General features: G+C 38.8%; 66 protein-coding genes (2 of these 66 running past the window's edge). 60 read left to right on the forward strand and 6 right to left on the reverse strand.

Features of this window, described 5'->3' with window-relative positions; translation table 11 throughout:
* The 32 genes from rplC to truA all read left to right on the forward strand — a co-directional run.
* Nucleotides 1–481 carry the 3' portion of a 50S ribosomal protein L3 gene (gene rplC / locus I2F89_RS05885; protein ID WP_010734470.1) on the forward strand. Its footprint begins 149 nt before the window's first position, so the window shows 481 of its 630 coding nt (coding positions 150–630); its start codon lies off the left edge, out of view; its stop codon occupies nt 479–481.
* 27 nt (nt 482–508) lie between these two features.
* A complete protein-coding gene (gene rplD / locus I2F89_RS05890; RefSeq protein WP_010734469.1) occupies nt 509–1,132 on the forward strand; it encodes a 50S ribosomal protein L4 in 624 nt (207 codons plus the stop codon).
* Nucleotides 1,132–1,422, forward strand: a complete 291-nt coding sequence (rplW, locus tag I2F89_RS05895; RefSeq protein ID WP_002290449.1) for a 50S ribosomal protein L23 — start codon at nt 1,132–1,134, stop codon at nt 1,420–1,422. The genes rplD and rplW overlap by 1 nt, the downstream gene beginning before the upstream one ends.
* A 38-nt stretch (nt 1,423–1,460) precedes the next feature.
* Entirely contained in the window at nt 1,461–2,291 is an 831-nt protein-coding gene (gene rplB / locus I2F89_RS05900; protein ID WP_010734468.1) for a 50S ribosomal protein L2, read from the forward strand.
* A 42-nt stretch (nt 2,292–2,333) separates the two neighbouring features.
* Entirely contained in the window at nt 2,334–2,612 is a 279-nt protein-coding gene (gene rpsS / locus I2F89_RS05905) for a 30S ribosomal protein S19 (RefSeq protein WP_010734467.1), read from the forward strand.
* Nucleotides 2,613–2,634: 22 nt separating this feature from the next.
* Nucleotides 2,635–2,982 carry a 50S ribosomal protein L22 gene (rplV, locus tag I2F89_RS05910; protein WP_010734466.1) on the forward strand — a complete coding sequence of 116 codons (348 nt, stop codon included), beginning with the start codon at nt 2,635–2,637 and terminating at the stop codon, nt 2,980–2,982.
* Between the two features lie 13 nt (nt 2,983–2,995).
* A complete protein-coding gene (gene rpsC / locus I2F89_RS05915; RefSeq protein ID WP_010734465.1) occupies nt 2,996–3,652 on the forward strand; it encodes a 30S ribosomal protein S3 in 657 nt (218 codons plus the stop codon).
* Nucleotides 3,653–3,654: 2 nt separating this feature from the next.
* Nucleotides 3,655–4,089, forward strand: a complete 435-nt coding sequence (gene rplP, locus I2F89_RS05920) for a 50S ribosomal protein L16 (protein ID WP_010734464.1) — start codon at nt 3,655–3,657, stop codon at nt 4,087–4,089.
* Nucleotides 4,079–4,267: a 50S ribosomal protein L29 gene (gene rpmC / locus I2F89_RS05925; protein ID WP_002288664.1), complete on the forward strand. Its 189-nt coding sequence runs from the start codon at nt 4,079–4,081 to the stop codon at nt 4,265–4,267. Before rplP ends, rpmC begins: the two co-directional genes overlap by 11 nt.
* Nucleotides 4,268–4,291: 24 nt before the next feature.
* Entirely contained in the window at nt 4,292–4,558 is a 267-nt protein-coding gene (rpsQ, locus tag I2F89_RS05930) for a 30S ribosomal protein S17 (protein ID WP_010734463.1), read from the forward strand.
* A 57-nt stretch (nt 4,559–4,615) separates the two neighbouring features.
* Nucleotides 4,616–4,984 carry a 50S ribosomal protein L14 gene (gene rplN / locus I2F89_RS05935; RefSeq protein WP_010734462.1) on the forward strand — a complete coding sequence of 123 codons (369 nt, stop codon included), beginning with the start codon at nt 4,616–4,618 and terminating at the stop codon, nt 4,982–4,984.
* Nucleotides 4,985–5,020: 36 nt separating this feature from the next.
* Nucleotides 5,021–5,329: a 50S ribosomal protein L24 gene (gene rplX / locus I2F89_RS05940; protein ID WP_010734461.1), complete on the forward strand. Its 309-nt coding sequence runs from the start codon at nt 5,021–5,023 to the stop codon at nt 5,327–5,329.
* 28 nt (nt 5,330–5,357) lie between these two features.
* Nucleotides 5,358–5,897 carry a 50S ribosomal protein L5 gene (gene rplE, locus I2F89_RS05945; RefSeq protein ID WP_010734460.1) on the forward strand — a complete coding sequence of 180 codons (540 nt, stop codon included), beginning with the start codon at nt 5,358–5,360 and terminating at the stop codon, nt 5,895–5,897.
* An 18-nt stretch (nt 5,898–5,915) separates the two neighbouring features.
* Nucleotides 5,916–6,101 (forward strand): type Z 30S ribosomal protein S14, encoded by a 186-nt coding sequence (locus I2F89_RS05950; protein WP_002356214.1) that lies wholly within the window; start codon nt 5,916–5,918, stop codon nt 6,099–6,101.
* Nucleotides 6,102–6,137: 36 nt separating this feature from the next.
* Nucleotides 6,138–6,536, forward strand: coding sequence for a 30S ribosomal protein S8 (rpsH, locus tag I2F89_RS05955; RefSeq protein WP_010734459.1), 399 nt, complete (start codon nt 6,138–6,140; stop codon nt 6,534–6,536).
* Nucleotides 6,537–6,567: 31 nt separating this feature from the next.
* The gene (gene rplF, locus I2F89_RS05960; RefSeq protein ID WP_010734458.1) at nt 6,568–7,104 is read left to right on the forward strand and encodes a 50S ribosomal protein L6; all 537 of its coding nucleotides are present in this window, start codon (nt 6,568–6,570) and stop codon (nt 7,102–7,104) included.
* Nucleotides 7,105–7,268: 164 nt separating this feature from the next.
* Nucleotides 7,269–7,625, forward strand: a complete 357-nt coding sequence (gene rplR / locus I2F89_RS05965; protein WP_010734457.1) for a 50S ribosomal protein L18 — start codon at nt 7,269–7,271, stop codon at nt 7,623–7,625.
* A 20-nt stretch (nt 7,626–7,645) separates the two neighbouring features.
* Entirely contained in the window at nt 7,646–8,146 is a 501-nt protein-coding gene (gene rpsE / locus I2F89_RS05970; RefSeq protein WP_010734456.1) for a 30S ribosomal protein S5, read from the forward strand.
* A 14-nt stretch (nt 8,147–8,160) separates the two neighbouring features.
* Entirely contained in the window at nt 8,161–8,340 is a 180-nt protein-coding gene (gene rpmD / locus I2F89_RS05975; RefSeq protein WP_010734455.1) for a 50S ribosomal protein L30, read from the forward strand.
* Nucleotides 8,341–8,388: 48 nt separating this feature from the next.
* Nucleotides 8,389–8,829, forward strand: coding sequence for a 50S ribosomal protein L15 (gene rplO / locus I2F89_RS05980; protein WP_010734454.1), 441 nt, complete (start codon nt 8,389–8,391; stop codon nt 8,827–8,829).
* Complete coding sequence (gene secY / locus I2F89_RS05985; RefSeq protein WP_023518901.1) at nt 8,829–10,124, forward strand: preprotein translocase subunit SecY; 1,296 nt, start codon at nt 8,829–8,831, stop codon at nt 10,122–10,124. Before rplO ends, secY begins: the two co-directional genes overlap by 1 nt.
* 59 nt (nt 10,125–10,183) lie before the next feature.
* Nucleotides 10,184–10,831, forward strand: a complete 648-nt coding sequence (locus I2F89_RS05990) for an adenylate kinase (protein WP_010734452.1) — start codon at nt 10,184–10,186, stop codon at nt 10,829–10,831.
* Between the two features lie 190 nt (nt 10,832–11,021).
* The gene (gene infA, locus I2F89_RS05995; protein ID WP_002288695.1) at nt 11,022–11,240 is read left to right on the forward strand and encodes a translation initiation factor IF-1; all 219 of its coding nucleotides are present in this window, start codon (nt 11,022–11,024) and stop codon (nt 11,238–11,240) included.
* Nucleotides 11,241–11,272: 32 nt separating this feature from the next.
* The gene (rpmJ, locus tag I2F89_RS06000) at nt 11,273–11,389 is read left to right on the forward strand and encodes a 50S ribosomal protein L36 (protein WP_002288710.1); all 117 of its coding nucleotides are present in this window, start codon (nt 11,273–11,275) and stop codon (nt 11,387–11,389) included.
* 17 nt (nt 11,390–11,406) lie between these two features.
* Nucleotides 11,407–11,772, forward strand: a complete 366-nt coding sequence (rpsM, locus tag I2F89_RS06005; RefSeq protein WP_010734451.1) for a 30S ribosomal protein S13 — start codon at nt 11,407–11,409, stop codon at nt 11,770–11,772.
* Between the two features lie 27 nt (nt 11,773–11,799).
* A complete protein-coding gene (rpsK, locus tag I2F89_RS06010; protein WP_010734450.1) occupies nt 11,800–12,189 on the forward strand; it encodes a 30S ribosomal protein S11 in 390 nt (129 codons plus the stop codon).
* Between the two features lie 79 nt (nt 12,190–12,268).
* Entirely contained in the window at nt 12,269–13,207 is a 939-nt protein-coding gene (locus I2F89_RS06015) for a DNA-directed RNA polymerase subunit alpha (RefSeq protein ID WP_005880735.1), read from the forward strand.
* A gap of 26 nt (nt 13,208–13,233) precedes the next feature.
* Nucleotides 13,234–13,614: a 50S ribosomal protein L17 gene (rplQ, locus tag I2F89_RS06020; RefSeq protein ID WP_010734449.1), complete on the forward strand. Its 381-nt coding sequence runs from the start codon at nt 13,234–13,236 to the stop codon at nt 13,612–13,614.
* Nucleotides 13,615–13,882: 268 nt separating this feature from the next.
* On the forward strand, nt 13,883–14,722 hold the full coding sequence (locus I2F89_RS06025) for an energy-coupling factor ABC transporter ATP-binding protein (RefSeq protein ID WP_010734448.1): 840 nt from the start codon (nt 13,883–13,885) through the stop codon (nt 14,720–14,722).
* Nucleotides 14,698–15,567, forward strand: a complete 870-nt coding sequence (locus I2F89_RS06030) for an energy-coupling factor ABC transporter ATP-binding protein (protein ID WP_195513773.1) — start codon at nt 14,698–14,700, stop codon at nt 15,565–15,567. The genes I2F89_RS06025 and I2F89_RS06030 overlap by 25 nt, the downstream gene beginning before the upstream one ends.
* Complete coding sequence (locus tag I2F89_RS06035) at nt 15,557–16,354, forward strand: energy-coupling factor transporter transmembrane component T family protein (RefSeq protein WP_071867778.1); 798 nt, start codon at nt 15,557–15,559, stop codon at nt 16,352–16,354. Before I2F89_RS06030 ends, I2F89_RS06035 begins: the two co-directional genes overlap by 11 nt.
* 35 nt (nt 16,355–16,389) lie before the next feature.
* Nucleotides 16,390–17,136 carry a tRNA pseudouridine(38-40) synthase TruA gene (gene truA / locus I2F89_RS06040; protein WP_074800003.1) on the forward strand — a complete coding sequence of 249 codons (747 nt, stop codon included), beginning with the start codon at nt 16,390–16,392 and terminating at the stop codon, nt 17,134–17,136.
* A gap of 43 nt (nt 17,137–17,179) precedes the next feature.
* Here truA and I2F89_RS06045 read toward each other — a convergent pair whose 3' ends face one another.
* Nucleotides 17,180–19,852, reverse strand: coding sequence for a YfhO family protein (locus I2F89_RS06045; RefSeq protein WP_195513775.1), 2,673 nt, complete (start codon nt 19,850–19,852; stop codon nt 17,180–17,182).
* Nucleotides 19,853–20,298: 446 nt separating this feature from the next.
* Nucleotides 20,299–20,487, reverse strand: a complete 189-nt coding sequence (rpmB, locus tag I2F89_RS06050) for a 50S ribosomal protein L28 (RefSeq protein WP_010734442.1) — start codon at nt 20,485–20,487, stop codon at nt 20,299–20,301.
* A 270-nt stretch (nt 20,488–20,757) separates the two neighbouring features.
* Here rpmB and I2F89_RS06055 point away from each other — a divergent pair, with 270 nt between their 5' ends.
* The 13 genes from I2F89_RS06055 (at nt 20,758) to I2F89_RS06115 (ending at nt 36,103) form a co-directional block, all read left to right on the forward strand.
* Entirely contained in the window at nt 20,758–21,120 is a 363-nt protein-coding gene (locus I2F89_RS06055; RefSeq protein ID WP_010720424.1) for an Asp23/Gls24 family envelope stress response protein, read from the forward strand.
* A gap of 51 nt (nt 21,121–21,171) precedes the next feature.
* A complete protein-coding gene (locus I2F89_RS06060) occupies nt 21,172–22,854 on the forward strand; it encodes a DAK2 domain-containing protein (RefSeq protein WP_086335298.1) in 1,683 nt (560 codons plus the stop codon).
* 109 nt (nt 22,855–22,963) lie between these two features.
* On the forward strand, nt 22,964–25,000 hold the full coding sequence (recG, locus tag I2F89_RS06065; protein ID WP_115357093.1) for an ATP-dependent DNA helicase RecG: 2,037 nt from the start codon (nt 22,964–22,966) through the stop codon (nt 24,998–25,000).
* 46 nt (nt 25,001–25,046) lie between these two features.
* A complete protein-coding gene (gene plsX / locus I2F89_RS06070; RefSeq protein WP_071867773.1) occupies nt 25,047–26,048 on the forward strand; it encodes a phosphate acyltransferase PlsX in 1,002 nt (333 codons plus the stop codon).
* A gap of 119 nt (nt 26,049–26,167) precedes the next feature.
* On the forward strand, nt 26,168–26,410 hold the full coding sequence (acpP, locus tag I2F89_RS06075) for an acyl carrier protein (RefSeq protein WP_071867781.1): 243 nt from the start codon (nt 26,168–26,170) through the stop codon (nt 26,408–26,410).
* A 586-nt stretch (nt 26,411–26,996) separates the two neighbouring features.
* Nucleotides 26,997–28,001 carry an ABC transporter ATP-binding protein gene (locus tag I2F89_RS06080; RefSeq protein ID WP_010734437.1) on the forward strand — a complete coding sequence of 335 codons (1,005 nt, stop codon included), beginning with the start codon at nt 26,997–26,999 and terminating at the stop codon, nt 27,999–28,001.
* Nucleotides 28,002–28,946, forward strand: a complete 945-nt coding sequence (locus I2F89_RS06085; protein ID WP_010734436.1) for an ABC transporter ATP-binding protein — start codon at nt 28,002–28,004, stop codon at nt 28,944–28,946.
* Nucleotides 28,946–29,908, forward strand: coding sequence for an oligopeptide ABC transporter permease (opp4B, locus tag I2F89_RS06090; RefSeq protein ID WP_074800010.1), 963 nt, complete (start codon nt 28,946–28,948; stop codon nt 29,906–29,908). Before I2F89_RS06085 ends, opp4B begins: the two co-directional genes overlap by 1 nt.
* Nucleotides 29,909–29,936: 28 nt before the next feature.
* A complete protein-coding gene (locus I2F89_RS06095) occupies nt 29,937–30,851 on the forward strand; it encodes an ABC transporter permease (RefSeq protein WP_010734434.1) in 915 nt (304 codons plus the stop codon).
* A gap of 25 nt (nt 30,852–30,876) precedes the next feature.
* A complete protein-coding gene (locus I2F89_RS06100) occupies nt 30,877–32,658 on the forward strand; it encodes an oligopeptide ABC transporter substrate-binding protein (protein ID WP_071867771.1) in 1,782 nt (593 codons plus the stop codon).
* A 306-nt stretch (nt 32,659–32,964) separates the two neighbouring features.
* Nucleotides 32,965–33,348 carry a hypothetical protein gene (locus I2F89_RS06105; RefSeq protein WP_195513777.1) on the forward strand — a complete coding sequence of 128 codons (384 nt, stop codon included), beginning with the start codon at nt 32,965–32,967 and terminating at the stop codon, nt 33,346–33,348.
* 171 nt (nt 33,349–33,519) lie between these two features.
* A complete protein-coding gene (locus I2F89_RS06110) occupies nt 33,520–35,490 on the forward strand; it encodes a DUF1430 domain-containing protein (RefSeq protein WP_195513779.1) in 1,971 nt (656 codons plus the stop codon).
* The gene (locus tag I2F89_RS06115; RefSeq protein WP_074800016.1) at nt 35,483–36,103 is read left to right on the forward strand and encodes an ATP-binding cassette domain-containing protein; all 621 of its coding nucleotides are present in this window, start codon (nt 35,483–35,485) and stop codon (nt 36,101–36,103) included. Before I2F89_RS06110 ends, I2F89_RS06115 begins: the two co-directional genes overlap by 8 nt.
* Nucleotides 36,104–36,380: 277 nt before the next feature.
* Here I2F89_RS06115 and I2F89_RS06125 read toward each other — a convergent pair whose 3' ends face one another.
* Nucleotides 36,381–37,061: a hypothetical protein gene (locus tag I2F89_RS06125; RefSeq protein ID WP_195513783.1), complete on the reverse strand. Its 681-nt coding sequence runs from the start codon at nt 37,059–37,061 to the stop codon at nt 36,381–36,383.
* Between the two features lie 432 nt (nt 37,062–37,493).
* Between I2F89_RS06125 and I2F89_RS06130 the strand changes: the two genes are divergently transcribed.
* The 8 genes from I2F89_RS06130 (at nt 37,494) to I2F89_RS06165 (ending at nt 49,839) form a co-directional block, all read left to right on the forward strand.
* On the forward strand, nt 37,494–38,348 hold the full coding sequence (locus tag I2F89_RS06130; protein ID WP_195513794.1) for a helix-turn-helix domain-containing protein: 855 nt from the start codon (nt 37,494–37,496) through the stop codon (nt 38,346–38,348).
* Between the two features lie 461 nt (nt 38,349–38,809).
* Nucleotides 38,810–39,502, forward strand: coding sequence for a ribonuclease III (gene rnc / locus I2F89_RS06135; protein WP_010734427.1), 693 nt, complete (start codon nt 38,810–38,812; stop codon nt 39,500–39,502).
* Nucleotides 39,503–39,514: 12 nt separating this feature from the next.
* On the forward strand, nt 39,515–43,096 hold the full coding sequence (gene smc / locus I2F89_RS06140) for a chromosome segregation protein SMC (RefSeq protein WP_195513803.1): 3,582 nt from the start codon (nt 39,515–39,517) through the stop codon (nt 43,094–43,096).
* Nucleotides 43,097–43,104: 8 nt separating this feature from the next.
* The gene (locus tag I2F89_RS06145; RefSeq protein ID WP_195513805.1) at nt 43,105–43,914 is read left to right on the forward strand and encodes a Cof-type HAD-IIB family hydrolase; all 810 of its coding nucleotides are present in this window, start codon (nt 43,105–43,107) and stop codon (nt 43,912–43,914) included.
* Between the two features lie 12 nt (nt 43,915–43,926).
* Nucleotides 43,927–44,925, forward strand: a complete 999-nt coding sequence (ftsY, locus tag I2F89_RS06150; protein ID WP_010734424.1) for a signal recognition particle-docking protein FtsY — start codon at nt 43,927–43,929, stop codon at nt 44,923–44,925.
* Between the two features lie 397 nt (nt 44,926–45,322).
* Nucleotides 45,323–47,605: a bifunctional glutamate--cysteine ligase GshA/glutathione synthetase GshB gene (gshAB, locus tag I2F89_RS06155; protein WP_115357098.1), complete on the forward strand. Its 2,283-nt coding sequence runs from the start codon at nt 45,323–45,325 to the stop codon at nt 47,603–47,605.
* A 352-nt stretch (nt 47,606–47,957) separates the two neighbouring features.
* Nucleotides 47,958–49,508, forward strand: a complete 1,551-nt coding sequence (locus I2F89_RS06160) for an EndoU domain-containing protein (protein ID WP_195513807.1) — start codon at nt 47,958–47,960, stop codon at nt 49,506–49,508.
* Between the two features lie 19 nt (nt 49,509–49,527).
* Nucleotides 49,528–49,839 (forward strand): hypothetical protein, encoded by a 312-nt coding sequence (locus I2F89_RS06165; protein WP_086335306.1) that lies wholly within the window; start codon nt 49,528–49,530, stop codon nt 49,837–49,839.
* A 714-nt stretch (nt 49,840–50,553) separates the two neighbouring features.
* Here I2F89_RS06165 and I2F89_RS06170 read toward each other — a convergent pair.
* A complete protein-coding gene (locus I2F89_RS06170) occupies nt 50,554–50,994 on the reverse strand; it encodes a YueI family protein (RefSeq protein WP_086335307.1) in 441 nt (146 codons plus the stop codon).
* Between the two features lie 383 nt (nt 50,995–51,377).
* Here I2F89_RS06170 and I2F89_RS06175 point away from each other — a divergent pair, with 383 nt between their 5' ends.
* The 4 genes from I2F89_RS06175 to I2F89_RS06190 are packed head-to-tail and all read left to right on the forward strand — an operon-like array spanning nt 51,378 to nt 55,007.
* A complete protein-coding gene (locus I2F89_RS06175; protein WP_071868049.1) occupies nt 51,378–52,328 on the forward strand; it encodes an ABC transporter permease in 951 nt (316 codons plus the stop codon).
* Nucleotides 52,321–53,280, forward strand: a complete 960-nt coding sequence (locus tag I2F89_RS06180; RefSeq protein WP_010734420.1) for an iron chelate uptake ABC transporter family permease subunit — start codon at nt 52,321–52,323, stop codon at nt 53,278–53,280. Before I2F89_RS06175 ends, I2F89_RS06180 begins: the two co-directional genes overlap by 8 nt.
* The gene (locus I2F89_RS06185; RefSeq protein ID WP_074800032.1) at nt 53,277–54,032 is read left to right on the forward strand and encodes an ABC transporter ATP-binding protein; all 756 of its coding nucleotides are present in this window, start codon (nt 53,277–53,279) and stop codon (nt 54,030–54,032) included. The genes I2F89_RS06180 and I2F89_RS06185 overlap by 4 nt, the downstream gene beginning before the upstream one ends.
* Nucleotides 54,033–54,053: 21 nt before the next feature.
* Nucleotides 54,054–55,007: a siderophore ABC transporter substrate-binding protein gene (locus I2F89_RS06190; RefSeq protein WP_195513809.1), complete on the forward strand. Its 954-nt coding sequence runs from the start codon at nt 54,054–54,056 to the stop codon at nt 55,005–55,007.
* A gap of 68 nt (nt 55,008–55,075) precedes the next feature.
* On the opposite strand, the gene I2F89_RS15615 is transcribed toward I2F89_RS06190, so the two are convergent.
* Both I2F89_RS15615 and I2F89_RS06195 read right to left on the reverse strand, forming a co-directional pair.
* A complete protein-coding gene (locus I2F89_RS15615; protein ID WP_254905451.1) occupies nt 55,076–55,198 on the reverse strand; it encodes a hypothetical protein in 123 nt (40 codons plus the stop codon).
* A 67-nt stretch (nt 55,199–55,265) separates the two neighbouring features.
* Nucleotides 55,266–55,562 (reverse strand): hypothetical protein, encoded by a 297-nt coding sequence (locus tag I2F89_RS06195; RefSeq protein ID WP_010734416.1) that lies wholly within the window; start codon nt 55,560–55,562, stop codon nt 55,266–55,268.
* Nucleotides 55,563–55,781: 219 nt separating this feature from the next.
* Here I2F89_RS06195 and I2F89_RS06200 point away from each other — a divergent pair, with 219 nt between their 5' ends.
* The 3 genes in view from I2F89_RS06200 to I2F89_RS06210 are tightly spaced (at most 47 nt apart) and all read left to right on the forward strand, a layout consistent with a single transcriptional unit that may run on beyond the window.
* A complete protein-coding gene (locus I2F89_RS06200) occupies nt 55,782–56,360 on the forward strand; it encodes a GNAT family N-acetyltransferase (protein ID WP_010734415.1) in 579 nt (192 codons plus the stop codon).
* Between the two features lie 47 nt (nt 56,361–56,407).
* Nucleotides 56,408–56,767: an iron-sulfur cluster biosynthesis family protein gene (locus tag I2F89_RS06205; protein WP_010734414.1), complete on the forward strand. Its 360-nt coding sequence runs from the start codon at nt 56,408–56,410 to the stop codon at nt 56,765–56,767.
* Between the two features lie 18 nt (nt 56,768–56,785).
* Nucleotides 56,786–57,671, forward strand: partial view of a metallophosphoesterase gene (locus tag I2F89_RS06210; protein WP_195513811.1) — the 5' portion only. The gene runs 11 nt beyond the window's last position; the window shows 886 of its 897 coding nt (coding positions 1–886); the start codon lies at nt 56,786–56,788; the stop codon falls past the right edge of the window.

The raw sequence follows: 57,671 nt of genomic DNA on the forward strand, positions 1-57,671 counted from the left end.
AGTTGGTTACCAAGACAAACGTGAAGTTTTATCAAACAAACCTGCGAAAGGTCATGTTGCAAAAGCAAACACGGCTCCTAAGCGCTTCATTCGTGAATTCAAAAATGTTGAGCTAGGAGAATATGAAGTAGGAAAAGAAATTACAGTTGATGTTTTCCAAGCAGGAGACATTATTGATGTAACAGGTACTACGAAAGGTAAAGGATTCCAAGGGGTTATCAAACGTCACGGCCAAAGCCGCGGACCAATGGCTCACGGTTCTCGCTACCATCGTCGTCCTGGGTCAATGGGTCCAGTTGCACCTAACCGTGTATTCAAAAACAAACGTCTTGCTGGCCGTATGGGTGGCAACCGCGTAACTATCCAAAACTTGGAAGTTGTACGTGTAGATGCTGAAAGAAACGTAATCTTGATCAAAGGTAACGTTCCTGGAGCGAAAAAATCATTAATCACTATCAAATCAGCTGTGAAAGCTAAATAATAGTAGGAAGAAAGGAGGAACTAAGGAATGCCGAATGTAGCATTATTCAAACAAGATGGAAGCCAAAACGGTGAAATCACTCTTAACGAAGAAATCTTCGGAATTGAACCAAATGAAAGTGTTGTTTACGACGCAATCGTTATGCAACGCGCATCATTAAGACAAGGAACACATGCGGTTAAAAACCGTAGCGCTGTTCGAGGCGGTGGCCGTAAACCATGGCGTCAAAAAGGAACTGGTCGTGCTCGTCAAGGATCAATCCGTTCACCGCAATGGCGTGGAGGTGGCGTAGTCTTCGGACCAACACCACGTTCTTACAGCTACAAACTTCCTAAAAAAGTTCGTCGTTTAGCAATGAAATCTGTATTGTCAGAAAAAGTTGCTGAAAACAACTTGGTAGCAATCGAAGGATTAAGCTTTGATGCACCAAAAACAAAAGAATTCAAAGAAGTTCTTGCTAAATTATCTATTGACTCTAAAGTATTGGTTGTACTAGAACCTGGTAACGACTTTGCAGCTTTATCTGCACGTAACTTATCAAACGTTTCTGTAGTAACTTCTGACAACGTTAGCGTTCTAGATGTTGTATCAAATACAAAAGTTTTAGCAACACAAACTGCTCTTACTCAAATTGAGGAGGTGCTTGCATAATGAACTTACTAGACGTAATCAAACGCCCAGTGATCACTGAGAAATCAATGCTTGCCATGGATGACAAGAAATATACTTTCGAAGTAGACACTCGCGCAAACAAAACTTTAGTAAAACAAGCGGTTGAAGCTGCTTTTGACGTGAAAGTCAAAAACGTGAACATCGTGAACGTACGTGCGAAATTCAAACGTATGGGCAAATATGCAGGATATACAAAAAAACGTCGCAAAGCGATCGTTACATTGACTGAAGATTCAAAAGAAATCCAATTATTCGAAGCTGCTGAATAAGCAACACTCGATAACTGATTAAATTAGGAGGGGAAAACGTGGCGATTAAAAAGTACAAACCTACCACAAATGGCCGTCGTAACATGACAGGTTCTGATTTTGCTGAAATCACAACATCAACACCTGAAAAAACATTGTTACAGCCATTGAAAAACCATGCTGGACGTAATAACAACGGCCGCATCACTGTACGTCATCAAGGTGGCGGACACAAACGCCAATACCGCGTGATCGATTTCAAACGTAACAAAGACAACGTTGTTGCTACTGTTCAAACGATCGAATATGATCCAAACCGTTCAGCTAACATCGCGTTAGTACATTATGAAGATGGAGTGAAAGCTTACATCTTAGCACCAAAAGGACTACAAGTTGGAATGAAACTTGTTTCAGGTCCTGAAGCAGATATCAAAGTCGGAAATGCTCTTCCTTTAGAAAACATTCCAGTTGGTACTGTGATCCACAATATTGAAATGAAACCTGGTAAAGGTGGACAATTGATCCGTTCTGCTGGTACAAGTGCTCAAGTACTTGGTAAAGAAGGCAAATACGTATTGATCCGCTTGAACTCTGGTGAAGTTCGCATGATCTTAGCTGCATGCCGTGCAACAATCGGTTCTGTAGGTAACGAACAACACGAACTTATCAATATTGGTAAAGCTGGCCGCTCTCGTTGGATGCGTAAACGCCCAACTGTACGTGGTAGCGTAATGAACCCTAACGATCACCCACACGGTGGTGGTGAAGGTAAAGCTCCAATCGGACGTAAAGCTCCAGTTTCTCCTTGGGGTCAACCAGCTCTTGGTTACAAAACTCGTAACAAGAAAGCTAAATCAGACAAACTTATCGTTCGTCGTAAAAATAAATAATTACTTTGACCATGTGTCGCACATTTTGAGAGGAGGTTCACCATGGGTCGTAGTTTAAAGAAAGGGCCTTTCGTTGATGAGCATTTAATGAGTAAAGTTGAAGCTCAAGCAGGGGCCGAAAAGAAAAAAGTAATCAAAACTTGGTCTCGTCGTTCGACAATTTTCCCAAGTTTTGTTGGATATACCATCGCAGTATATGATGGACGTAAACACGTACCAGTTTACATCCAAGAAGATATGGTAGGACACAAATTAGGTGAATTCGCACCAACTAGAACTTATCGTGGGCATGTCGCTGACGACAAGAAAACGAGACGCTAATTCGAGGGGAGGATAAAAGCAAATGGCAGAACAAATCACATCAGCTAAAGCAACTGCAAAAACAGTTCGCACTTCACCTCGTAAAGCGCGTCTAGTAATTGACCTTATCAGAGGTAAAAGTGTTGCGGATGCAATTTCAATTTTGAAATTCACACCAAACAAATCTGCTGGGATCATCGAGAAAGTATTGATGTCAGCAATTGCAAATGCAGAAAACAACTTTGACTTAGATGTTGAGAACTTGGTAGTATCTGAAGCATTTGTTAACGAAGGACCAACAATGAAACGTTTCCGTCCACGTGCAAAAGGTTCAGCTTCACCAATCAACAAACGTACAAGTCATATCACGGTAGTCGTATCAGAAAAATAAGGAGGGATAATCTGTGGGTCAAAAAGTACATCCAATTGGAATGCGTGTAGGCATCATCCGCGACTGGGATGCAAAATGGTTTGCTGAAAAAGAGTATGCAGAGTTCTTACACGAAGATTTAAGAATCCGTAAATTTATTTCAACTAGACTTGCTGATGCTGCTGTATCAACAATTGAAATCGAACGCGCAACTGGCCGCGTAAACATTTCAATCCACACAGCTAAACCAGGTATGGTTATTGGTAAAGGCGGATCTGAAGTCGAAAACCTAAGAAAAGAATTAAACAAATTAACTGGTAAAAGAATCCATATCAACATCGTGGAAATCAAAAAACCAGATTTAGATGCTAAATTAGTAGGTGAAGGAATTGCACGTCAATTAGAAAACCGTGTTGCATTCCGTCGCGCTCAAAAACAAGCGATCCAACGTTCAATGCGTTCTGGCGCTAAAGGGATCAAAACTCAAGTATCTGGACGTCTAAACGGTGCGGATATCGCTCGTTCAGAAGGATACTCAGAAGGAACAGTTCCTCTTCACACTTTGCGTGCGGATATTGATTACGCATGGGAAGAAGCAGATACAACATACGGAAAACTAGGAGTTAAAGTGTGGATCTATCGTGGAGAAATTCTTCCAACTAAAAAAAACACTGAGAAAGGAGGGAAATAAACATGTTAGTACCTAAACGTGTAAAACACCGTCGTGAATTCCGCGGAAAAATGCGTGGTGAAGCAAAAGGCGGAAAAGAAGTAGCATTCGGTGAATACGGCTTACAAGCTGTTGAATCACACTGGATCACAAACCGTCAGATCGAAGCTTCTCGTATTGCTATGACTCGTTACATGAAACGTGGCGGGAAAGTATGGATCAAAATTTTCCCTCATAAATCATATACATCTAAAGCGATCGGCGTTCGTATGGGTAAAGGTAAAGGGGCTCCTGAAGGATGGGTTGCACCAGTAAAACGTGGTAAAATCATGTTTGAAATTGCAGGCGTTTCTGAAGAAGTAGCTCGTGAAGCATTACGTTTAGCTTCTCACAAATTACCAATGAAAACTAAGATCGTAAAACGTGAGGAAATGGGTGGTGAATCGAATGAAGGTTAAAGAAATCAGAGAATTAACCACTGCCGAAATGCTTGATCAAGAAAAACAATTAAAAGAAGAATTGTTTAATCTTAGATTCCAATTAGCAACAGGTCAATTAGAAAACACTGCACGTATTAAAGAAGTACGTAAATCGATTGCACGCATCAAAACAGTTTTGCGTGAACAAGCTAAGTAATTATGGAAGGAGGCCATTAAGCGTATGACTGAAGAAAGAAATCAACGCAAAGTTTATCAAGGTCGCGTGGTATCAGACAAAATGGATAAAACAATTACCGTTGCTGTCGAAACAAAGAAAAACCACCCTATCTACGGTAAACGTATGAACTATTCTAAGAAGTACAAAGTACATGATGAAAACAACACAGCAAAAGTTGGCGACATCGTGAGAATTATGGAAACTCGTCCATTATCAGCTACAAAACGTTTCCGTTTGTTGGAAATAGTCGAAGAAGCAGTTATTATCTAATAACACGAGATTTTCCTATATAGATTGAATGCAAAATCTGAAAGGAGGATACACAACGTGATCCAAGCAGAAAGTCGTTTAAGAATCGCTGATAATTCAGGCGCACGTGAAATTTTGACGATCAAAGTCCTTGGCGGATCTGGTCGCAAAACTGCGAATATCGGTGATGTGATCGTTGCTACGGTTAAACAAGCAACGCCAGGTGGGGTTGTCAAAAAAGGTGACGTCGTTAAAGCCGTTATCGTTCGTACAAAATCAGGAGCTCGTCGTGCAGACGGTTCATATATCAAGTTTGATGAAAATGCTGCAGTGATTATTCGTGATGATAAAAGCCCTCGTGGAACACGTATCTTTGGGCCAGTTGCACGTGAACTACGTGAAAACAACTTCATGAAGATCGTTTCTCTAGCACCAGAAGTTTTATAATCTTGAGACACTTAACAAAGGAGGTGCGAAACAGTTATGTTTGTTAAAAAAGGCGATAAAGTTAAAGTGATCACCGGTAAAGACAAAAACAAAGAAGGCGTTGTATTAGCAGCGTTTCCTAAACAGGATAAAGTGGTTGTCGAAGGTGTGAACATGATCAAAAAACACCAAAAACCTTCTCAAGCTGCTCCTCAAGGTGGAATTGTTGAGATGGAAGCGCCACTTCACGTTTCTAACGTGATGGTCATCGACTCTACTGGTGTAGCTGGCCGAGTTGGCTACAAAGAAGTAGACGGAAAAAAAGTCCGTGTTTCTAAAAAAACCGGTGAAGTTTTAGATAAATAAAAAGTTTAAGGAAGGAGGGTCTTACTGAATGAACCGCCTAAAAGAAAAATATCTTAAAGAAGTAACTCCATCATTGATGGAAAAATTTGACTATAGCTCTGTTATGCAAACACCTAAAGTTGAAAAGATCGTCATCAACATGGGTGTTGGTGATGCGGTATCAAACGCTAAAAACTTAGACAAAGCAGTTGAAGAACTAACTTTGATCACTGGACAAAAACCAATGATCACAAAAGCTAAAAAATCAATCGCTGGATTCCGTTTACGTGAAGGAATGCCAATTGGAGCAAAAGTTACCTTACGCGGAGAAAGAATGTACGAATTTTTAGATAAATTAGTATCAGTTTCTCTACCACGTGTACGTGACTTCCATGGTGTAAGTAAAAAAGCCTTTGATGGTCGTGGAAACTACACTTTAGGTATTAAAGAACAATTGATCTTCCCAGAAGTAGATTATGATTTAGTAGATAAAGTACGTGGTATGGACATCGTCATTGTAACGACAGCGAACACAGATGAAGAATCTCGTGAGTTGTTGACACAATTAGGCATGCCATTCCAAAAATAATTAAAGGAGGCGAACTACGTGGCTAAAAAATCAATGATTGCTAAAAACAAACGTCCTGCAAAACATTCAACACAAGCTTACACTCGTTGCGAACGTTGCGGACGTCCACATTCAGTTTATCGTAAGTTCCATCTTTGCCGTATTTGCTTCCGCGAACTTGCCTATAAAGGTCAAATTCCCGGCGTGAAGAAAGCTAGCTGGTAAAAAAGTAAATTCGCATAAGAAGGAGGTAAAAGTTCAATGGTCATGACAGATCCAATTGCAGATTTTCTAACTCGTATCCGTAATGCAAACATGGTTAAACATGAGGCTTTAGAAGTTCCTGCATCAAAAATTAAACGTGACATCGCTGAAATCTTGAAACGTGAAGGTTTCGTCCGTGATGTTGAATATATCGAAGATGACAAGCAAGGCGTGATCCGTGTTTTCCTAAAATTCGGTAAAAGCGGCGAACGTGTTATTACAAACTTAAAACGTATTTCTAAACCAGGCTTACGTGTTTATGTTAAAGCTGGCGAAGTGCCAAAAGTTTTAAATGGCTTAGGTATCGCTATTATTTCGACTTCTGAAGGTGTTGTCACTGATAAAGAAGCTCGTGAGAAAAACATCGGCGGCGAAGTTATCGCTTACGTATGGTAATCAAGTAGAATCTACAAGGAGGTGTCTTTAAGTGAGCCGTATTGGAAATAAGATCGTTGTGATCCCTGAAGGAGTAACTATCACTCAAGATGGAAACAACGTTACAGTTAAAGGACCAAAAGGGGAATTGACTCGTACATTTTCTGCTGATATCAAAATGAATATCGAAGGAAATGAAGTGACATTCACTCGTCCAAATGACAGTAAAGAAATGAAAACTATCCATGGAACAACTCGTGCTAACTTCAACAACATGGTTGTAGGTGTTAGTGAAGGTTTCCAAAAAGGATTAGAATTAATCGGGGTTGGGTACCGTGCGCAAATGCAAGGAACAAAACTTGTATTGAACGTTGGTTACTCACATCCAGTAGAAATCACACCACCAGCTGGCGTGACTGTTGAAGTACCATCTAACACACAAGTAATTGTGAAGGGTGCGAACAAAGAAGAAGTTGGCGAATTAGCTGCGAACATCCGTGGTACTCGTCCTCCAGAACCTTATAAAGGTAAAGGTATTCGTTATGTTGGCGAATTCGTACGCCGTAAAGAAGGTAAAACTGGTAAATAATCGTTTCGAAAAATTTCATAGAAGCCAGCAGCAGGAAAAAAGGATTTTGCTGAAGTATGCCTTCATTAAGAGAGAGTTTACTTGTGCCGCAGCTTCTATTTTTTCAAAACTGATCATTTCTACTGTCTGACAGTAGAAAAAATAAAAATAAAGAGGTGACAATTGTGATTACAAAACCAGATAAGAACAAAACACGTCAAAAGAGACACCGTCGTGTACGTAACACTATCTCTGGTACTGCTGAGCGCCCACGCTTGAACGTTTTTCGTTCTAACAAAAACATCTACGCGCAACTTATTGATGACGTAGCGGGTGTAACGCTAGCAAGTGCCTCTACCTTGGATAAAGAAATTTCAGGTGGAACAAAAACAGAAGCAGCACAAGCTGTCGGTAAATTAGTTGCTGAACGCGCAACTGAAAAAGGCATTAAAGTCGTAGTCTTTGACCGTGGTGGATACCTTTACCATGGCCGTGTGCAAGCTTTAGCTGAAGCTGCTCGCGAAAATGGACTAGAATTTTAGAAGAAGGAGGAATACCATTCATGGTTTATATCGATCCAAAACATTTGGAATTAGAAGACCGCGTTGTTGCAATTAACCGTGTAACAAAAGTTGTTAAAGGTGGACGTCGTCTACGTTTTGCTGCTTTAGTTGTTGTCGGTGACAAAAACGGACACGTAGGATTTGGTACTGGTAAAGCACAAGAAGTACCTGAAGCGATCCGTAAAGCAATTGAAGATGCGAAGAAAAACTTAGTTGAAGTACCTATGGTTGGTTCAACAATCCCACACGAAGTAATCGGTGCTTTTAGTGGTGGTAGAATCCTAATGAAACCTGCTGTTGAAGGTTCTGGGGTTGCTGCTGGTGGACCAGTTCGTGCCGTATTAGAATTAGCAGGGGTAGCAGATATCACTTCTAAATCTTTAGGCTCAAACACACCAATCAACGTTGTTCGCGCAACTGTTGAAGGTTTGAAACAATTAAAACGTGCTGAAGAAGTTGCAGCTCTACGCGGCAAATCAGTAGAAGAATTAATCGGATAAGGAGGACAAACATAATGGCTGAATTAAAAGTAACTTTAAAACGCAGTATTATCGGACGTCCTCAAAACCAACGCGATACTGTTAAAGCGTTAGGTCTTACAAAGATTAACAGTTCTGTGGTTAAGCCTGCTAATGAAGCAATCAAAGGCATGATCAACACTGTTTCTCACTTAGTGGACGTTGAAGAAGTTTAATTAAATAAATGAAATAAGAACTAGGACAATTAAGGAGGTGCCAAACCTATGAAACTTCATGAATTAAAACCCGCTGAAGGTTCACGCCAAGTACGTAACCGTGTTGGTCGTGGTACTTCTTCAGGTAACGGAAAAACTGCCGGACGTGGTCAAAAAGGACAAAAAGCTCGTTCAGGCGGTGGTGTACGTCTAGGATTCGAAGGGGGACAAACACCATTGTTCCGTCGTTTACCAAAACGTGGATTTACAAATGTTAACCGTAAGGACTACGCAGTCGTTAATTTAGATGTCTTGAATCGCTTTGAAGACGGAGCTGAAGTAACTCCTGTTGCTTTAGTAGAAGCTGGAATCGTGAAAAACGAAAAAGCTGGAATCAAAGTTTTAGCTAACGGAGAATTGAACAAAAAGTTAACTGTGAAAGCAGCTAAATTCTCAAAAGCAGCACAAGAAGCAATCGAAGCGGCTGGTGGCTCTGTTGAGGTGATCTAATGCTTAAACTATTAAAAGACGCTTTTAAGGTCAAAGATATTAGATCGAAAATCCTTTTTACTGTATTTGTTCTCTTTGTTTTTCGTTTAGGGGCACATATCACTGTTCCCGGCGTAAATGCAAGCTCATTACAAGACCTATCTAGCTTACCGTTTTTCAACATGTTGAACTTGGTAAGTGGTAGTGCAATGCAAAACTTCTCGATCTTTTCGATGGGGGTTTCGCCTTACATTACTGCTTCGATCGTGATCCAATTATTACAAATGGATATCGTGCCACGTTTTGTGGAATGGTCGAAACAAGGAGAAGTTGGTCGTAAAAAGTTGAATCAGGCAACAAGATATTTGACGTTAGTATTGGCATTTATCCAATCTGTCGGTATCACAGCAGGGTTTAACCAATACGCTCAATTAGGTTTTGTCAACAATCCAAATGTCTCTACTTATGTAACGATCGGGTTGATCTTAACTGCAGGAACGATGTTTGTTACTTGGTTGGGTGAACAAATCACTGAAAAAGGTATCGGTAATGGTGTGTCAATGATCATCTTTGCAGGGATCATTTCAAGATTACCGGAAAGTGTACGTGAAATTTATGAAGATTACTTCGTAAATATCAATTCTTCCGATATCTGGAGATCTGCGATTTTCGTTGCCATCTTACTAGTTGCGGTTCTAGCAATCGTGACATTCGTAACATTTTTCCAACAAGCTGAACGTAAGATCCCGATTCAGTACACCAAACGTATAGCAGGTGCGCCAACAAGTAGTTATCTACCGTTGAAAGTAAATGCTGCTGGGGTAATTCCGGTTATCTTTGCAAGTTCATTTATTGCGACACCAAATGCTGTGTTACAAGCGTTAAGTGGGCGATTCGGATCTGAAAACTGGTATAAAATAATGATGGAGATCTTTAACTATAATACGGTGCCTGGCGCAACGATTTATACGGTATTGATCGTCGCATTTACATTCTTCTATGCCTTTGTTCAAGTAAACCCTGAGAAATTAGCGGAGAACTTACAAAAGCAAGGAAGCTATATACCAAGTGTACGCCCTGGTAAGGGGACTGAAGAGTATGTCTCAAGCTTATTGATGCGATTAAGTACAGTTGGAGCACTATTCCTTGGTTTAGTGGCATTATTACCAATCATTGCACAAATGATTTGGGATCTGCCACAATCAATCGGATTAGGTGGTACAAGTCTGTTGATCGTGATCGGTGTGGCTTTGGAAACTGCGAAACAGTTAGAAGGCTTAATGCTGAAACGTAAATATGTTGGCTTTATTGAGTAAGAAAGCGTGTTGAGGTTTTTCCTCAACACACGTTCTCACATTTATTAGGAGGGAAAGCAATGAACCTCATTTTAATGGGGCTGCCAGGTGCAGGTAAAGGAACACAAGCTGAAAAAATCATTGACGCTTATGGGATTCCTCACATCTCAACAGGAGATATGTTTCGTGCAGCTATCAAAAATGAAACAGCTCTTGGCTTGGAAGCAAAGTCTTATATGGATAAAGGTGCATTAGTTCCTGATGAAGTAACAAATGGAATCGTAAAAGAGCGTTTAGCAGAACCCGATACAGAGAAAGGCTTCTTATTAGATGGCTTTCCTCGTACAATCGAGCAAGCAGAAGCTCTAGATGCAATGCTAAAAGATTTAAATAAACAAATTGATGCTGTCATCGATATCCACGTGGGTGAAGAAGTCTTGGTTGAGCGTTTAGCAGGCCGCTTCATTTGCCGTAACTGTGGAGCAACTTACCATAAAATTTTCAACCCTACAAAAGTTGAAGACACATGTGATCGTTGTGGTGGGCATGAATTCTATCAAAGAGAAGATGATAAACCTGAGACGGTTAAAAATCGTCTGGCTATCAACATCAAAAATAGTGAACCAATCTTGGCTTATTATAAAGAACAAGGTTTGCTACACACTATCGATGGTGATCGTGAAATCGATGCTGTATTTACTGATGTCCAAAAAATCATTGAAAAATAGCACGATTGCCCGTAGCCGACTTGCATTAAGCAGTTACTCTTGTCAAGTTCAATAAATTATGATAGAATATGTCAGTCCGACTTCTAGAGAATCCTCTAGATGATCCATTTTGAGAATTTTGAGGTGGGAACTGCAGTTTCCGCCATTTTATCGTGTGAAAATGCGAAACAAGTACAAGGAGGTACTGTGCGTGGCAAAAGAAGATATGATTGAAGTCGAAGGTACAGTCGTCGAAACTTTGCCGAATGCAATGTTTAAAGTTGAACTAGAAAACGGACACCAAGTTCTTGCTACTGTTTCAGGTAAAATTCGTATGCACTACATTCGTATTCTACCTGGTGACAAAGTGACGGTTGAATTGTCTCCATATGATTTAAACCGTGGCCGTATTACTTATCGCTTTAAATAATTGTACTCCGTAAAACTACAGGAGGTATTATCATGAAAGTAAGACCATCAGTAAAACCAATGTGTGAACATTGTAAAGTAATTCGTCGTAAAGGACGCGTTATGGTGATTTGCCCAGCAAATCCAAAACATAAACAACGTCAAGGATAAATGGAGGTGCACTAAATATGGCTCGTATTGCAGGAGTAGATATTCCTCGTGATAAACGTGTAGTAGTTTCACTTACTTATATCTATGGTATTGGTAACACTACTGCGAAACAAATCTTAGCTAATGCTGGCGTATCTGAAGATGTTCGCGTTCGTGAATTAACGAATGAACAAACAGATGCTATCCGTGCAGAAGTAGATAAATTAAAAGTTGAAGGGGATCTTCGTCGTGAAGTGAACTTAAACATCAAACGCTTGATGGAAATCGGTTCTTACCGTGGAATCCGTCACCGTCGTGGATTGCCTGTTCGTGGACAAAACACGAAAAACAATGCACGTACTCGTAAAGGCCCAGCTCGCGCTATCGCTGGCAAGAAAAAATAATTCTTAAGTGAAGGAGGTTAAATCTTCATGGTAGCAAAAAAAGTGAATCGTAAACGCCGTGTGAAAAAGAATATAGAAGCTGGGATTGCACATATCCACTCTACATTCAACAACACAATCATCATGATCACTGATACTCACGGAAATGCTTTAGCGTGGTCATCAGCTGGTTCATTAGGTTTCAAAGGAAGCAAAAAATCAACTCCTTTTGCCGCTCAAATGGCAGCAGAAACAGCTACAAAAGCAGCAATGGAACACGGATTAAAAACTGTTGAAGTAACAGTTAAGGGACCTGGTTCTGGACGTGAAGCAGCAATTCGTTCATTACAAGCAACAGGTTTAGAAGTGACTGCAATTCGTGACGTGACTCCAGTTCCTCATAATGGTGCCCGCCCTCCAAAACGCCGTCGTGTTTAATGAGTGCCTCTCATTTTGAGTTCTATTAGTAACGTCATTGAACAAGACACTTTTCGTTTTGAAAGGGGTAAAGATAAGAATGATTGAGTTCGAAAAACCAAGAATCGCAAAAATTGATGAAGAAAAAGATTATGGCAAGTTCATCGTTGAACCTCTTGAAAGAGGGTATGGGACTACTTTAGGGAATTCCCTACGTCGTATTTTATTATCTTCTTTGCCAGGTGCTGCCATCACTAATATTCAAATCGATGGTGTACTGCATGAATTCTCTACCATCAAAGGTGTTAGAGAAGACGTCACTCAAATCATCTTGAACATTAAAGGTTTAGCACTGAAAATGTATGGTCAAGAAGAAAAAACCCTTGAGATCGATATTACCGGACCTGCTACAGTAACTGCTGGCGATATTATCGTTGATAGTGAGGTAGAAATTCTTAACAAAGATATGTACATCTGCAGTGTATCTGAAGGTGCTACGTTCCATGCTCGCCTAACGGTGAAACCAGGACGTGGTTATGTTCAAGCAGATGAAAACAAAAAAGAAGATATGCCAATTGGTGTTCTTCCAGTCGATTCAATCTACACGCCTGTACGTCGTGTCAACTACCAAGTAGAAAACACACGTGTTGGACATCGTGAAGATTTTGATAAATTGACAATGGAGATCTGGACAGATGGTTCAATCGAACCATTGGAAGCAATGAGTTTATCTGCAAAAATCATGACTGAACATTTAGACATCTTTGTCAACCTAACTGATGAAGCGAAAAACGCTGAAATCATGGTCGAAAAAGAAGAAACACAAAAAGAAAAAATGTTAGAAATGACGATTGAAGAATTAGACTTATCTGTTCGCTCTTATAATTGCTTAAAACGTGCAGGAATCAATACTGTACAAGAACTTACGAATAAATCTGAGCCAGAAATGATCAAAGTCCGTAACTTAGGACGTAAATCATTGGAAGAAGTTAAAGCAAAATTGCATGACTTAGGTTTAGGTTTACGTAAAGAAGATTAAACCTTTTACGAAGGAGGGAAACCAACGTGAGTTATCGTAAACTAGGACGCACATCTAGCCAACGTAAAGCGATGTTGCGTGATTTAACAACTGACTTATTAATTAATGAACGTATTGTGACTACAGAAGCTCGTGCGAAAGAAGTTCGCTCAACTGCTGAAAAAATGATCACTTTAGGCAAACGCGGAGACTTACATGCACGACGTCAAGCTGCGGCTTTCGTACGTAATGAAGTTGCTAGCGTGCGTGAAGAAAATGAGGAAATCGTTATCGAATCAGCTTTACAAAAGTTATTCAACGATATTGCACCTCGTTATGCTGAACGTCAAGGTGGCTACACTCGTATCTTGAAGACAGAACCAAGACGCGGAGACGGAGCACCAATGGTTGTCTTAGAACTTGTCTAAAATCACACTAATAACATCACTTTATGGATGATTCTTTTAGAGTGTTATGATGTTGGAAGTTACTTATTCCGAGTCTAGCTCAGCGCTGCTCCCCAAGCGATTCGTTTGGGGAGTATGCACTCATCATAAAGTGTTTTTTTGTACCTTCAATTAACTGTCAAGACAGTCTTGAAGGTATAAAAAAACATTTTAAAAATCAGAAATGATTGAAAACTAAGCAGTTTTTTGATAGGGTTAATAGGAACTTTAGGATGAAGAGGGAGTACTTATGGAGCCGATTATTGAATTAGGAAAGATTAATTACAAATACCAACCAGAAGATTTACGACCAGCATTGAAAGATGTTTCTTTCACGATCAATAAAGGAGAATGGATCGCGATTATCGGGCACAATGGTTCTGGTAAATCAACGCTTGCAAAAACGATCAATGGCTTACTCCTTCCTGAGTCTGGGACGGTCAAAGTTGGTAATCAAATACTAAATGAAGAGAATATATGGACGATCCGCCAAAAAGTCGGCATGGTCTTTCAAAATCCGGACAATCAATTTGTTGGATCAACAGTAGAGGATGATGTGGCCTTTGGTTTAGAGAATCAAGGGATTCCTCGAGAAGAAATGATCGTTCGAGTGAAAGATGCTCTTGAAAAAGTTCGAATGTCTGATTTTGCGACAAGAGAACCGGTTCGTCTTTCCGGTGGACAGAAACAACGTGTGGCGATTGCCGGTGTTGTAGCCCTCCGACCAGAAATCATCATCTTGGATGAAGCAACAAGTATGTTAGATCCTGAAGGTCGTGAAGAAGTCATCACAACGATCAAAGAAATCAAAGAGGAAAGTCAACTGACCGTTATTTCAATCACGCATGATATTGATGAAGCAGCTAATGCAAATCGTATTTTCGTGATGAAAGAAGGCGAACTAGTGAATGAAGGAACACCGAAGGAGATTTTCTCTGCCGGACCTGAACTAATCAATCTAGGGTTAGATTTGCCTTTTCCTGAAAAACTAAAAAGTGCCTTGAAAGAACGTGGCATTGAAGTGCCTAAAGAATACATGACAGAAGAAAGGATGGTGGATTGGTTATGGACATCCGTTTTGAAAAAGTAAACTTTACGTACCAACCGAACACACCATTCGAGCAACGAGCTTTATTTGATATTGACTTGTTGATCAAAGAAAACAGCTACACTGCATTAGTTGGTCATACTGGAAGCGGGAAATCCACCTTGCTTCAGCATTTGAATGCGTTGATCAAACCGACGGAAGGAACCGTCCAAATCGGCGATCGTCAGATCAAACCAGATACAGATAATAAAAATTTGAAACCGATTCGAAAAAAAGTCGGTATTGTTTTTCAATTTCCAGAGGCACAGTTGTTTGAAGAAACGGTCGCAAGAGATATTGCGTTTGGCCCAAAAAACTTTGGTGTAAGTGAGGAAGAGGCGACTCTACTAGCAAAGGAGACCTTAGAACAAGTCGGATTAGATGAGACGTATTTAGAACGCTCACCTTTCGAGCTGTCAGGAGGTCAAATGCGACGTGTAGCGATCGCCGGTGTTCTAGCTATGAAACCCGAAGTTCTCGTCTTAGATGAGCCGACAGCTGGGTTAGATCCACAAGGAAGAAAAGAAATGATGGATATGTTCTGGCGTTTGCATAAAGAACAGCAAATCACGATTGTATTAGTCACCCATTTGATGGATGATGTGGCAAACTATGCGGATTTTGTTTACGTCCTGGAAAAAGGCCGTATCGCCAAATGCGGAGAACCAAAAGAAGTCTTCCAACACCTTGAATGGTTAAAAGAACGGCAGTTAGGCGTACCAACAGCCACTGAGTTTGCAGAGGAACTACGAGTAAAAGGCATCCAGTTTGATGAATTGCCGATCACTGCAGACGCATTAGCGGACCAATTGGTCAAACTGGTGGGAGGTACAGCTCATGATGAATAAATTGATTTTTGGTCGTTATATGCCTGGAGACTCCTTTATCCATCGGTTAGATCCACGTGCAAAGCTATTGGCAAGTTTCTATTTTATTGGCATTATCTTCTTGGCCAATAACTGGCAGACATATGCCTTATTAGCGGCGTTTACTTTATTTGCTGTTTTCTTGTCAAAAGTAGATATCAAATTTTTTATTCGAGGCATCCGTCCGTTGATCTGGTTGATCTTATTCACTGTAGGCTTACAAGTACTGTTTACGAGTGGTGGAGAAACGTATTGGAGTTGGGGGATTTTCAATATCACTCAATTTGGTGTCATGAACGGACTATTTATTTTTTGTCGGTTTGTTTTGATTATCTTTATGTCCACCTTATTGACATTGACAACGCCGCCTTTAGAATTATCCGATGCGATCGAATATTTGTTACGACCATTGAAAGTTGTTCGCTTTCCAGTGCATGAAGTATCGTTGATGCTTTCGATCGCTTTACGTTTTGTGCCGACATTGATGGACGAAACCGAAAAAATCATGAATGCACAGCGCGCACGTGGTGTTGACTTTGGTGAAGGAAGTCTAGTACAAAAAATGAAAGCGGTGATTCCTTTACTGATTCCGCTATTTGTCAGCAGTTTCAATCGTGCGGAAGATCTAGCTACAGCGATGGAAGCAAGAGGCTACCAAGGTGGGGAAGGCCGGACAAAATACCGTATCCTTCACTGGCACTTACAAGACACTGTTGTTATGGTTGCTTTTGGGCTGATGACCATCGTACTAGTGTTTATCCGTAGCTAAACTTATCAAAGATGAATGAGAACAGGGGAAGATGAATGGTACGCTATAAAGCAATCATTGCCTATGATGGTACCCAGTTCAATGGTTTTCAGAAACAACCCAATGGACGAACGGTCCAAGAAGAACTGGAAAAAACCTTAATGAAGATGGCAAATGGAAAAGAAATCACGATTTTTGGATCTGGACGGACAGATGCGGGGGTCCATGCAATCGGGCAAGTCATCCACTTTGATTATCCAGAAGAGCGACCTTTGGAACGTATGCGTTTTGGGTTAGATACGCAGTCGCCAGAAGATATTGCTGTGAAAAGTGTGGAGATTGTGCCTGAAACTTTTCACGCACGCTATTTAGTGAAAGAAAAAACCTATCAATTCAAAGTAGATATCGGAAAACCACGTAGTCCCTTCCGTAGACATTATGCGAGCTATTTTCCTTATCCAATAGATGTAGCAAAGATTGAACGTGCATTGCCTGATTTACTTGGTACGCATGATTTCACTTCATTTTGTGCTTCTGGAAGTTCCATTGAAGATAAAGTACGGACTATCTATGAAGCCAGCTTACAGGTCAATGAAGCAGGCGATGAGTTGACGTTTACGTTTCGTGGTGATGGCTTCCTTTATAAAATGATCCGCATTTTAGTTGGTACGTTGTTAAAAATAGGCAACGATCGTTTACCAGAAGATTGTCTTCCAGAAATCATTGCAAAAAAAGACCGCAATGCTGCGGGTCCGACTGCTCATCCGGAAGGGTTATACCTATACGAAGTAAAATATGAATAGCATACAAGAAAAAAGCGTTTCGGCAATCACCGAAACGCTTTTTTTATCTTGCGCGACGACGTTCACGTCTTGGACGGTGATCATCGCTTTCGTTTGTAGGATCAATGACGCCGCTAAACGGCTGACGTCTACGAAGGTACCATAGATACAAGATAAACAAGGCAATACATCCAATAAAGAGAAGTAAGCCAGGAATGAATCCTTTTGGCATGTAACTAAAAGTAATCGTATGTTCACCTTCAGGAACTTCCACCATCAAAAAGGCATCTTGGAATTTCTTCACAGGAACTTTTTCGCCATCGATTTTAGCAGTCCAACCACCATCATAAGGGATAGTCGTGGCTACCATCGTTTTTTCAGTCGCATGAACTGTTCCTGTAGCTGTTCGACCGGTAGTAGTCATCTCTACGCCGTTATTTCTGATTTGGTTGATTGCGGCTTGATACGCCACGACATCAAGTCCGACCACCTGTGGTTCCATAAAGCTGACTTCTTTGGTCCCATAGAAGCTTGCAGTGAAGGTAACCGTTGTATCTTGTGGGTAATAACCTAAATCATAATATTGACCAGTAATGTTAATTTGAGATTTTCTAGATACACCATTGACGGTAATAGTTGCTGTAGAGCTTTCTAACTGTGCGAAATTTGTTGGAAACAGGCTGAGATACGCTTGGGTATTCGCAGGTACTTGGACTTCCCAAGTCAATTCTTTCGGTTGATTATTTGCTGTTTCACTATAAGTGACCCCATTTGTCGTTGTTGTGATCTTCGTGTTCTGTTGACTTTTTAGGGTTGGCGTATAAAACGTAAAGAAAGATTGGTTCAATCCAGAAAGACTATTCATCAAATTTGTTTGACTGGTTAGATTATCACCTATCGGTTGTTCGATCTTATTGATCGTCAAAGGTGCTTTGAAAGCTAATGGTACAGCATTACTATTTTCGTACAAAGTATAGTTGTCCGTTTGTTCGACGGATTGGAAGCCGTATTTATTAAAACTACTATCGTTTTTAGCAATATTGTATTTGATTCCCGTAAATCCATCCATCAACAAGGTATTGTTATTGTAGCGAATGTTCAAATTTGTTCCTCTAGAACGGAAGCCTAAAGTATCCAAGTAAGAGGAAGAGTTTCGATTTCTGATCGAAGAGAACATGCTGATCCCACTATAACCATAATTGATCGAATCATTCGGTGAAACAGGATCAAGGTTTTCTAATCGATAAAACGTATCGGAATCCTTTTTCGAGGCATCAACTAACGTTTTGATCTCAGGATAAGGTTCGGTATACAAACTTCTTGAGGCATAATTCCAATCATCGAGAATGCCATGGATCATACTGTTGGTATTGACTGCGGCTTCGGCAGTCATCAATAGTAACAGAAGAATACTCAAACGTTTCAGATCAAATGGGTGTTGTTGGAATAAACCAATCGTCAATGCGTAGAGCGCTAAAAAGACTAACGTCAAAACAAAGGATGTGGGCGTGACATACGTGTAACTGCCATCTGGTTTGATACCCCAAGCTGTAGCAAAAGCAGCCGCTAGTACAATGATGACACCTAGCAAACGCTTCTGATCCTTCTCCTGTAGCTGTTCCCAACTATGAGCCGCTAACAAGAGTACGAGAAACGAAAAGAGATAGGCATAACGAAACAAGAACATATTTGGTGCGTGCATCCCATGCCAGAATAGATTCAAAGGGACTAAATAGAAGCTAGCAATCAAGATCGCGAATAGCCCACCGAACAACAACTTGTTTTTCAAGGGGAATTTGCGACTGACAAAATACAAGAGACATAATGCTAAAGGAAATAATCCAGCATAGATAAAAGGAATCGATCCGTATTTCGTCGTGTCATAAACACCCACCATGTTTTTCATCAATAAATCTAAATAAGAAGTTGCTTCCGTCTTCAATGAAGTGATCTGCGTCAACGCTTCGCCATTGGCACGTAGATCGAGAATGGCAGGCAGGATGATCACCATCGATGCACCTCCTGCTAATAAAGAGGTGATCCCATAAGGTAAAATCGTTCCTTTGTACCTCCGCCAATTCGTCAGTAGTCGTGTAACAAAGTATAAAAAGGAGAAGACCCCGACCATGAAGCCCATATAAAAACTGGATAAGAACAACAGCAAGTAACTAACAAACAATAAAATAGGTTTCTTTTGGTCCATCACACGATGGATACCTAAAATGATCAGAGGAAGATAGACAAAGGTGTCTAACCACATGATGATCTCTGAATGGGCAGTGATAAATGAAATCGACGCATAGCTGACACTTAATGCGACTTGCCCCCAATGTGGTATGCGATAGGTACGTGCTAGAAACCAGAAGGATAAACCTGCTGAACCAACCTTTAGTAAGGTGATGAGATACAAGGCATCTGGCATCAATTGATTCGGGAACAATAAAACGAGTGGTGTGAAAAGTCCACCTAAATAATAAGAAATCAATGATAGATAATTTAAACCAAGTGAGGCATTCCACGTGTAAAAAATGCTTTGTTTCCCTAACAACATATTACGGAAGCTTGCATGAAAGTTTGAAAATTGTGAGAAAGCATCACTAGCCAAGATGCTCCGATCACTTCCTGGATAAATACCGATACTTAAATAAACCAATAAAAGAATCAGCAAAGGGATAAAGAAGCTAGCAGCTGCATAGCGGCCGTTTTCTTTTAAGAATTTTTTCAATGTTGTTTTCATTACAATTCAGTCACCAAATTTCTATTTGAAGTTATATTTAGTTTATCACATTCATGATTTTACTTGCTGAAAATACAACCAAATTCATAAAAAAATTACATTTGAAATTAAATAACGTTTGTGAGTTTAAATTACATTTACATTAAGAAAATAACGCAAAATAAGAAAACACTTTCTACTTTAAAATAAAGTGTTGACAGGCCTTTGCAAATGCGTTATGTTTTATTTGTAACAATTATAAAAAAACATATACCTATCACTATCTGAGGGATAGTGGCACATAAAAGAAGACTTAAAACAATTATCTGGGTGATTGATTGTTTTAAGCCTTTTTTATTTTTTCTTCTTAAATTTCATGTGGTTGAGGAAATGTCTCTCATTTGATAATGATTCGCAAAAAATAAAAACCGTTCATTTTGTTGAACGGTTCAAATCATTTCATTCAATTATACGCGTTCAACTTTTCCTGATTTCAACGCACGAGTTGACACCCAAACTTTTTTAGGTTTGCCGTCAATCAATACGCGAACTTTTTGTAAGTTAGGTTTAACTGTACGTTTTGTTGAGTTCATCGCATGTGAACGGTTGTTTCCACTTTTTGTCTTGCGACCTGTAAAGTAACAAACTTTTGCCATGTAAATTTCCTCCTTTGCCTTGATTTGGAGCAATAGTAAATTCAGCTCATACCAGAATAACATATCATATGGCGTAGGAATTTGCAAGCATATTTTCATAGAATTGATTGACATTTTCAGTGATTAATTGTAACGTGAACAAAGTCTTTTCCAAATTTTTTCAATGGTTTTTGAGTACTTTAAGGGAACAACCTTTTATTTCGGTTGACGCTATGATAAAATGTGATAGTAGAAAAATGGGAATATTTTACCCGTTAAGGAGGCTCATTCATGGCTGTAAAAATTCAAACGTCAGCTGGAACCATTGAAATTACCAATGATGTCATCGCAACAGTTGTTGGTGGTGCCGCAACAGATGTATTTGGTGTTGTAGGAATGGCTAGCAAGAATCAAATCAAAGATAATATCACTGAAATTTTGCGTAAAGAAAATTACTCAAGAGGAGTAGTTGTCCGCCAAGAAGCTAATGGGATCGCAGTAGATGTTTATACAATCATTAGTTATGGCACAAAAATTTCGGAAGTTTCTCGTAATGTCCAAGAAAAAGTGAAATATAACTTGGAGACTTTACTAGGTGTTACAGCCAATTCAGTAAATGTCTTCGTGCAAGGTGTTCGTGTACTGCCAGACTAGGCAGGAGACTTGCTGACTGTTCAGCAGTCGATCTGAAGGAGGATTATCTAGGTGAGTGTAACAGAAATTAGTGCAAGCCAATTCCAGGAAATGGTTCAGTCCGGTGCGAATCGGCTACAAAAAAATGCAGAATACGTCAATTCCCTAAATGTATTCCCGGTTCCCGATGGAGATACCGGTACCAATATGAATTTATCAATGACAAGTGGTGCAAAAGCCGTTGTTGATTCTACCTCTGAAAAGGTAGGAGAATTAGCAGCGCTGTTATCTAAAGGTTTATTGATGGGGGCAAGAGGAAACTCTGGGGTTATTTTATCTCAGTTGTTCCGTGGTTTTTCAAAACAAATCCCTGATGTGACTGTTTTGACAGCAACAGATTTAGCTGCAGCTTTTACTCATGGGGTCGAAACAGCTTATAAAGCAGTAATGAAACCTGTCGAAGGAACAATCCTGACAGTTGCAAGAGAAGCTGCCAAAGCTGGTGAGAAGAAAGCAAAATCAACAGATGATGTGATCGAAGTCATGACTGCGGTCGTTAAAGGTGGGAAACGTGCGTTAGCAAAAACACCTGATTTGTTGCCTGTATTAAAAGAAGTAGGCGTTGTTGATAGTGGCGGTCAAGGACTATTATTCGTATATGAAGGTTTTTTAACTGCGTTGAATGGTGAATACCAAGCAGACGAGGTCTATGAACCATCTCCTGCTCAAATGGACGATATGGTGAATGCAGAGCATCATCGTAGTGTGCAAGGTCAGTTAGCGACTGAGGATATCCATTATGGTTACTGTACAGAAATCATGGTGAAGATCGGTGAAGGTCCAACTGTAGATAGTACATTTGATTATGAAGAGTTTCGTAACTATCTAGATGGCCTTGGAGATTCCCTGTTAGTGGTCAATGACGATGAAATCATCAAAGTACACGTTCATACAGAAAACCCTGGGGAAGTCATGAATTACGGACAGAAATTTGGTTCCCTAGTGAAAGTCAAAGTGGACAACATGCGTTTACAACACGAAACGATCTTAGAACATGACCAAGCCCCTTCAGCGCCGGTCGCACAAACGAAGCCTCGTGTACCTTACGGGATCGTTGCCATCGCAGCCGGAAAAGGTGTGCAAGAGTTATTTGAAAGTCTAGGAGCAAACTACGTGATCAGTGGTGGACAGACGATGAATCCAAGTACGGAAGATATCGTGAAAGCGATCAATGAAGTGAATGCAGATAAAGTCATCATCTTACCGAATAACAAAAATATCTTTATGGCAGCTGATCAAGCTGCTGAAGTGGCTGAACTTCCAGTTGCTGTTGTTCCATCAAAAACAGTTTCTCAAGGATTGACAGCGATGTTGTCCTTCAATGAACAAGCAACGTTAGAAGAAAATAAAGAAACGATGACAGATGTGCTTTCAAGTGTTGTCAGTGGTCAAGTGACACATGCGATCCGCGACACGATGATCGATGGAGTGAAAATCACAGAAGGCGATTTCTTAGGGATGATCGATGGGAAAATCGTGATCTCTAATCCAGATATCTTAGCGACATCACTTGCTACATTAGAGCAAATGATCAACGAGGATACTGAGATCGTCACGATATTAACCGGAGAAGACGGGTCTGCAGAACAAGCACAAGCATTTGCGGATCAACTGAGCGACAAATATCCTGAGTTAGAAATCGAGATCCATCAAGGAGATCAACCTGTCTATCCTTATTTATTTTCTGCTGAATAATACAGCCTGAAGCCGATAGATAAAGCAGAAAATCATTTGAAAGGATCTTCGGTCAACGATTCGCGAATCGTTGACCAAGTTCCTTTTTTTGTTAAAGGAGGGAAATCTTATGCGTTCGTTAGCTGATCCAGTCACAGTGCTGGCAGGTGTTGGTCAAAAAAGAGCGGATAGCTTGGCTAGTCTAGGCATCCATACAATTGAAGACTTGTTAACTTACTATCCTTTTCGTTATGAAGATATCCAAGAAAGAAATCTAAATGAAATCCAAGACCAAGAAAAAGTTACATTAAAAGGGTTAGTTGTCTCTCCGCCAGTAATGAGTCGTTTTGGCTACAAAAAAAGCCGTCTGCAGTTTCGAATGATGCAAGAACATGAAGTATTCAATGTTTCTTTCTTCAATCAACCCTATTTGAAAGATAAAGTCATTTTATCTGAAGAAATCGCAGTTTATGGGAAATGGGATGCGAAACGTAAAGCACTAAATGGGATGAAGATCCTTGGTTCGCAAAGTCCAGATGATTTCTCTCCGATCTATCATGTCAACAAATCCATTCGCCAAACGACACTGGTCGATCTGATCCGTCGAGGGTTTAGTGAGTATAGTGATTTGATTGAAGAAAACTTACCACTATCTTTAATTGAAAAATACCGTTTGCTTGATCGTCCGACTGCTGTAAGAAGTATGCATTTTCCGCAAAATCATGAGGAAAATCATCAAGCTAAACGACGGATTGTTTTTGAAGAATTCTTTTTTTTCCAGATGCAGTTACAAGGACTGAAAAAAGCCGAAAAGTCTGAAAAGAATGGCTTAGAGATCCTTTATGATGTGGAGCGATTAAAACAATTTACGAAAAAATTGCCGTTTGAATTAACGATGGCACAAAAACGTGTCACTAATGAAATTTGCCGTGATCTCCGTAATCCACACCATATGCAGCGTTTGTTGCAAGGTGATGTGGGAAGTGGGAAGACCGTTGTTGCTGCGATTGCTTTATATGCGACAGTGACTGCTGGCTTTCAAGGAGCGTTGATGGTCCCAACAGAAATATTGGCGCAACAACATATGGAAAGTTTATCCCAATTATTTGATCCAAATGAAGTGACCGTTGCGTTATTGACCGGATCAACGAAAGCAAAAGAACGTCGCGAGCTATTAGAACGGTTAGAAAATGGGGAAATCGATATCGTCGTGGGAACACATGCACTGATTCAAGAAGGTGTAGCATTCCAAAATCTAGGATTAGTGATCACCGATGAGCAACATCGTTTTGGCGTGAATCAACGAAAAGTATTGCGTGAGAAGGGTTGGCGTCCGGATGTGTTATTTATGACTGCCACCCCGATCCCTCGAACCTTAGCAATTACAGCATACGGCGAAATGGATGTATCTGTGATCGACGAGCTTCCCGCTGGACGGATTCCGATCGAAACAAGATGGGTCCGAACACCTCAATTAGATAGCGTGCTAGAATGGACCTATAAAGAATTGCGTAGAGGACATCAAATGTACGTGATTTGTCCATTGATCGAGGAGTCCGAAGCTTTAGATGTGAAAAATGCAGTGGAAATTTACGAAAAACTTCGTGAGTTATTTGCACCAGAATATGAAGTTGGCTTGTTGCATGGTAAAATGAAGAATCAAGAAAAAGATCAGATCATGGAAACATTCAAAGAAAACCAACTCCAGATCTTAGTGTCAACCACAGTGATCGAGGTCGGTGTCAATGTGCCGAATGCAACGGTCATGCTGATCATGGATGCGGATCGTTTTGGATTAGCCCAGCTGCATCAGTTGCGTGGGCGTGTCGGTCGAGGAAGTGAGGCTTCTTATTGTATCCTCGTGGCAAATCCGAAAAATGAACTGGGTGTCGAACGAATGAAAATCATGACAGAAACCACAAATGGCTTTATCTTGAGTGAAAAGGATTTAGAATTACGAGGGCCAGGAGAAGTATTTGGCTTCCGTCAATCCGGCTTGCCAGAATTTGCGATCGCAGATCTAGTAACAGATGGGAATGTCTTAGAGGTTGCCCGTGAAGAAGCTGCGGCAATCTGGCAAATCAAAGACTGGCAGTTATTACCTGAATATCAACCATTAACAGCCAAGTTGCAATTAGGCGAACAAGATAATCGTTATTTTGATTAACAGATTATCAATACTTTCAAAATGATGACAAGGAGTGGAAATAATAATGAGAATTGCAGTAGATGCAATGGGCGGAGATCACGCACCACAAGCCATTGTGGAAGGAATCGCTCTAGCACAAAAAGATTTCCCTGAGTTGGAATTTGTTCTTTACGGTAAAGAATCAGAAATCAAGAAATATTTGACAGACGAAACAAATATCACAATCGTCCATACTGACGAAAAAATCAATAGTGATGACGAGCCAGTTAAGGCGATCCGTCGCAAGAAAACTGCGTCAATGGTTTTAGCTGCCCAAGCAGTCAAAAATGGAGAAGCAGATGCTATTTTTTCAGCAGGGAATACAGGAGCCTTACTAGCAGCTGGCTTGTTTATTGTTGGACGCATCAAAAACATCGAACGTCCTGGACTAATGTCCACATTGCCAGTTATTGGCAAAGAAGGTGAAGGGTTTGATATGCTAGATTTAGGTGCAAATGCAGAAAACAAACCAGAGCATCTTTTACAATATGGTATTTTGGGGTCATTTTATGCGAGAAAAGTTCGTGGGATCGGCCGACCTCGCGTCGCATTGCTCAATAATGGGACGGAAGAAACTAAGGGAAGCGAATTGACAAAACAAGCATTTGAACTCTTGCAAAATGAAACAAGCTTGAACTTCATTGGCAATGTAGAAGCGCGTGACTTACTAAATGGTGTGGCAGACGTCGTAGTAACCGATGGCTTTACTGGAAATGCAGTGTTGAAATCCATTGAAGGCACAGCGATGAATATGATGACCTTATTGAAATCTGCCATCTTGAATGAAGGCATCAAAGGCAAAATGGGTGCATTACTACTAAAAGACGGTTTACGCTCTTTGAAATCAGAAATGGACTATTCAAAACATGGAGGAGCTGTTTTATTTGGATTGAAAGCACCAGTTATCAAAACGCATGGTGCAACTGGACCGGATGCAGTTCGCTACACGATCCGTCAAATCCATACGATGCTTGAAACCAATGTTGTAGGGCAACTGGTGGAGCAATTTGAGCAAAAAGAGGACTAAATTTTCTGCGAATTGACAAGCTGATGGAGAAAAAAGGGTGGACATTCCAAAAAATTGTCAGTAAAATTAGCTATGGTGAAGAAAACGTAGTAGTTCTAAGAATTGTGGGGGTGAAAAAATTGACGCGCGAAGAAGTATTTAATAAGGTAGCTAAAATCATTTCAAATCACTTTGAAATGGATACAGACAAAGTGACAGATGAATTGAACATTAAAGATGATCTGAAAGCTGATTCAATTAGTATCATGGAATTTGTTCTTGAACTAGAAGATGAATTCGGTACAGAGATCTCTGATGAAGATGCTGAACAAATCGAAACAGTCGGCGGTGCCGTGGATTATATCAGCAACCACTTGAAATAAATTGAATAAATACACATCAACTGATGAATGAATTGACGAAAGCCAATTTCAACTCAAAGCCAAGAAGTCAGAAATAGTTTAGCTATTTCAGGATTTCTTGGCTTTTTCAGGCATTATTTTTAAATAAAAAGGTTTTTTTAAAGAGGAGAATTATGTCATAAAATACGATTGTAATAGGTGGTTTTACAACATTTACATTTCGTATATACTGTATAATTATGCTTTTGTAAAATGGAATATCTATTCGGTTAAAACTGTTTTTTATATAAAGAGTGATTTTTGCAGATTTTTATAATGATTCTTAGTTTATAAAAATAGTAGGATAAAGAGAAGGCTAGCCACATACCTCATTTTTTTTTAATCTTCTTTAAGAGCTGACATAGCTACGTAAGATTTTTCAGACAATTCTGGCAACAGTGTGAAATAATCTTGCAATATAAAACGGTTTTCTATATAATTATTAATAATTAATTACACACTCCTTAGAATGCTACTTATTTAATTTTTTTTTGCTAAGTTGTTATTCAGTGTAGGATTATTTTTTTTATTAAAAACTTCCATCGAGGGAGCAGAGAGGGGTATTCGATTGTCAGATAACCAATTATTAGATGTTCAGAACCTACACACAGGCTTCCGTCTAAAAGATGAATACTACGATGCAGTAGACGACGTTTCTTTTACTTTAGATAAAAACGAGATCTTAGCCATCGTTGGTGAGTCTGGTTGCGGGAAAAGTACGTTAGCTACAACGATTATGGGATTATTAGATCCTAACAATACAAAGATCACAGGGGAGATCATGTACAATGATTTAAATTTGATTGAATTAAATGAAACATTGTATAACAAGATCCGCGGAAATGATATTGGGATGATTTTTCAAGATCCATTATCTGCACTAAACCCTTTGATGAGAATTGAAGACCAAATCAAAGAAGGTTTGTCTTACCATACAAAAATGACGGCTGAGCAAAGACAAGCACGTGCATTAGAATTACTAGAACAAGTAGGGATTCCGAATCCTGCACGAGTTGGACGTCAGTATCCTCATGAGTTGTCAGGTGGGATGAGACAGCGGGTGATCATCGCGATTGCGATTGCATGTAAGCCACCGATCATTATCGCGGATGAACCAACGACTGCCTTGGACGTAACGATTCAAGCACAGATTCTTGACTTACTGAAAGATTTACAAGAAGAAACTAAAACTGGGATCATCCTGATCACACATGATTTAGGTGTCGTAGCTGAAATGGCGGATCGTGTTGCTGTGATGTATGGTGGACAATTTGTTGAAGTTGCAGGAGTCAAAGAGTTATTTGAAAATCCAAAACACCCATATACACAATCATTGCTAAATTCGATTCCACAAGAAGGAAATCACGAGGCAGAGTTACACGTGATTGAAGGCGTAGTCCCTTCCTTAAAAAATATGCCACGAACAGGTTGCCGATTTGCGCCACGGATTCCTTGGATCCCAGCAAGCGCTCACGAAGAAAATCCAGTCTTGCATGAAATCGCACCGAATCATATGGTACGTTGCTCATGTTATAAACATTTCCACTTTAGAGACGAAAAAGGAGAGGTGTAGATGTCAGAATTAATTACAATCAAAGATTTGAAAGTTCACTATCCTATTCGCAGTGGGTTTTTCAACCGAGTAACAGACCATGTCTATGCAGTAGACGGTGTCGATTTTATTATTGAAAAAGGAAAAACATACGGACTAGTTGGAGAATCAGGTTCTGGGAAGTCCACAACCGGAAAAGCGGTTGTCGGCCTAGAAAAAGTGACTTCTGGCCAAATCATGTATGAAGGAAAAGACGTCACGAAAAGAAGTAACCGCAAAAAAATCGGCTACAACAAAGACGTCCAAATGATCTTTCAAGATTCAATGTCTAGTTTAAATCCTAAAAAACGAGTACTGGACATTATCGCTGAGCCGATCCGTAACTTTGAACGCTTGAGCGATCAGGAAGAAAAGAAAAAAGTCAAAGGCTTATTGGACATCGTTGGGATGCCAGAAGATGCGTTATACAAATATCCTCATGAATTTTCTGGTGGACAAAGACAGCGTTTAGGGGTTGCCCGAGCAGTAGCAACGAATCCTAAATTGATTGTTGCTGATGAACCTGTATCTGCCCTAGACTTATCTGTTCAGGCACAAGTATTGAACTTTATGAAACGCATCCAACAAGAATTTGGCTTGAGCTATTTATTCATCTCTCATGACTTGGGTGTCGTAAAACACATGTGTGACAACATCGCGATCATGTACAAAGGTCGCTTTGTTGAAATCGGTACACGAGAAGATATCTATAATGATCCGCGCCACATCTACACAAAACGCTTACTATCTGCGATTCCACGAATCGATGTAGACAATCGGGAAATACAAAAACAAAACCGACGAAATGTTGAACGTGAGTATATCGAACATCAAAAAGATTACTACGATACAGCAGGGCGAGTGTATGATTTACGTACACTAACCACTACACACAAAGTAGCGTTGAAAGATGGAGGTGCTAGCTAATGTGGAAAACGATTCTACGAAGAGTTCTTTTGATGATCCCACAAGTGATCATTCTTAGTGTGTTGATCTTTATGCTAGCGCAAGCCATGCCTGGAGATCCGTTTACAGGATTGATCAACCCAAACCAAGATCCAGCTGTGATCGAGCAGATGCGTCAGGCAGCGGGCTTGAATGATCCTTGGTATGAACAATATTTCCGTTGGGTCGGAAATGCCTTACAAGGTGATTTTGGACAAAGTTTCTTGTATAAGCGTTCGGTTTCCTCTTTGATTGGGGAACGAATCATCAATACTTTATATTTATCTATTTTAACTGTTATTATTACGTACTTGATTGCTGTACCACTAGGTATGTTAGCTGGTCGATACCAAAATTCGATTTTGGACAAAGCTGTCGTTATTTATAACTTCTTCAGTTTTGCTGTTCCATTATTCATTTTCGGATTGATCATGTTGTTTGTTTTTGGCTATCGTTTAGGTTGGTTCCCAACAAGTGGTTCTCAGACTTTAGGTTTCCAGGGAGGATTTTTCGCTCAATGGATGGATCGATTGCAATACATTCTATTACCATCGATCACACAGGCCTTTTTAGCCACAGCAGTAACGATCCAGTATTTACGAAGTGAAGTCATTGATTCGAAATCCTTAGACTTTGTACGTACAGCTCGTTCCAAAGGGGTGCCGACAAACAAAGTATTCAGTCGTCACATTTTCCGTAATGCAGCCTTGCCGATGGCATCTCAAATGGGGTATGAAATCACTTCATTGATTGCTGGTTCTGTCGTTATCGAAAAAATCTTTGGGTATCCTGGTGTCGGAAAATTATTTATTGACTCAATCGGTCAACGTGATTATACCGTAATCACAGCCTTAGTCTTGATTTTAGGAATCGCAACGCTCGTCGGAACACTGCTGTCAGATATTATCATGAGCATTGTTGATCCGCGTATACGAATCCAATAAAAAAATCAAACAGAAGGGAGAATCGATCATGAGTGATAAAAACAAAGAAGTTGCGCAAGAAAGTATCCCACCAATGGGTATACGAATGATTGCACGAGAATTCAAAAAAGATAAAGTAGCCATTTTTTCACTGGCTTTGTTAGTTGTTTTACTATTAGTTATTTTTATCGGGGCGATCTTTATTGACCAAGATAAAGTAATGTTTGTTAGTATTTTTGATAAGTATGCTGAACCTGGCGCCATCTCTTCTCAAGGATCAAAATTCCTTTTAGGAGCAGATGAAGGTGGACGTGATGTCTTCGGTCAATTGATCATCGGAGCAAGAAACTCTGTGATGATCGGTTTTGCTATCACGATCATTACGTCGATCATCGGAGTAGGGCTTGGAATCCTTTCAGGTTTTTATGGTGGGATCATTGACAACGTATTGATGCGTATTGTTGATTTTATTATGATTTTACCAATCATGTTGATCATTATCGTGTTTGTTTCGATCATTTCGCGTTATAACGTTTGGTCATTTATTTTTATCATGAGTGCATTTTATTGGGTAGCTAAAGCCCGATTATTCAGAAGTAAGACGTTATCAGAAGCTAGACGTGATTATGTCAGTGCTTCAAAAACGATGGGAACAAGTGATTTCAAAATCATGTTCCGTGAAATCATGCCAAACCTTAGTTCATTGATCATCACCAACTTAACAATGAACTTTGCGGCAAATATTGGGATCGAGACCACTTTGACTTTCTTAGGCTTTGGATTGCCAGCTAATGTACCTAGTTTAGGAACATTGATCGGTTATGCAAGTAACGGTGAAGTTTTAGTGAATCGACAATGGATTTGGTTACCCGCGTCAATTCTAATTTTAGTGTTGATGTTGAGTATAAACTACGTTGGACAAGCATTTAAGCGTTCTGCAGATGCGCGTCAACGTTTAGGATAAGAGAAGTGAAGGGGGAAAATAGGATATGAAGAAAACGATTTTTGGATTTGTCACACTGCTATCTGTGGGAGCATTAGCAGCGTGTGGAAATGGCGGCGGAACTAGCTCGTCAGGTAATAATTCAGCAGATAATGGGGATAACAGTGAATTGACTTTCCCATTAGCAACAACGAATAATGATGAAGCAATCGAAGACGGTGAGTTAAATGTTGCAGTCGCAACAGACAGTCAATTCAAAGGATTATTCCAATGGGAATTTTACCAAGATGCCTTTGATGCAGCGTTTATGGCGCCTTCACATGAACCATTATTTACAAATGATGACAACTTCACGATCACAAACGATGGTGCAGCCTCATTAGAATTAGACGAAGATGCGAAAACAGCGACAATCACACTTAAAGACAACGTAAAATGGTCTGATGGTGTCGATGTCACAGCAGATGATGTTATTTTCCCTTATGAAATCATCGGTAACTCTGAATACACTGGTATCCGTTACGATGATACATTCCGTAATATCGTTGGTATGGAAGAATATAACAGCGGTAGTGCAGATACGATTTCTGGAATTACAAAAGTAGATGACAAAACTGTTAAAATCGAATATAAAGAAATGAACCCAAGCATGCTTCAAGCAGGTGGTGGTATTTGGACATATGCAGCGCCAAAACACACACTTGAAGGAATTGCTATCAAAGACATGGAATCAAGCGATCAAGTCCGTAAGAACCCTGTGACATTTGGTCCTTACTATATGAGTAACATCGTTGCTGGTGAATCAGTAGAGTTCTTACCAAATGAATACTACTGGAATGGTACACCACAATTGAAGAAAATCACAATGAAATCATTACCAACAGCAAGTGCAACAGAAGCATTGAATTCAAAATTGTATGATATGATTTTCCAAATGCCAACAGATACTTACGAAACATACCAAGATATCGCTGGCTATACGAATCTAGGACGTCAGCAAACTTCATACACTTACTTAGGTTTCAAACTAGGTAAATGGGATGCTGAAAGTGGAAGTGTTGAATATGATCCAAACTCAAAAATGGCTGACAAATCATTACGTCAAGCAATGGGTTACGCTTTAGACAACACTGCAGTAGGCGAACGTTTCTATGCTGGTTTAAGAAGCAATGCGACTTCATTGATTCCACCAGTATTTGAAAGTTTCCACGATGCAGATCTAAAAGGCTTCACACAAGATATTGATAAAGCCAATAAATTATTGGATGATGCAGGATATAAAGATGTTGATGGCGATGGTATCCGTGAAGACAAAGATGGTAACAAGTTGACAATCAACTTTGCGTCAATGTCAGGTGGCGAAACAGCGCAACCATTAGCAGATTACTACGTACAACAATGGAAAGAAATCGGTTTAGATGTTCAATATACAACAGGCCGTCTGATCGAATTCAACTCATTCTATGATCGTTTAGAAAATGATGATCCAGAAATCGACATCTACCAAGCAGCTTGGAACACAGGAACAGATCCAAACCCAAGTGGACTATGGGGGGCAAATGCAGCGTTCAACTACACTCGTTATGAGTCAGAAGAAAACACAAAATTGATCAATGATATCAATTCAAGTGCAGCATTTGATGCAGATTACCAAAAAGAAGCTTACAAAAAATGGCAAGAATACGCATTTGAAGAAGCTTTTGCTATTCCAACATTGTTCCGTAACGAAGTATTACCAGTAAACGACCGCGTTAAAGATTGGAATTGGGCATATGATGCTGTCAATCCATGGGCTGTTGTATCTGTAACTTCAGATTCACGTTCATAATCATTAAATGATAAAACCGAATCAGTTCGAGATAGGATTCTCCTATTCTCGGCTGGCTCGGTTTTTTTTATAAGTAGGTCTGTGAAAGTTTTATCACCATCAATCATTAATACATAACAAATAAACTATGGGTGTTTTTTAATTAGGAAAAACGAGGAAATGTTTGTTTTTTTAGAATGAAAAACATATAATAAATATGAAAATAAATGAAATGAAAGAGAGGGGAGGGTGTGATTCATATAAATACTTACTTTATAGAGATTTTGAAATGCTAAATCAAAAATAAAACGTACAAAGGAGAATTTTATGAAAAACAAAAAATTAGTTGTTAGTGTTATTGGAACTGTTGCTGCTATAGGAGTATTTGTCTCAACCGATCAAGTAAGTGCGTCAGAAATGAATGAACCTTTGATCATATCAAACTATGCAAATATATTTGATATGGATATTGTGCAAGAACAAGCAGTAATGATTCAGCCGAAAATCACAATGGATACATTTTATGGCGGAGTAACCGGTATTCCTGGATTTGGTACAGTATGGGGAGAATTTACGCCATCTAGTAGAAGAGTCACAGTTCAGGCGAAGGGAACAAAAACTGTTAATGTCACAGGAGGACCTAGAGTAGAAGTAAGAGCAGAAGATCCACGTGCATTTACGGGAAATACCTCTGGATGGTGGTGGGCATAGAGATTTAAGAACCTAAGACAAAATTTTTATACAGTATTACCCGAGCTATATAGAGATTACTGCTACGGTCAGGTTGTTGCTAGAAGTCAACAATCTCTTCAGTGATATCTCAAATACAGTTCGGGTATTTGAATATTTGAAAACATGTTTTAGGTGCTTTTTTCTTTCATTATGAAAAAAATCTATCGAGGGTTATTTATAGTTACAGTGTTAAGTTTCCTTTATGCCATTTCTTTTATCGGAAATGAAGGAATCAAGAGTGCTATCCCAAATGCTCATTCGGGCATTGTAATTGAAGAAGCGAGTGGAACGATTGAGGAAATCAATCAAAAAATTTCTGCTTATGCAAAAAAACATGAAATTGCTATACATAAACTGGTTTTTAGAATTGGCGCTTCTGGTGAGACGACAAAGGAAATTTATACCTTTGACAAGGTGGAACGTTCGGAATACTCTTTTCCACCTATAAAATCGGATGTTGCCACCTATTTTTATGATTACACAGAGATGAAGCATCAAGATGTGTTGGGGACTTATATTGTAACAGAAGCCCCTCCATCTGGAATGATCGCTGATTTTCATGATCAAGGAATCAAATTGGAGATTGAAGAGATAAAATGGTTTCAGTTATTGACGGCGGGTTTATTAATGAGTATTGGACAACTCTTCTTTATTCTATTTTTCTTTGTGATTTTAGCTTTACTGTTTTATAAAGCTTCCCTTCGCAAGAAAATTGGTGTGATTGAGATGTTAGGACATCGTTGGCTGATAGTGTCCGTCAAGGATAGTTTCATTGATAGTGTGATTTTTACTCTCTTGATGGTTGCTTTTTCTTGGTGGTTTCCACAATTACAGTTTCTTTATCGACCGATTTTTTTCTGGGGTCATTTAATGATTTGGGTTCTTCAATTATTTACGAGTGGGATTATTTTTTCGTTCGGTACGATTTCAGATAAGATAAAAGGAAGGAAACCTTACCGATTATTATTTAGTTTGAACCTTTTATTAAAGATCATCATCTTCACGTTTGTTACGGTGCAAGCCAGTACGTTATCAATTAAAGTAATGGAGACGCGTGAACTTGAACAGCAGCTCTCCCAATGGACAAGAGTTCCTGACTATTATCACTTGGCATTTAGTAGAGACACCAATCTACTTGTAAACCCGGCAGAAAGTAAAGACGTGCGAAAGAAAGCACAAGCGCCAATCAATTCACGGTTGCTTCCCTTGTTGGAAAAATCAGAACAGTCAGGTGGAATTTTTCTAAGGGACAATGAACTTGGTCATAGTAGTCCGACACTAAATTATATTCAAAATGACGCTTTTTGGTTAAGTAACCATCATGCCGTACAAGAATTGGCTATCAAGGATGCGGATGGTCAATTGATTGACTCATTAGATGATTCTTTTTTCTATCTTCTTATTCCTGAAAATAAGCGAATGTATACAGAAATGATCATTCCAGAAGCCGAGGCTGAACTTGATTTTTATCAAAATTCTTTTGAGTACGAAACGAAAGCATACGAAGGCGAGTTAAAAATTCTTTATACTCAAGCAAACCAAGTCCTTTTTAACTATAACTTCCAACCCTATGAAAAAACTTTTTCTTCCAATCCAATTATCGTTTCCATGTCATTGCCATTGATCCAACCAAATATCGAAATATGGATACAGGATATTTCAAATGGGACTTACTTGTTTCGAGACCCTCAACTTGTCCAAGAATTTATTAAAGAAAATCATATGGAACATGATTTTTATGGCTTGATTGCTGTAAAAGATAGTATCAATCAATCTCTTATGGGGGTGAGACGTGATTATTATACAACCCTTAGTATTTTGATCTTGATCCTTATGGGCTTTGTTTTTATTCAAGTCTATTTGAGTTTACTGTATGTGGAAATGAATAAGAAAAAACTGTTCCTCAAATATATTGCTGGTTGGACTCTGCTACAGAGGCATCACAGATATTATGAAATAATATTAGGCATTTCTACTGTTGTTGCGTTGATCTTGCTACTCATCAACCATGCTTGGTGGCAGATTTTGATTCTATTACTATTATTTGAATTATGTATCCTTTTATTCACTACGTATTTATCAGAAAAAAGAAAACGTCTGGAGGTGATCAAATATGATTGAAGCCAAAGAAATCACTAAAAAGTATAAAGGAAAAGTGATTTTCGAGAACGTATCTTTACATGTAGAGACTGGTTCAATAACTGTGATCACGGGAAGTAGTGGTGTAGGGAAAACGACGTTACTGAACTGCTTAGGACAACTGGAGCCAATTGATTCTGGTGAAATATGGATAGACAATCAAATTCTTCACCGTAAAAGTAAAAAACGTTTCTTTCGTGAGTATGCAGGATTTTTATTTCAGAACTTTGCATTGATCGATAATGAAACGGTCAAGCAAAATTTACAGTTAGTAGTAAAAAAAGAGGAAAAAATGATTGCTGCGCTCCGCAAGTTCCAAATGGAAGACTCATTGCACCAAAAAGTATTTCGTTTAAGCGGTGGTGAGCAACAACGAGTAGCTCTAGCTCGCTTGTTTTTGCAAACCCCTAAAATCGTTTTTGCAGATGAGCCCACTGCCTCTTTGGATAAAGGGAATCGGCAACTTGTGATCGAAGCATTGAAAGAATTGAATGAGCAAGGAGTGACGATTGTCTTAGTCACCCATGATTTAGATTTGGCAGAACAACTAGGTGGGCAAGTTGATATGAACCTACTGATAAACAAGATGTTGTGATCAATAATTTTTACGAGTACTCACAATAAAATACGACGATCTCACTCCGATAGAAAAGAGATGAGATCGTCGCTTAAGTATTTTGTTTCATACTTTACTTATTCTTTAAGGTTATGCATAAAAGATTATTCCGTTTCTTTAGTTGCTTTTTCCGACTCATTCAACTCAATATCTGCTTTACTTTTTGATCGTAGTAAACCAATTATTTCATTTAACTGTGTAATGATTTTTAGTAAACCAACAAAAACAACTAAAAAAATATAAATATTTATTGTAATCACCAACTTGCGTTGTATTTTGACGACCATAGTTCGTCAGTTAGTGTCACTCGAACGGTTCCGGTATTTCCGTGACTAGATACCAGACCACGGGCGCTTGCCGTTTTTCTAACCAATTCACCTGCAATTAAATTACAAATAGCGATAATCACTGCACCAGCAACTGTGATTCCGCATGTAGTAGCAAGAGTGTCTAATATGACCGTGTACAATAAGTTGCCTCCAGTTCCCATGACAAGTCGATCATAGAAATTATACACAGACGTTTTACCAGTGCTAGTATTATAGTACATATTCCAGCCACCATTTTGCAGTTTGCCACCTACGCCTGCTACTGCACGAGACCCATAACTAGCACCATCAAACTCTTCCATCAATTCATCCATGTGATTCTTTACATCTTTGACTGTCATATTCATTACTTTCTGTTCAAAATCTGTAGCAATGGTATTTTGAGTTGATGCTATTGTATTGGGCAAAATCGAACTTGAATATCTTAATTGTGCTTCGTTCATTAATTCAGCAATTGTCTTATCTTCAAAATTGTTAACTTGCGTCACTTTTTGATTCTCACTATCTGATGCGTAAACAACAGAACTTAGTGAAGGAACTAACGGTGTTGCTAAGGTTACAATCGCCATAGAGGTAGTTAATAGCATTTTTAATTTATTTATGTTCATATTATTTGACCTTTCACTATATATTTTTTTATGGTACTAACAAATTTTTGAAAATATTTTCTATTGATCTGCTACGGATTGACAACTTCCCAACCAAATAATATCATTATAAATGAAATCGTTTTCCCTCCTTTTGTTAGTAGATTTAAAGTTTTTATCTTCCGATTGTTATAGGAAAACTTTATGAACCTTTGTTCTTTTTATTGATGTTTTCTCAAGTAATATTCCTCATTTGGATTAGGTTGATTCCTTATTTATTAAGATATGCGATTGCCAAATAAAGATAATTATAGTTGTTATAGATTAGTTCTTTACTGTATTATTATTTAGTGTATTACGAAATGTTATAATGTATCTTAGTTATACAATAAGATTATTTGATAGTTTGCACCAAAGTTAGTCAAAAATAAGTAGAAAATTTGGTGATTTTATATGGAACATGGGGAATTGATTAAAAAATTAAGAACCGATAGAAAAATAACACGAAGAGAGTTGAGCGCAGGGGTACATTCGATAAGCACATTACAGCGGTTTGAAAATGATACCGCTAGAATTGACATAGATACCATTTGGCAATACTTGGAAAGAATGAATATTCAAATAGATGACTACTATTTGGAGTATTATAACTATCAATTAAGTAAAAAAGAGCACCTACGAAAAAATTTTAGGAGTGCAATTATTTCTGAGTATCATGCAAAAGAGTATTTAGATAACTTACAAGAAGAATATAAAAAAAGTAAAGACGTTTTTTTTCTGTATCTAATTGTTCAAATAAAAGCAGTCGCTGAAAAATTGCCAAATTATCAACTTGGTAAGATAGATGAAAATGAATCAAAAAAAATTTTGGATTATTTGAGTAGGATAGAGGAGTGGGGATATTTTGAATTAGCAATGTATACTAATTGTTTAGGAGTCTTTAAAAAGGAATACCGATTATTTCAATATAAGGATGTGCTCAATCAGTTTAGGAAATTTAAAGGTATACCTAAATATCAACACGCATTAATAAAATTTATTATAAACTCTATCATTTTAGAATTTTCCGAAAAAAATTATGATAGGATTTTGGATTTGTTAGGAATTTTGTATGATGAAACAAAGGACTCAGATTATTTAAAAGGAAGAATATATTGGAAATTTTTTTTCCGATTGTATCAGTCTGTCGTTGGGGATTTTGAATTTGATGGCTCGATAACTATTGAGATGCTAAGGTTGCTTGGATACGAAGAAGAGGCAGAAAATTTTTTGGATATTGAAAGAACGATTTTGAACGATAATACATAAATTAGTTTGTCTACTTAACAAGATGCATTAATCAGATCAGATATACTTCCATACCTATAAAATCTGATGTTGTTGCTTATTTTTTAAGATTACATAGAAATGAAAAGAGCAAGATATGTTCATTGCTTATATTGTAATGGAAGTACTCCTATTAAAATCCGAGGACATTGTTTAAATATACGTATGATAAATCATACTGACTGAATAATCGCTGATTCCAACTACAATTAATATAACTTTAAAAAGGCATTTTTCTGTTTTTTGAAAAGTGCTTTTTTGTTCTTTAATGAGTAATGATCTGGATTTAGGAATATTACAAGTTTTAATATATTTTTATGAAAGAGAATCTCCAACATGGTTTATAAAGCTTTTCATACCTTTTGTCTCAACCATTTCATATTTTATAAAAAACCAGTATAATAAGGAAGTATTGAAAAAATAGCCATAAAGGAATGTGGGAAATGGACAATCAGCTAACAAAAGAATTGAAAGAAAAGTATAGCATCGTTTTTCACGATTTAAACTTACTTGAACAAGCTTTTACCCATTCATCCTATGTGAATGAGCATCGCAATTTGCAACTATCCGACAACGAACGTCTTGAGTTTTTAGGAGATGCTGTATTAGAGTTAATGGTTTCTGAATATCTGTATCGTTTGTATCCAGATATCCCAGAAGGAAAATTGACCAAAACTCGTGCAGCTATCGTGCGTGAAGATAGTTTGTCCAAATTTGCCAAGGAATGTCGTTTTGACCAGTACATCCTGTTAGGAAAAGGTGAGGAGAACTCAGGCGGACGAACCCGTCCAGCGCTTCTTTGTGATCTGTTTGAAGCCTTTTTAGGAGCGTTATACCTTGATCAAGGATTTGACGCAGCACATGCGTTTATTGAAACGGTGATTTTTCCGAAGGTACGTGCCGGTGCTTTTTCCCATGAGATGGATCATAAAACAAGATTACAAGAAGTATTGCAAAAAGCAGGAGACGTGTTGATCGAATATCGTTTGATCAATGAAGAAGGTCCAGCACACGAACGTATTTTTTGGATCGAAGTATACGTTGATGATCGGTTGATTGGAACTGGACAAGGAAAATCGAAAAAACTAGCAGAACAAGCTGCTGCTGAGAATGCTTTAGCAGCACTAAGTAAGTGAGGGAAAGACTTCGTGTATTTAAAACGCATTGAAATAGCCGGCTTTAAATCATTTGCAGATAAAACAATCATTGAGTTTGAAAATAGTGTCACAGCGGTCGTTGGACCAAACGGTAGCGGGAAAAGTAATATTACCGAGGCCATCCGTTGGGTACTAGGAGAACAGTCTGCGAAAAGCCTTCGTGGTGGGAAAATGCCGGATATTATTTTTGCCGGTTCTGATTCCCGTAAACAATTGAATGTCGCTGAAGTAACCGTCGTATTAGACAACTCTGATCATTACTTGCCACTAGAGTATAGTGAGATCAGTGTGACACGTCGTTACCGTCGAACAGGTGAAAGCGACTTTTTCATCAATAAACAACCTTGCCGTTTGAAAGACATCCAAGAATTATTTATGGATTCTGGCTTAGGGAAAGAATCATTTTCGATCATCTCTCAAGGAAAAGTCGAAGCGATTTTTAGTAGTAAGCCAGAAGACCGACGAGGGATTTTTGAAGAAGCAGCTGGAGTCTTGAAATACAAACAGCGCAAGAAAAAGGCGGAGCAAAAGCTTTTTGAAACAGAGGATAATCTAAGCCGTGTCCAAGATATCATCTATGAACTTGAAGAGCAATTAACTCCTTTGGCCGCCCAGAGTGAGGCTGCGAAGGAGTTTTTACGATTAAAAGAAACATTGACTAACACAGATATCTCTTTGATGATTGCTGAAATCAAAGCGGCAAAAAAAGAGTGGGATGAACGACAAATACAATTAGATCAGTTCAACCAATCACTAACGTCCTTAACGACACAGATCCAAACAAAGGAACAGTTATTAGCCGACAAACGTAAACAAAATAACCAGGCCGACCGTATGATCGAAAAAAATCAACAAACGTTATTAGCGTTGTCAGAAAAATTAAAGCAAACAGAAGGACAAAAAGAAGTATTACTTGAGCGAACGAAGCATACCCAAAAGAGCTCAAAAGAATACCAAGCTTCTTTAACTGAAGTGCAAGAAAAAGTGGCTCATTTTGAAGAATTACAAGCGACTTTGACACAAGAAGTTAGTCAAAAAGAAGCAGAGATCCAACAGGCTGAAAAAGCACTGATGAGTACGCAACAAGAATTGGAGAAATACCAAAAATCAACAAAAGAATTGTTGGCAGAATTGCGCGATCAGTATGTCGATTTAATGCAAGAACAAGCAACTGTCGGCAATGAATTGAAGTACTTGGAGCGTCAATATGTCCAAGAGACATCTAAAAGTCAGCAAACACTAGCCAAACAATCGGAAGTGGAAGCGAATGTTGCGGAAATGTCCGCTAAGCAAATCGAGTTGACAGAGCGACATGAAAAGCTACAACAAGCTTTGAATGAGGTCAAAGCGTCACTTGAACTTGTGCAAACAAAAGGAAAACAAGCACAAGAGCGCTTGGCAAAAGAACAGCCTAAAATGTATCAACTGATGAACCAAGTCCAACAATTGCGGGCACGTCAGAAAAGTTTACAAGAAATCCAAGAAAATTACTTTGGCTTCTATCAAGGTGTACGTTTGATCTTGCAACAAAAACAACGTCTTTCAGGTATCGTTGGAGCGGTTGCTGAATTGATCGATGTTCCAGCTGATTATACATTGGCAATCGAAACAGCTTTGGGTGGTTCAGCGCAACATGTCATTGTTGAAAATGAAGGCGATGCACGTCAAGCGATCACTTATCTGAAACAACAAAAAGGCGGACGAGCAACGTTTCTACCATTAACGACAATCAAACCTCGCCAATTACCTGCACATATTTTTGCACAAGCGCAAACAGTTGACGGGTTTATCGGAATCGCTAGCGAACAAGTGACTTATCCCGAACAGATCCAGACAATCGTTCACAATCTATTAGGGACGATTCTATTAGCAAAAGACTTAGCAAGTGCCAATGCCATTGCCCAGCAGATTCGTTACCAGTATCGTGTGGTCTCACTAGAAGGTGATGTCATGAATGCCGGTGGTTCAATGACTGGTGGGGCGACGAAGCGAGGCAATCAAGGAAGTTTGTTTGCACAAAATCAAGAATTAAAACAATTGACTAGTGAGTTTCAACAAGCCGATCAGGAATTGCAAAGTCAAGAAAAGAAAGTCCAAGCATTGCAACAAGAAGTCACGGTTTTGGCAGAAGAACAAGAACTTCTGCGGACACAAGGAGAACAGTTACGCTTTGAAGAACAAGAAGTAGCAAATCAACGACAAAATGTGGCCAACGAACTCACTCGTTTTGAAAAAGAACAGCAAATCTCAAGTTATGAAACGCGTGAACTGCAACAATTCATGGAGAATTACCAAAAACAACAGGCAGAGCTTTTGGCAAAACAGCAAGAACTAGAAGTACAACGCCAAGAGATCGATGCGGAAATCAGTTCATTGAGTCAAGAAAGTGACAAGATGGAAGAACGTCGCGCGCAGATCCAGGAAAAACAAGCACAGGAGCAAGCCTCATTAGCCGTATTGAAAGAGCAATACAATCACTTACAGATCCAACTACGTGGCGCACGCGTACAAAAAAATGAGGCATTAGCCAAACAAGAAGGACTAGAACAACAACTGCATGCATTGACTGCGGACTTCTCTGATCACGAACTGACAGAAGAAAGCTTAGATCAACGAATCGCTGATTTAGCGACAGAAAGAGATCGCTTAAAAGCTTCTCTAGAAGACGCCAAACAGTCACGTGAAGAAATGCAAACGACCATCGATGCGTTGGATGCCGACCTATTAGCTGAAAACCGTAAACAAAAAGAACTTTTGACAGAGCAGTCACAGTTAGAGGTCCAAAAGAATCGTGCGGAAATGATTTTGGATAATCATTTGAATTATCTTCAAACGGAGTATCAGATGAATTATGAAAAAGCCTGTGAATCTTATGAAGAAACAACGGATGTAGCGAACAGCCGGGTAGAAGTTGCTTCGTTGAAACAACAAATCGATCGTTTAGGCCCAGTAAATCTGAACGCCATTGAGCAGTATGAGCAAGTGAATGAACGTCATACCTTTTTGGCTGCGCAACGGGATGACTTATTATCGGCTAAGGATCAATTATTTGAAACAATGGATGAAATGGACGATGAGGTACGGACTCGTTTCAAAGAAGTTTTTGAAGCAATCCGCCAAGAATTCAAAATCGTTTTCCCAAACATGTTTGGTGGCGGTCGCGCAGAGCTTGTGTTGACTGATCCGACTGATTTGTTGCAGACAGGGATTGAAATCGAAGTTCAGCCTCCAGGTAAAAAACTACAAAGTTTAAGTTTACTTTCAGGAGGAGAACGTGCATTGACTGCTATTGCGTTGCTCTTTTCGATTATTCGTGTCTGCCCTGTACCGTTTTGTATCCTTGATGAGGTCGAAGCTGCGCTAGATGAAGCCAATGTCAAACGCTTTGGTCGCTATCTCAGCGAGTTCCAAGACGATATACAGTTTATTGTGGTGACGCATCGTAAAGGGACGATGGTTGCTGCGAATGTCTTATACGGTGTGACCATGCAAGAGTCTGGGGTTTCAAAAATCGTCTCTGTCCGTATGGAAGACATCAATGAAGAAGGAAGAATGAGTGAAACGAAAGTGTAGGGGACGAAATGATCAAATTAATCGCTATCGATTTAGACGGAACACTATTGAACGAAGAAAAGAAAATCTCATCTGAGAATAAACAAGCTTTGGCTCAAGCAAAAGCACAAGGGGTAAAAATCGTTTTATGCACGGGGCGTCCGTTAGCAGCGATGGCTCACTATTTACAAGAATTAGGTTTAGTCGAAGAAGGCGATTATAGCATTACCTTCAACGGTGGCTTAGTCCAGAAAAATGATACTGGTGAAATCATCGAGAAAAAAGCGATGTCTGTGTCTGATATCCATCGTCTTTATGCGTTGGCACAAGAACTAGACTTACCGTTAGACGTCTTATCAGATAATGTCGTCTTGCAATTACCTAGTGCGCCTCAAAAGCAATCGATGTACAATGTATTAAACAACTTATTGCAATTCCAACCAGCAGTACTAGCTGATATTACAGATGAGTTTGTGTTGAACAAAGCAGTCATTGCCTATGAGCAAGACGAACTAGATGCAAAAATCAAGGAGATTCCAAGCGCTTATTATGAGTCGTATGAGATTATCAAAACACGCAATGTTTTATTAGAATTTATGCCAAAAGGTGTCACTAAGGCATATGGTATTTCTTTATTAGCAAAAGATTTAGGACTTGAACGTAGTGAGATCATGGCAATCGGAGATGAGGAAAATGATCTACCGATGATCGAATACGCAGGACTTGGTGTAGCCATGGAAAATGCGGTGCCTTTTGTCAAAGAAGCCGCTGATCATGTCACGGCAAGTAACATCGAACATGGGGTAGCAAAAGCGATCCAACAATTTGTTTTAGTGTAAAGGAGGTATACTATGGGATTTTTTGATAAGATCAAACGAGCCTTTACTGGTGAAGAAGCACCAGAAGAAGTAGAAGTACAAGAGAAATATGATAAGGGTCTAGAAAAGACCCGTAAAACGTTCGGTGAACGAATGAATGAACTGTTTGCGAATTTCCGTACGGTCGATGAAGATTTCTTCGAAGAATTGGAAGAAACATTGATCGGTGCAGATGTCGGCTTTGAAACAGCCATCAAGATCACTGAAGCGTTACGCCAAGAAGTGAAGCTAAGAAATGCCAAGAAACCAGCTGAGATCCAAAATGCGATCATCGAAAAATTAGTTGAGCTTTATGAGCAAGAAGGCATCGATGAAGTCAATACATTGAACCTCCAAGAAGAAGGATTGACAGTGATCCTCTTTGTTGGTGTCAATGGTGTAGGAAAGACGACGAGTATCGGTAAATTAGCACATCAATACAAAACGGAAGGCAAAAAGGTATTGTTAGCCGCAGCAGATACCTTCCGTGCGGGTGCGATCGATCAGTTAGTTGTTTGGGGAGAACGTGCAGAAGTTGAAGTGGTTCGAGGCAAAGCTGGTGGTGATCCTGCGGCAGTCGTTTACGATGCCATCGAAAAAGCCAAAGAACAACAAGCAGATATTTTACTTGTTGATACAGCTGGACGTCTGCAAAACAAAGTCAATTTGATGAACGAACTAGAGAAGATCAAACGTGTGATCCAACGAGAATTACCAGAAGCACCACATGAGATCTTACTTGTGTTAGATGCGACGACAGGACAAAATGCCATGGTCCAAGCGAAACAGTTCAAAGAAACCTCTGATGTAACAGGGCTAGTTTTAACAAAATTAGACGGTACAGCTAAAGGTGGAATCGTCTTAGCCATTCGTAATGAATTGCACCTGCCGGTCAAACTTGTTGGTTTGGGTGAAGGCATCGATGATTTAGAAGCTTTTGATCCAAATGATTTTGTCATCGGTCTATTTAAAGGCTTATTGAAAGAAGAATAAACAGTATATGAGCATAAGTTCATCTAAAGAGCTTGTAACAAAGGTGTTCAACTTCAAGAAATAAAAAAGAAGCCACGGGAATCGTTCTTTGAATTTCCGTGGTTTTCCCTTTATTTTTGAAGAGGTTCCGTTTGTTTCAGGCTCTTTTTTCTCCTTCCAATGGACTAGCGATATTCAAGGAACAATATTTCGAGTATAAACCAAAAATGAACCAGCGATTTTTTTGACTGTCCTGTCAGGCTATGTGCTATCTTATTGTTCAGTTTGGAGTCATTTTCCTACAATATCAGCTGTTTTTTTAAAAAAACACCCCTTTTTTCTCATTTTCAAACAATTTCATTCTTTTTCTTGGCGGTTTTTACTATAATGAAACATATGAATTGGAGGACATTTAACCATGAACTATAAAGAATTATTACTGCATCCTCGTTCACTACCATTCATTAGTCAAGCCCGTTTTGGGGTTGAACGTGAAGGGCAACGTGTGAACTTCTCTGGAAAGTTGGCAACAACCGATCATCCTGAGATTTTTGGAGATCGTACGTATCATCCATATATCCAGACTGATTTCAGTGAAACTCAAGTCGAATTGATTACTCCGGTCACGGATTCTATCAACGAACTTTTTAAATACTTGGAAGCAATCTACGACGTTGCTTCACGATCAATGGCAGATGATGAAATGATCTGGCCTTTAAGCATGCCTCCGGCTTTACCTGAAAAAGACGAAGAGATCATGATTGCGAAGCTTTCTAATTTTGAAGATGTCTTGTATCGTCGTTATTTAGCAAAGGAATATGGCAAACGCAAGCAAATGGTCAGCGGCATCCATTTCAACTTTGAGTTTGGTGATGATCTTTTACAATCCTTGTTTGTACAACAAACAGAGTTTACCGACTTTGCAGCATTTAAAACAGAATTATATTTTAAAACAGCACAGAACTTCTTGCGTTATCGTTGGTTGATCACTTATTTGTTTGGGGCGTCACCTCTAAGTGAAGACCACTATTTTGTCGGCAAGCCAGCACCAGCAGAACCGGTACGCAGTATTCGTAATAGTTCCTATGGTTATACGAACCATCCGAATGTCAAAGTATCCTATGCGTCAATGCAACAATATTTAACCGATATTGAAAAAATGGTGGAAGAAGGCAAGTTATCCGAAGAAAAGGAATTCTATGCACCAATCCGTTTTCGTGGTGGAAAACGTGTAGCTGATTTAGCAAAATCAGGTATTCGCTATATTGAACTGAGAAATATTGATTTAAATCCTTACGCACGTGTAGGGATCAGTCAAGCACAAGTTCAGTTTTTACAATCGTTCTTAATGTATATGCTATGGATGGAACATGACGTAGCAGTCGATGCATGGGTCGAAGAAGGCGAGCAGCGAAATGAACACGTGTCGTTAGAAAACCCTATGGATCAAACTGCTTTTTATGATGAAGGAATGCTACTTCTTCAAGGAATGAAAGAGATGCTTGTAGCTTTAGGACAATCCGAACGCCTACCATTGATCGATGACATGATCGCACAATTGGATGAACCACATGAAACATTGGCAGGCAAGATTTATCAGCAAGCACAACAAACAAGCCAACATGACTTTGCTTATACTTTAGGAAAACAGTATGAAGAAGAAAGTCATGAACGTTCGTACCAATTAGCAGGATTTCGTGACATGGAACTGTCGACACAGATTCTGATGTTTGATGCGATCCAAAAGGGCATCGAAGTAAAGGTCATAGATGAATCAGATCAATTTTTACGTCTGCAGCATCAAGAGCATATCGAATATGTGAAAAATGCCAATATGACAAGTAAAGACAGCTACATTGTGCCATTGATCATGGAAAATAAAACAGTCACTAAAAAAGTGCTAAAAGAGGCCGGATTCCGCGTACCTGAAGGAGCCGAATTTACTTCGATCGAAGAGGCTTTGAACGCGTATCCACGATTTGCAGAACAATCCTTTGTCATTAAACCTAAATCGACAAATTACGGATTAGGGATCACGATTTTCAAAGAAGGAGCATCTTTAGAAGATTACCAGGCTGGTTTAGCAATCGCTTTTCGTGAAGATACTTCTGTACTAGTTGAAGCATTCATGCCTGGAACAGAATATCGCTTCTTTGTGATCGATGGGCAAGTAAAAGCGATCTTACTTCGTGTTCCTGCCAATGTTGTGGGTGACGGAAAACGGACGGTGGAAGAACTTGTCGCTGAAAAAAACCTAGATCCATTAAGAGGCAGTCACCATCGTGCACCATTGGAATTGATCCAGTTAGGTGAACTTGAGCAGTTGATGTTAAAAGAGCAAGGACTAACCATCCATTCTGTACCTGAAAAAGATCAAATCGTGTATTTACGCGAAAATTCCAATATCAGTACAGGTGGCGATTCAATTGACGTAACAGATGAATTTTCAGACGCGTATAAACAAATTGCCCAGCAAGCAGTGGAAGCCCTAGGAGCGAAAATCAGTGGGATCGACTTGATTATTCCAGATAAAGATATCGATCCTCAAACAGATGACCAAGCCTATGGCATCATCGAAGCGAACTTCAATCCAGCGATGCACATGCACGTTTATCCATTTGCTGGTCAAGGCAGAAGACTGACAATGAATGTCTTAGAGCTGTTGTATCCTGAAGTGATCAGCACACCAAAAAAGAACTAAAATAAGTCGTGAATAAGGGCTGTATCAAAAGTATTCAGCCACATTTAGCAACTTGATCCAAAAACAGCTTACCTGTTTGGATCAAGTTGCTTATTTTTTGAAATAATTACTACTGAGCACTGCTTATAGTCTAGGAGTAAAGGTATGACGAGTCGTCCAATCTCTACGATTAAAAAAGACAAAGGAGTACGACAAACTTGATAAAATTAGGTAACAACACCTATCTAATCGAACTTTCATCTTATAGATAGCAATGGTTTGTTATAATGTTTTGTGAAAGCGTTTTAAAAATGTAAGGAGGAATTTTTAGAGAAAGTAGTAAATAGACCAATATATATAAGGAGAACAACATATGAGTATTGAGATGTACCTGTCCGATTCTTTAGCCCAAGCTACGAGTGCCAGCCACTTCTGCCAAAAACAAGTCACTGATTACCAAAATCTCCAACAAGCCATCACTCAATTCACTTTACAAACGCCCAATCTCCAAGGGAAAACCTACGACGCTGCGAAAGCCTATTTTTCCCAAGTACTTTACCCACTCGTGCAAGGAGGAATCTTACTCTCCGAAGCGGTCGAAAAAGCAGCGAAACGATTTCCACAACAGTACATAGAACAAGTCGACTCCATTAGCTTGAAACAATCCGAATTAGAAGCACAGATTCGCCAAATGAATCAATATATCACTCAAGCCGAGGGAATAAGGCAATTGCTTCTTTCACCTCATATGCCAGAAGAACATCAAGGCTTTCAACTCAATCAAAATACATTGTTACTCACAATGTATCATGACTTGAAACACAAGCTGGAAGAAAAACTCCAAAAACTCTTAGCTTACAACCAAAGCTCCGCGCAGTTTTTTACAGAAATCAAAAGTCTCGAACAAGCAGTGAATCAAGGACTTGTCCAAACAAAAACTGCTTGGAATAGCCAAACGAAAACATTCTCTATGCCAAAAGATTTGTCCTGGACAACCACGATCCAAGACAAATGGCAACAAGCAGACAACGAGAAAAAAGGCATCGATCCAACTAAAAACAAAGAACTAGAAAAGTACAATGTCTATGCTCTTATTATTCACGATAGCGAGGGCAACCCACGTGTCTTTTGGAAAATCGAAGACAAGCAATCAGGCTACGGCATCGTGAACCCAGAGCTATATCAATATGTCACGAAAGTAGGTCACTACTTAGACCCTGAACTGATCCAGTTCATGACGTATGATACTTACCAAGAGAAAGTCAATGCGGCTTGGCGCCAAGGTGTTAATTATGAAACTGGCGAAAAACTAGACCCACTCTTAGGCAGTATCGTCTCTACCTCGCAATACGTTAAAGACGGCTACACATGGATCAACGAATCCGAACTCGGTCAAGCCTTAATGGTCTTAGGCTTTACTTACGCCTCATACAAAGTATTGACGACTACTGGTGTGAAGCAGGTGGAGAATGGTAAGATTGATAAATCGAGTAGTGATAGAGTTAAAATTCCAGAAAAAAGTTTGAAACATGCTGATATGGGTGATTTTACTATCAATCCTTCTACAGGGAAAATATCAAAAATGAAAAGTGGTGGGCACGGTCAAGCTAACATAGCTTTTCTAGAGGAAAATGGATTTGAGGTCAACATTGAAAAAATTTATCCTAATGGTGTTAGAATTGGAAATGTACCAGACCATAAGGTTAAGGCTAAAAGAACAGGGGGCAATCAATCTTGGTTTCGTGAAAATTGGACGAATAAAGATATAGAAAATGCAGGTCAATATATTGCAAATCAAAAAAACTTTTTAGGTGCGAAAGAAGGAGAAGCTATTTTTGGTGAGTTTAATGGTGTAAGAGTGGGTGTAATAAAAAATGATGGAAAACCGGCAACTATATTTCCTGATGCAACCAGACAACCATAAAATTTTTAGGAGGAAAACCATGAAGTTAAATAAAGAAATGGGTAATATTTTAAAAAAGAGAAAAGAGTTAGATATAAATGATGATTTTGGAATAGAAAAATGTTGGGATGAAATGACAAAAAATTTAACAAAGAATGAGGAAGAAACTATAGATTATCTTAATGGATGCGATAAAGATGATTTATATTATATCAGTGAAATTTTTGAAGATATATCCGAAAAACTTCAAAGTCAAAGATTTATTGCTGTCTTAAGAAAACTTGATAAGAAATTTCCTGAGTTAGATATGACTAAAGATATTGATATTGCTGAGAGTTATATTACAATGTAGCTTAAAAAATTTCATTTATTAAACTTATAAACACCAGAAGTCTTTCAAATATTTGCTCATTATATAGTAATTTCAGTTGGATATTGCATAGGAATATTAACAAGGAAAAATATTCACGTAATTAGGTACCATTAGTTTATGAATGTTTTTTTTGCGCTAATAATAAGTAGTTAAACGTCAAAAACCGAAACTAATTCAAATTTAGTAAAACCATGATACAGCTCGTATAAAGTATTTATGAACACTGGCATGAAGCAAGTGTAGATTGATAAGATTAAGAGAATAAAAGGGCTACAAGTAAAATTTGTGAGGATATTTAAACTACATAAACCTCAAGAAAAGTAACTACGGTTTCTAAATCTTTTGAAATAATTGTTAGTGGAGAAGAATTATGAAAATCAAAAGTTTTGAAGGTAAACTAGTTCAAGATGACATAGAAGTTGACTATTATACGTCAATCATAGTATCTTTTTCAGCAAATGATGATAAGTATAATATAGGAGAATTTTATTACTATAGATTCGTTAACAAATATGATTCATTTTAAGTTAAATTTAAAATGGAGAAGATAGGATTTTTTCTGGATAAACAAAAAAATCATCCACATCACTAGATTTATCTAGTTTGTGAATGATTTTTTGTTTTGCCACAGGTACATACGAACGCTGACAAATTTTGATTAGAAACTCAAAGAATCGAGTAATCTTTTAGAAATTATTTGAATAATCGCTCCCAAAAGCTTTTTTTCTTTGGTTGTTCTTCTTCTTGTTTCGTTGGATATTTTTCTTCTACGTCAATAACGGGCTCATTCACCGCTTCTTTAGCCGCGATCAATAGACCAATACTTTGCGGATCTTCGGAAACATGATCGTTTACAACCGTGAATTTCGTTTGATTTTTCGTTGCCAATTGGATGTATTGATTCTGGATATCCAGGGGTAAGGTCCCGTTTATCAGAATAAATGCTTCTGGTCGTTTCTCTAGTTCTTGTAGGAACTTTTCTTTATTTGTCGGCTCATTCATTTCAGCAACGGTCATACTGAGGTAGCAACGTTCACGAAAGGTACCTAGGTATTTATGCTGTTCTTCTGGGTTGACCAAGGGCGTGCCATACATTCCTTTGTCCAAATGATTTTTCAATTCATCTGATGCCATCCAATTTCCTCCTTTGTTGTTTTAAGTCATTATAACATAGAGGTTGTGACAGAAGCATTTTGACCTGATCAGTAAGCTAGAAAATTGAAAAATAGTTTTTCATATTTTGTCATTTTCTAGCTTAGTGTTGAAGGTTAGCTTTTGGATCACCGTGTAGCCAGGTGGTGAGAAAGTCGTTTAGCTCCAAGCATTAAGGCAGAAATTGAGAAATAGCTTCCCACATTTTTAAGGTCAGAAACAAAAATGAATTTTATTTTTGTATCGTACACGTATTCTAAAATTTATAGGGATTGCTCTTATTTCATTAAAAAACGGTTGCTTTTGTTCAATGCTTCACTTAGAATAAGAATGAGAATCATTCTCAGTTAGCGAGGTAAAGGGAAATGCGCGTGGGTCGCTTGATGGTTTTTTTAGTTATTTTAAGTATATGTTCGCTATTTATTGGCGTGTCTCGAGTGGAATTCATGGAGATTATCCGATTTGAAGGACAGAGTATGCAATTGTTGTTGGCGACACGTTTTCCGCGAACGATTTGTTTAGTACTGGTAGGGGCAACGAGTAGTATTTGTGGGTTGATCATGCAACATCTGACTCAAAATAAATTTGTTTCACCAACGACAGCTGGCACGATGGATAGTGCGAGATTGGGTATCTTAGTGGTGATGCTCTTTTTACCGAATGCTTCTTTGTGGATTCGTTCAGCAACTGCATTTTTATTTGCGTTTGCAGGTACGCTCTTATTTTTATCTTTTGCACGATTTTTTCCACAAAAAAATCAGCTGATGTTACCATTGATCGGCGTGATGCTAGGAAATATTATCGGCTCTGCTGCAACATTTTTCGCCTATCAGTTTCAGTTAGTACAAAACATGTCTTCATGGCTACAAGGAAATTTTGCAACAGTCATGCGGGGAAATTATGAATTATTGTATGTAACGATTCCTTTATTACTTATCTTATCTTTTTTTGCCTATCAATTTACGATCGTAGGCTTAGGTGAATCGTTCGCAGTGAATTTAGGGATGAATTATCGCAACATGCAACTACTAGGGATTGGCCTTGTTTCTTTGGCCAGTGCGATCACTTTGATCATGGTTGGGACGATTCCTTTCTTAGGAGTGATCATTCCAAATATCACAGCAAAGCTCTATGGGGATCAGGTACATAAAACGTTAGGAATTACCGCCATTTTTGGTAGTATCTTTTTGCTTATCTGTGACATGATCGCTCGTCTTGTGATTTTTCCTTACGAAATCCCAGTCAGCGTCATCGTAGGGATCATCGGTGGTTTGATTTTCCTTTACTTGTTAGTAAGGGGGCGCAAACATGGGTAAAAAGATCACTGGTCTATTTTTTATTTTGTCTCTACTCGTGATTGGTGTGACGATTGGTTATTTGACCATCAATACGTATGGTAATTGGGCATTTGCATGGGCCTTACGAAGCAAAAAAATCATGGCGTTCATTTTAGTGGCACTCGCGACGAGCAGTGCGACCGTTAGTTTCCAAACGATTACCCAAAATCAATTTTTGACACCTTCTGTGTTAGGGCTCGATTCCCTCTATGTACTTGTTCAAACCCTCCTCTTTTTCTTGATTGGTGGTGTGACGATGCTTCAGCAAACAGGTACAGCCTTTTTCTTAGTCAATGTGGCATTGATGGTTGGCTTAAGCCAGTTATTGTTTTTCTTTTTATTACGAAAAGAAGCCCCTAATTTATTCTTATTATTGATGACGGGGATGATTTTAGGGACACTTTTCAATAGTATCAGTACGTTTTTACAAGTGGTGATGGACCCGAATGAATATGATTTGTTGCAAGGGAAGTTATTTGCTAGTTTCGGTAATGTCCAGACTGCCTACCTCCTACCTGCTGCATTGTTGATTGGCTGTTGTTGGGTGTTCCTTTTTTATAAAAGACATTTTCTGGATGTCTTTCATCTAGGGAAGGATCAAGCAACGAACCTTGGGATTGAGACAGAGCGTTTTCAATTTTCTATTCTTTGTTGTGTCAGCTTGTTGACAGGAACAGCCACTGCTTTGGTGGGACCAATCACCTTTCTTGGATTTATTGTCGCAAACGTCAGCTATCGTTTGTTTGCAACGTATCGTCATGGTGTTTTACTATTAGGAAGTTTTTTGATTGCTTTCTTGTTTTTGACTGGGGGACAATTGATCGTTGAGCAAGTGTTTGGGTGGAACACGACGGTCAGTGTGGTTGTAGAGTTCACAGGGGGTATTTACTTTATTACAAAATTGATTCGAGAAAGGAAGGAACTGGGATGATCAATTTGAATAGTGTCGAGAAGTCTTACCAAGGAAAAACGGTCGTCGAGGCCTTGCAATTGGAAATCTCGGATCAACAATTGACAGCCTTCATCGGTCCAAACGGCGCAGGAAAGTCAACCGTTCTTTCTATGATCAGTCGTTTGATTCCTAAAGATGCAGGTGAGATCTACTTGGATCACAATGAAGTAAAAGCTTGGAAGTCCAAAGAGATGGCAAAAAAACTAGCTATTTTGAAACAATCCAATGAGGTCAGTATGAAAATCACAGTCGAAGAGCTTGTATCGTTCGGGCGTTTTCCTTATTCGAAAGGAAAGTTGACAACGAAAGACCATCAGATCATCGAAGAATCACTCCAACACCTAGGATTGGAAGAACTGAAGGACCAAACAATCGACACGCTTTCTGGGGGACAATTGCAACGAGCGTATATTGCGATGGTCCTTGCGCAAGATACTGATTACATTTTGCTGGATGAACCACTCAATAATCTCGATATGAATTTTGCGGTACAGATCATGCAAATTTTAAAACGTCTTGTACAAGAATTAGGAAAAACGATCGTCATTGTTTTACATGATATCAATTTTGCAGCGAGTTACGCAGATGAAATCGTCGCAATGAAACAAGGAAAGTTATTTAGACAAGGCAAAACAAACGACATTATCAAAAAAGAAGTACTAGATCAATTATACGAAATGGACATTCGAATCTGTGAAATCGAAGGACGCAGATTTTGTCTTTATTTCTAAAAACTACGAAGGAGCATCAAAATGAAGAAAATAGTTTTAGGATTTTTAGTCATGGCATCATTAGGATTAACAGCATGTGGAAATAACGAAGCACAAACGAGTGAAACAACAGCATCAAGTACTGTCGCAACGGATACAATGTTGACAGTCAAAGATAGCAACGGGGAATCTGTGGAAGTGCAACAAAATCCTGAGAAAGTTGTAGTGTTCGACAATGGATCATTAGATACGCTTGATGCATTAGGTGTTGGAGACAAAGTCGTAGGAGCGGCAACTAAAAATCTACCTGCTTACTTAGAAAAATATCAAGAAGTTGAATCTGCTGGGGGAATCAAAGAACCTGATTTGGAAAAAATCAATGAGATGCAACCAGATTTGATTATTATTTCCGGTCGTCAAAGTGATTATCAGGAACAGTTGAGCCAAATTGCCCCAACACTATATTTAGCAATGGATGCAGAAAAGCCATGGGAATCGATGCAAGAAAATGTGACAACATTGGCAAAGATTTTTGATAAAGAAAAAGAGGCAGAAGAAAAATTAACAGATTTAACGAAACAAATCGATGAAGTAAAAGAGAAAGCCAGCGCGCTTGATCAAACAGCTTTAGTTACTTTAGTGAATGAAGGGCAACTTTCAGCATATGGTTCAGGTTCACGTTTCGGACTAGTTCATGATTTATTTGGCTTTAAACAAGCCGATGATCAAATCGAGGCGTCTACACATGGTCAAAGTGTTTCTTATGAATATGTTTTAGAGAAGAACCCAGGGATTTTATTTGTAATTGATCGTACCAAAGCAATTGGTGGAGATACAAGCAACGATAAGGTAGCTGCCAATGAATTAGTGGCACAAACAGATGCCGGTAAAAATGATCAAGTAATTTCATTGCAACCAGATGTTTGGTATTTGAGTGGTGGTGGACTTGAATCAATGAACTTGATGATTGAAGACGTCAATCAAGCGCTAAAATAATTTTTCAATGAATACACAAGAAATGAACGAGTGCCTATCAACTAGATAAGTACTCGTTCATTTCTTATTCAATGGGTGATTGTTTGATCGTTAGGAAAATCTAGTGTAAGAGTAAATTCATTATCGACTTCATAAGGATCGATTCGTGGGGTTGGATCATGGAAAAAGTGAGCAAGCCATTGTCGGAACATAAGATCGCCTCCTTTGATTTGACTAAAGGATACAAGGCGAACCTTAGAGAAAGCTTAAAGCGTAAAATCAAGCGTGTGTTTCGGCTAATGCTTGATAATTGACGATCTTGACTTGACGATAAAAGTCAGCGGGTAGTTTTGACCAACGTTTCAAAAGTTGATAAAAATAACTATCTTCTGCTTTGATTTTGTACTCACTTAAAATCAATCCGAAGTAGTTTGGTTTTTTCTTTGCTAATTTGTGATAGATCGATAATGCTTTTTCTTTGTCTTCATCAACAAATAGTGTTTTAACTTCAATATAAGATCCTTCAATGTTCTGTGTTTCTTCAATAAAGTAAATGCTTTTTATATATTCTGTCATAAGTAAGACCTCCAGCGCTTGTTTAGTTGTTAAGATAACAATAGCTAAAATTTGTTAATAAATCGTGAACAAATAATTATTCTTTTTCAGCAATTGTTTAAGTTTTTTCGTTTATCAATATTTAATCTGTTATTTTAAGGAGATATTAAGTTTTGTCTTGCTTCTTTCCGTGAATTTCGATACAGTAATTTAAACTAAAGGAAAAGGTAGGGGATGCACATGGAATTATTGATCAATCGAAACTTAGTGTTTGCAGAAAATCGTGTCATAGAAACGGAACGTCTGATTTTAAGACCAATCACATTGGAAGACGTAGAAGATATATTTGAATATGCCCATGATGTAGAAACGACCCGCTTTGTTTTCCCTCGACATCAGTCGATCGAAGATACAAAAATCAGTGTTGCGAATTTTTTTATGGCATCACCGCTTGGAAAATATGCTATTGAATGGAAAGAAAACCGCAAGATGATTGGTACGATCGATTTGCGGATACAAGAAGGCGATGATACGGCTGAATTAGGTTACGCTTTAAATAAAAAGTATTGGGGAAAAGGAATCATGCCGGAAGCTGGAAAAGCGCTTCTGAAATTGGGCTTTGAAAAAATGGATCTCGTAAGGATCTTTGCTTATCATAATACGAAAAATAGTAAATCGGGACGAGTGATGGACAAGTTAGGAATGAGAGAAGAAGCTGTGATTCCTGATGCAAAACGAGAAAAAGGAGAAATCATTTCAATCGTTCTTAAAGGAATTACTAAAAAAGCTTGGTTGGAAGGTCACCCAAAAACAAGTTAGTTGCAACTTCGTACAAAAATCATTAAGCTAAAATTGAGGTGATTAAGATGGAATTTATCGTATCAAAAGAAGCGGAAGAACTGCTTCGTGGAAAAGTGAATGACAATGAACAATTATTGCTAGATGTAGAAGACGGAGATGGACCATTTGCGAATAGCCGGATCACTTGCCAAATCGATACTTCTTTTCGTCTGATTATTGTAGAAAAAGAAACATCGGCAGATCTAAGCTTATATTCTGAAGTAGTCGATACCCAAATGGGACCAATCAAAATCAAGAAAAGCGCACTCGTTTATTTGGATAATCCGACGACGTTAGCAGTAGAACCAACTTACAAGAGTCTACAACTGAAAGGACCAGGAGGAATCATCAAAAATAACCTCCAAATCGTCACATCAACTATCTAAGATTTAGAAGGAAAAAGAATGGGAAATTTAGCGATCATCAGTGACTTACATGTGGACATCAATCAATTTGGCGAAGCTGAATTAATGCTCTTATGGGAAGTCTTACAACAAAAAAAGATTACTCGACTTCATCTGGCTGGGGATACCGCCAATAAAGTCGATCGCTGTGTCGCAGTTGCTGAATTTTTTGCAGAGCGGCTACCAACGACTTTCCATTTTGGCAATCATGAGTTAGCCGATGTTACTGGCGAAGCGATGATCAGTCATTTTCCAGACGTCCACTTTTTGAATGAGCGCTATATTCCATTAAATGAAAAAACTGTGTTATTAGGCATCAATGGTTGGTATGATTACCAATTCTCAGAAGAAAAAGACGTGAAGAAAATCGTGCGGATGAAGCGTTTGTACTGGTATGACCGCTTGATTGAGCGAGATGGAACGGATCTAGAAGTGAATGATCGAATAGTAGAAGCAACACGATCATTATTGGATACGCTACACAAAAAGAAACTGAATGTGATCTTATCAACACATTTTGTTCCAAAACAAGAATTCATTGTTTACCAAAACGCGCCTTATGAACGTTGGAACCAACTCAATGCGTTCTTAGGTTCAGCTTCATTTGGAAAACTACTCGATCAATACGATAATCTTCAACAAGTCGTCTTTGGGCATACGCATCGACGGTTTGAGGATAAAGTACTCCAAGGAACGACGTATAGTTGTCGGCCGTTTGGCTATTATTACGAATGGCAATTGACACGAGATTTTATCGATGAATATCAATTGATTGATCGTTACAATCCAATGAAATTACGCGTATTATTACGAACGCATCGTCCAGAATTTAAAGAATACCAGTTACAACATTTAAAAAAAGAGTTTGAACAAGCAGTAACAGTGA

This window comes from Enterococcus sp. 1001283B150225_161107_E12, assembly GCF_015556925.1.
In the GTDB taxonomy this organism is placed as follows: Bacteria; Bacillota; Bacilli; order Lactobacillales; family Enterococcaceae; genus Enterococcus_B; species Enterococcus_B mundtii.

Coding starts and splice junctions, on each gene's coding strand:
- rplD (WP_010734469.1), top strand. CDS start 509: ATGCCGAATGTAGCATTATTCAAACAAGATGGAAGCCAAAACGGTGAA.
- rplW (WP_002290449.1), top strand. CDS start 1,132: ATGAACTTACTAGACGTAATCAAACGCCCAGTGATCACTGAGAAATCA.
- rpsS (WP_010734467.1), top strand. CDS start 2,334: ATGGGTCGTAGTTTAAAGAAAGGGCCTTTCGTTGATGAGCATTTAATG.
- rplV (WP_010734466.1), top strand. CDS start 2,635: ATGGCAGAACAAATCACATCAGCTAAAGCAACTGCAAAAACAGTTCGC.
- rplP (WP_010734464.1), top strand. CDS start 3,655: ATGTTAGTACCTAAACGTGTAAAACACCGTCGTGAATTCCGCGGAAAA.
- rpmC (WP_002288664.1), top strand. CDS start 4,079: ATGAAGGTTAAAGAAATCAGAGAATTAACCACTGCCGAAATGCTTGAT.
- rpsQ (WP_010734463.1), top strand. CDS start 4,292: ATGACTGAAGAAAGAAATCAACGCAAAGTTTATCAAGGTCGCGTGGTA.
- rplX (WP_010734461.1), top strand. CDS start 5,021: ATGTTTGTTAAAAAAGGCGATAAAGTTAAAGTGATCACCGGTAAAGAC.
- rplE (WP_010734460.1), top strand. CDS start 5,358: ATGAACCGCCTAAAAGAAAAATATCTTAAAGAAGTAACTCCATCATTG.
- rpsH (WP_010734459.1), top strand. CDS start 6,138: ATGGTCATGACAGATCCAATTGCAGATTTTCTAACTCGTATCCGTAAT.
- rpsE (WP_010734456.1), top strand. CDS start 7,646: ATGGTTTATATCGATCCAAAACATTTGGAATTAGAAGACCGCGTTGTT.
- rpmD (WP_010734455.1), top strand. CDS start 8,161: ATGGCTGAATTAAAAGTAACTTTAAAACGCAGTATTATCGGACGTCCT.
- rplO (WP_010734454.1), top strand. CDS start 8,389: ATGAAACTTCATGAATTAAAACCCGCTGAAGGTTCACGCCAAGTACGT.
- secY (WP_023518901.1), top strand. CDS start 8,829: ATGCTTAAACTATTAAAAGACGCTTTTAAGGTCAAAGATATTAGATCG.
- I2F89_RS05990 (WP_010734452.1), top strand. CDS start 10,184: ATGAACCTCATTTTAATGGGGCTGCCAGGTGCAGGTAAAGGAACACAA.
- rpmJ (WP_002288710.1), top strand. CDS start 11,273: ATGAAAGTAAGACCATCAGTAAAACCAATGTGTGAACATTGTAAAGTA.
- rpsM (WP_010734451.1), top strand. CDS start 11,407: ATGGCTCGTATTGCAGGAGTAGATATTCCTCGTGATAAACGTGTAGTA.
- rpsK (WP_010734450.1), top strand. CDS start 11,800: ATGGTAGCAAAAAAAGTGAATCGTAAACGCCGTGTGAAAAAGAATATA.
- I2F89_RS06015 (WP_005880735.1), top strand. CDS start 12,269: ATGATTGAGTTCGAAAAACCAAGAATCGCAAAAATTGATGAAGAAAAA.
- I2F89_RS06025 (WP_010734448.1), top strand. CDS start 13,883: ATGGAGCCGATTATTGAATTAGGAAAGATTAATTACAAATACCAACCA.
- I2F89_RS06030 (WP_195513773.1), top strand. CDS start 14,698: ATGGACATCCGTTTTGAAAAAGTAAACTTTACGTACCAACCGAACACA.
- I2F89_RS06035 (WP_071867778.1), top strand. CDS start 15,557: ATGATGAATAAATTGATTTTTGGTCGTTATATGCCTGGAGACTCCTTT.
- truA (WP_074800003.1), top strand. CDS start 16,390: ATGGTACGCTATAAAGCAATCATTGCCTATGATGGTACCCAGTTCAAT.
- I2F89_RS06045 (WP_195513775.1), bottom strand. CDS start 19,852: ATGAAAACAACATTGAAAAAATTCTTAAAAGAAAACGGCCGCTATGCA.
- rpmB (WP_010734442.1), bottom strand. CDS start 20,487: ATGGCAAAAGTTTGTTACTTTACAGGTCGCAAGACAAAAAGTGGAAAC.
- I2F89_RS06055 (WP_010720424.1), top strand. CDS start 20,758: ATGGCTGTAAAAATTCAAACGTCAGCTGGAACCATTGAAATTACCAAT.
- recG (WP_115357093.1), top strand. CDS start 22,964: ATGCGTTCGTTAGCTGATCCAGTCACAGTGCTGGCAGGTGTTGGTCAA.
- plsX (WP_071867773.1), top strand. CDS start 25,047: ATGAGAATTGCAGTAGATGCAATGGGCGGAGATCACGCACCACAAGCC.
- I2F89_RS06085 (WP_010734436.1), top strand. CDS start 28,002: ATGTCAGAATTAATTACAATCAAAGATTTGAAAGTTCACTATCCTATT.
- opp4B (WP_074800010.1), top strand. CDS start 28,946: ATGTGGAAAACGATTCTACGAAGAGTTCTTTTGATGATCCCACAAGTG.
- I2F89_RS06095 (WP_010734434.1), top strand. CDS start 29,937: ATGAGTGATAAAAACAAAGAAGTTGCGCAAGAAAGTATCCCACCAATG.
- I2F89_RS06100 (WP_071867771.1), top strand. CDS start 30,877: ATGAAGAAAACGATTTTTGGATTTGTCACACTGCTATCTGTGGGAGCA.
- I2F89_RS06105 (WP_195513777.1), top strand. CDS start 32,965: ATGAAAAACAAAAAATTAGTTGTTAGTGTTATTGGAACTGTTGCTGCT.
- I2F89_RS06110 (WP_195513779.1), top strand. CDS start 33,520: ATGAAAAAAATCTATCGAGGGTTATTTATAGTTACAGTGTTAAGTTTC.
- I2F89_RS06115 (WP_074800016.1), top strand. CDS start 35,483: ATGATTGAAGCCAAAGAAATCACTAAAAAGTATAAAGGAAAAGTGATT.
- I2F89_RS06125 (WP_195513783.1), bottom strand. CDS start 37,061: ATGAACATAAATAAATTAAAAATGCTATTAACTACCTCTATGGCGATT.
- I2F89_RS06130 (WP_195513794.1), top strand. CDS start 37,494: ATGGAACATGGGGAATTGATTAAAAAATTAAGAACCGATAGAAAAATA.
- rnc (WP_010734427.1), top strand. CDS start 38,810: ATGGACAATCAGCTAACAAAAGAATTGAAAGAAAAGTATAGCATCGTT.
- I2F89_RS06145 (WP_195513805.1), top strand. CDS start 43,105: ATGATCAAATTAATCGCTATCGATTTAGACGGAACACTATTGAACGAA.
- ftsY (WP_010734424.1), top strand. CDS start 43,927: ATGGGATTTTTTGATAAGATCAAACGAGCCTTTACTGGTGAAGAAGCA.
- gshAB (WP_115357098.1), top strand. CDS start 45,323: ATGAACTATAAAGAATTATTACTGCATCCTCGTTCACTACCATTCATT.
- I2F89_RS06160 (WP_195513807.1), top strand. CDS start 47,958: ATGAGTATTGAGATGTACCTGTCCGATTCTTTAGCCCAAGCTACGAGT.
- I2F89_RS06165 (WP_086335306.1), top strand. CDS start 49,528: ATGAAGTTAAATAAAGAAATGGGTAATATTTTAAAAAAGAGAAAAGAG.
- I2F89_RS06170 (WP_086335307.1), bottom strand. CDS start 50,994: ATGGCATCAGATGAATTGAAAAATCATTTGGACAAAGGAATGTATGGC.
- I2F89_RS06175 (WP_071868049.1), top strand. CDS start 51,378: ATGCGCGTGGGTCGCTTGATGGTTTTTTTAGTTATTTTAAGTATATGT.
- I2F89_RS06180 (WP_010734420.1), top strand. CDS start 52,321: ATGGGTAAAAAGATCACTGGTCTATTTTTTATTTTGTCTCTACTCGTG.
- I2F89_RS06185 (WP_074800032.1), top strand. CDS start 53,277: ATGATCAATTTGAATAGTGTCGAGAAGTCTTACCAAGGAAAAACGGTC.
- I2F89_RS06190 (WP_195513809.1), top strand. CDS start 54,054: ATGAAGAAAATAGTTTTAGGATTTTTAGTCATGGCATCATTAGGATTA.
- I2F89_RS15615 (WP_254905451.1), bottom strand. CDS start 55,198: ATGTTCCGACAATGGCTTGCTCACTTTTTCCATGATCCAACCCCACGA.
- I2F89_RS06195 (WP_010734416.1), bottom strand. CDS start 55,562: ATGACAGAATATATAAAAAGCATTTACTTTATTGAAGAAACACAGAAC.
- I2F89_RS06200 (WP_010734415.1), top strand. CDS start 55,782: ATGGAATTATTGATCAATCGAAACTTAGTGTTTGCAGAAAATCGTGTC.
- I2F89_RS06205 (WP_010734414.1), top strand. CDS start 56,408: ATGGAATTTATCGTATCAAAAGAAGCGGAAGAACTGCTTCGTGGAAAA.